The sequence below is a fragment of the Cupriavidus sp. GW821-FHT02F09 genome, assembly GCF_059421605.1.
This window is the reverse complement of the sequence record NZ_JBWKVH010000006.1, coordinates 1-57,231: the sequence shown is the minus strand read 5'-3', so window position 1 is coordinate 57,231 and position 57,231 is coordinate 1. Positions and strand designations below refer to the sequence as shown.

Genomic DNA, 57,231 nt, shown 5'->3' with positions numbered 1-57,231 from the left:
CCGAAACTTCACCGCCAGTGGTCTTTATCGGTCATGGTCGCAGTCCCATGTGGCGTGATCTCAAGGATCACCTGCAAGACAAACATGGTATTCACATTGAGGCCTACGAAACGGGCGCTCGTGCGGGTCACACAATCCGGGACATTCTCGAAGATATGATCAAGAGGAGCTCATTTGCGCTTCTCGTCTTGACCGGCGAAGATGAGCAGGCCGATGGCGAATTAAGAGCTCGTCAGAACGTCATTCACGAGGCAGGCCTCTTTCAAGGTCGGCTGGGCTTCGCTCGAGCAATTCTGCTGCTGGAAGAGGCGGTCGAGGAGTTTTCGAATGTGCAAGGTGTGCAGTACATCCGCTTCTCCAAGGGAAAAATCAAGGAGACCTTTGGTGAGGTGCTGGCCACTCTCCGACGCGAGTTCTCGCAGTAAATCTAAATGGACATAGATAACAAGCGCTCGACACAGGAGATTCACACAAGGCGTCCGCGTTTTCTGACGGGGTGGCGGCGGGCTCCCCGTTTGCGGATGTCCTTTTGATTCAACCGGTCGATGCAACACACTGAAGACTGCGTGAGCAGTGAGGGGTCTTGCAAATGAAGCAAGGGCGTCGTATCTACTACACGGAAAGCCAGAGGGCGGCTGATGTGGGAGCGTTGGCAGAAGGGCGAATCTCTTCAGCATATCGCCCAACTGTTCGATCGTAACCATTCATCCGTACAACGGATTCAGGCGGAATCCGGCGGCATTCAACCAGCGCAACGACACCGCTCCAGGTTGGCGTTGACGCTCCCCGAGCGAGAGGAGATATCGCGCTCAATGGTTGCTGGTCTCTCGATCCACTCGATAGCAGCCCGGCTCGGACGAGCACCTTCGACCATTAGCCGGGAGCTCGCGCGCAACGGTGGGGGCCAGGGCTATCGGGCGAATCGGGCTGATCAGCTTGCCTGGGAGCGGGCCCGCCGGCCATAAGTATGTAAGCTCTTCAGGAACCGAGCGCTGGCGCGCGTTGTGTCGGACAAGCTGCGGATGCTGTGGTCTCCTGAGCAGATTGCCGGTTGGCTCAAACATGCATACGCGGTCAACAAGGACTACAGGGCGTCACACGAGACTATCTACGTAGCCTTTACATACAGGCCCGTGGCGCGCTAAAAAAGGAGCTGCTGGAGCACCTACGGCGCTCTTGAGCCATGCGTCGTTCGCGCCATCACATGCAAAAGACGGACGACCACGGCAGGATTTGTGACACGGTGTCGGTCAGTGAACGGCCTTCCACGGCCGAGGACCGCGCAATACCCGGTCACTGGGAAGGCGGCCTGCTGTGTGGTAGCGGGAGCAGCCAGATCGTGACCCTCGCCGAACGCCAGATGCGCTACCTTATGCTGGTGAAGATTGCCAGCAAGGATAGCGAGACGGTCGTCAATGCACTCATCAAGCATGCGTGTAAATTGCCGCAGGAACTCTACAAATCGCCTACCTGGGATCGGGGATCCGAGATGGCGGAGCACAAGCGTTTCACCGTGGCCACGGACATCAAGGTCCACTTCCGCGATCCTCAGTATCCGTGGCAACGCGGCTCGAACGAAAACACGAATGGCCTTCTGAGACAGTACTTCCCCAAAGGGACCGATCTCTCTGTCTATTCGCAAGCCAAGCTCAATGCCGTAGCGAGGCGGCTCAATGAGCGCCCGCGAAAGACACTACACTTCGATACACCGGCTGAACGATTCCATCAATCCGTTGCGTTGACCGGTTGAATCCCCAGCTGGGAGCAGCCATTATATGTTGATTAGCATATAAAATTGACCCGCTAGGCCCTTGTTGGTCAGGTTTACATGGAAATAAACACCCGGGCCACACGGTGTGCTGACCTATTAAAGAACTTCAACGTTTCTGATGATTCTATCGAGCGACATGAAAGACATTGAGTTGGCGTCGGCGGCTCGCACCACTTCTGGCGCAACGCCGTATTGTGCAAGCTTTCGGACCATGTCGCTGATGATGGCAATCGCCTCAGCTCTGCCGAGCAGATTTTTCCGGCGCTTTTCGACGTCCTTAGCAAATTTTGAAATCAACTCTTCAGATTCCGATTTTCCATTCTTTTCGTTCTTCTTCAGAATAGTCAATAACGAATTGCAAGCAGACTCGGCATCGATAAATATGCGATCGGCAAAGGAAATATGAAGGTTGTCGCAGCACTTTGAAAGTCCGCTGAGGTAAATGCGCGCATTCTCAACCATCAAAGAACTAGTCTCAGATTGATCACTCAGCGCATACGCAGCGAGGAGTGCGTTCTCCGATCTGTGTCGCAGTATTCCTTCGCACACACCCCATTCGAAATAAAAACCGCGATGGCTCGGATTTGAACCGAAATTTCGGAAGAGCTGGACGGCATCATCAGCGTTCCCCTGTCGCCGATAAAGAGATGCGAGCTTGGTGACCAGGTGAAAGGATGTATCAGTTTCGTAGACTTTGCGCGCGATGTCGATCGCAAGTCTTGTTTTGCCAGACAAGAATAGCTTCTCTGTCATTTCAAAACGCCAAAAAGCCAAGTCAATGACTTGTTCGGTTTTAGAGCGCATAACTTCGGAAGTTGCGAGATCGATGTAGTAGTGAGAGATATCCTCGCTAAATTTTGTTTCAAGCACCTCGATTAGAGCGGCGGCAATATACTTATGCCGAGTAAAAATGCTTGTCGACGTGCTAGTGGCGGCAGCCTCCCTGCCGAGTTGCCGAAGGACCTCGCTCTGCAACTTCGGGATCGATAGCCCCAAAAGCCCAGCGAGGGCGGCGAAGTTGAGCTTGTCGAACCCTTCGACGTGCATTGCAGCGATATAGCCGAGCACATCTTTCAGAGTGAGTCCATTCGGCAGATCAACCTCTGCCAGTCTCTCGAGCATTGTTTGGGCATGTTCCAGTAAATCGTTGCCGTGGCGGGACATCAAGAGTGCACCGAAAAAGGCGTCCGTATTTCCTTTCGACTCCTTCTTGGCGTAGAAACGCAGCTTCTCTGCGCGCTGATCTTCTGGTAGCAGTGCCAGTTCCTCGCCTAGCCCCTTGCTTCCATAATTTCCCCAAGACTTAACAATGAGATCTGCGTCTCTAAGGCTAAGATCTTTCAGGATCTCTTCCTTGAATTTCGCCTTAAATGTCCAAGCCAAGCTCTTCGCGCCGGACGATTGCCAATCTGAATCCCTGCTCGCTAGTAGGAAGTCAATGCGTCCGTCGTAACCGTCGAATCCGGCGTCGATGAAGCGCAAGATGTCCTTCGCGACCTGATCTGCTTCATCGATGATGAGTAACCAGTCGTCGTGGCTACGCAAGGTCTCAAACAATTCCGCCCCGTTGAATGGGCGAGTGTGATTTGTTCTGAACAGAACTTTTTTCGACTTGTTCGCGCGCAGTATTTCTAGGCTAGACTGCAACAGTGCCGTTGTTTTTCCTTCGCAGCCCGCACCCAACAGGGCGCAAACATATGGCGTCGCTGTGTCGGGGCGAAAATTTTTCGCCACCTTGCCGACAATTTCTCTCCGAGGGATCGAATCCGACAGCGCGATCGACCAAGTGGGACTCGCACCATCGAAATATGCGATCGACTCGTCCTCCTGAAGCTTCTTGGTGCTGCGCTCAAGGGTGGTCAGATCCTTGATCTCCCACCCTACAAGGCGTTGGCTTTTCTGCTTCGGCGCGTAGTCTGGTTTCGTTCGCGCACGCGGTGCCTCAATTTCCCACCAGTCGCCATTCCTGTAATTTTCATGGAATCGGGTGCCGTCCAGTGCCCAGCACTGATTAGGGAAGCTCCAACTGAAAGGCTGAAACCGAACCAGACCGGCATGAAGATCAGCTACTCCCCACATAAAACCGTTTTTCCACTTCCCGCCCTCCGGGCATTGCCACCCGGCTCCGGACTGAACGGTGAGGAACTCTCCTGCGCCGTTCAGCGTGTTAGAAAGCGATTCTGTATGCATGTGGCCATGCAAATAGATGGCCTGTTTGGCCGCCAAGAGTGACTGGATAGCTTGCCTATGGGGCAGGTAGAGCCAGTCGAGTGGATGATGCCCAAGCACAAACTTGACGGCGCAATCCGAAATGCTTTCGAGCGCATCTCGCACAATGGGGACGCCCGGGGTCAGTGCTTCCTTGTCCTTTTCCCCATCGCACAGCCATGCGGTATTCAGTCCGACGATTCCGACCTTCGCGGAATTAATGGTTCGCTCGACCACGATGGCACCACTATCGGACTTGATGTCCGTCGAACTTTCGCAGAGATTATGCTCAAAGAAATCTTCGAATCGCTTGGCGAGTATTTCGCGCCGCAGGGCCGATCCCTGATCTGGATTGAAAGAGAGTGATTCGGGTCTGACGAACTTTTCTTTACTGAACTCCTGGTTGACGTGTCGATTCAAATCGTGATTGCCTGGAACAGTAAATATTTTGTCCAGAAAATCATTTCCGAAGAGATCAACGATCGGTGATAAGAGGTGCTCGACGAATTGCTCGTACTCGGACTTTTTCCCAGTATTAGCGATGTCTCCAGTGATGAAGATGAAGTCAGGAGTAAGTCCTTTGGCCTGCGATTCCTTCAGGTGCTCGACGATCTTCTTTGCAGAAAATGCCTGATCGGATGGGTGGAGACCGAAGTGAAAGTCGGAAAGATGAAGCCATTTAATAAAGTCTGACACTCTCTTTTTTCCTTGGTTTAGTTTCGCTTATTAAGGTGTCTGCTATCAAGGCACATCTGTATCGTTCGCCCTTTATGACACCAGTGAAGACGCTATGCGGCCTGCTTTTCCGCATCGGCGGACTCCATCACCTCGATGCCCACCCCCAATCGCCTTACCGCTTTTAATTTCGCCGAACTGTACAAAACCGCAAAAATCCACCACGTAACAATTCCATCAATCGGAAGCGAAAAAGGCCGCGCGCTTGTGCGCGCTGATTACGCATTATAAAGGAGCTTTGAACGTTGAGCGTGACGATGTGAAAGACTCCAATCGCACTGCAAAGGAGACATTGACCATCGAGACTCGAGCGGCAGCAATGGGTCGAACCTGGAAGTTCGTCGCCGGCCATCGCTCGATCGACCCGACTCAGCTCCGAACTTCCGTAGTCGACCCAAGCCGCCCCAACTGCCGCAGCAGTAACGACGGCGCTTCCCAGGGGGAAAACGGTCATCCATCGGCTATGATCATCGCCGACATGGGGAGACTTTAGATGCAGGCAGACACCGCCGATGCTTGGGCTTTGACTGGCGTTCCGCATGTTTTGCAGAAGCGGGCGCCGGTTGGAGTGCCGGTGCCGCAGTTTGTACAGCTTGTCATTCCATTCCCTTGGTTATTGGTATATCGAGGCGCGGTTCTCTTGATGAGCATCCAGGCTTCGCCGGCTCAGGAGGAGGTGGCATTTGCGCAAGTTCGATCCATCGCAAACGCCGGCTGGGAGGCTGGCGTAGCCGTCATCCGATGCCCGACTTTCCCGTCTTAACGGAAGGTGGGCGTGCGTTCTAAACCCCACGTTGGAGGGGCGGGAAGTCCATTCAACGTGTGAATGCTGATTCCCGGCGCGCAAAGTGCTTGATGCGGGGGGCGCTTACGTGGGGCGGGCTCATAGATTGTCAACTGCGCTGAAGAAGAGCCAATCGGTGGGATTAAAGTTCGGCCGGAGTCAACCGTAAGTCTGCAATCTGGTCCGTCTCTCATAGCGTCTATATAGGGAGAGGCGAGAGCCGGTCAGGCAACGGCCGGTGGTACATTCGGACGCATTGCCCAATAGAGATATATCGATGACAAGACCCGTATTGACTCGCACGCTGCTTTGCCGCTGGGTTGCTTCTGTATCTATCGCAGCTGCGCTTTCTCCTTCAGCGTTGGCAAAGGCGACAGCGGACGAGGAGCTCTTTCGCGTCTTTTCGGCGTGCGATCGGACGTTCTTCGAAAAGCTGACGGCAGAAAGAGCGCAGTGGTCGGAGCGCATGGCGTTGTCCACGACCAATGGGGTCGCCCATCCGACGGTAGAAGATCGCCGGTACGAGCGAATCAATTGGCAAACGCTAAGACAGCCGCTTAGCGTCGCAGGCGTTAGCTTGATTGCCTACCACGATGCGAAGAACGAGGTGCCATCAGCCGATGGAGTCGGTAAGCAAGCTTTCTGGGGATTCCTTGTGGAAGGTGCGCCCGCTAGCGTCGTGGCGAAAATTAGGCCTTTCGTCCGAGACGAAGAACGCTTCAAGCCAGCCGTGGGGGTCGATTGGCCAGCGTGGATACGCGGGGAGATGAGGCTGGCAAAAGATCCCGTAGATCAATGGACTAAGATCGATGTTCCACTAGGTGAGGTGCCCAAGCCCGCGACAGTCGAGCGCGTACTTATCGTTGAGCCCGCGGAGACGGGACCAGGAATGAAACGTGTCAACGGCATGTCAATGATCGAATGCTCGATTCAGGGAGATATTTCACCCGCGCTACTGCACCGCGTACGTCCTGATATGGGCGATGCGGCGATTGCGAACTGGTGATTTCCACGTGCCTTAGACAAAGACGCTCGGCTTTACGGCGCGCCTCGGGATCCCGGCATTTGACGAGAGCGTGCAGGAAAGCGAGAGCGACGAGCACGGCTTCTGCCCGTGCTGCCTGCTGACGAAGTCGATTGAAGTCTTTCGTCTGTTACTTGAGTCATACCAGTTCGCCGCCGTCCAGCTGCGCGCCGCGCGCGATGGTGAAGGCATGATCGGCCCCAACTTTTGACCTCACAATGGCGCAAGGCATCATACCGGAGGAAACCGAGGTATTTATTGGCCCTCCGCCTGGCCTGCTCACTGCGTAGCCCCCGCTGATTGACATCCTCCCCAAACCTCCCCGACAATCCTCACTCACCTCAAACAAAGGTGACCAGGAGTGGAAACCTGCGAAAACATAGGCCACCAGCCGCCGCACGCGGCTAATTTTTCTATGGAACCGCAATGTCCAACTCCTCCGTTCAGATCGATCAGTCCATCCCCTCGCAGCACCTAGAGCGCACGCTCACCCTCTCCCGGCAATCCGACCTGCTCGCCGACCTGATCCGCATCACCTTCCCAGCAGACACCCCCACAAAACTAAGCGTCCAGGAACTAGCCTACCAACTAGACGCCCTGCGCAACGACGCCCAAGGCATCGCGCAGGAAAGCTGTGCTGACTTGCTACGCGTTAGCGCGGGCCTTGGCTCCGTTCTGAGGTTGCTGGATTACGACAGTGACGAGGTAGAAGACAGTCACGGCCTGCATTGCTTGCTGACGCCGTTGAAGCAGCAGTTGGATGCGGCTTTGAATCGGGTGCAGGGGTTGCTTTGAGGTAGGGGGGAGGGGCTGCATAGGTTCGGCGCGTGTCGCTCCTGTGCCCCCTCCCAAACAGTCGGCTGTCATTCCACGAACGGAAGCAGGCGCCTTCGTTCGCTACGGGAGTCTAGCCCGTAGCCAGTCCCAACGTGTCGGGGGCAGTGTTACATAGCCCTTACCATCGCGCGCGCTGATGTCATACAGCACATGATCGTGAAACCAAAGTAGGCGCGGAGCGTTGGGGTCAAGGTACGTGCGTTCTGCGAGTAATTCATCGCTACGCGCAGCATAAAGGCGAAACAAAGTGCCGTACTCACGCGCTAAATAGCAGGTTTCAGCGATGTAGTCGCCAGAATTCTCCCGCTTGCATTCGTGCGCAGTGGATCTGTCTCTAACATCCAAGCCATAGAGAACAAGAATTACGGCAGCGGCGGGGACCGCCACCAGCCTAATCGCCGAACGTAGCCGAGGTTCGGCTTTGCGAGGTTCGGCTTTGATTTTGGTGCCTATGTTCATAGATCGAACTCCACAACAAGCAGATCTTGACGGGCGCGTTCAGCCATTCGCGAAACGCCAGAAGCGTCTTTCGATGCGCGATGTCGGCGGGTGCATAGGCGCCTTCGGTTTTGGCGGTGTGGGCGGCGATGGGGCGGTTGCGGAGGAGGGCGGCAGGGTGTCCCGTAGGAAGTTAAAGCGCTTCCACATCCTCTATGGTGCAGCATGCCGGCTCGTGCCTGAGCACCCACAGTGTGCTGAATGAACTGAACGGTAGCCGCTTTTCTGATCGCTTCATAGCCGCCCTCATCGCCAAATTTCTCGTCGAATTTCGTACTTGTCCGATTGCGGCATGGCGTTTCTCGCTGCAGGATACCGTCCTGGTATTTGTGAAAATCACTTGCGGATCGGTGCGCCAGCACTGGCGCAAGGCACAACAGGTTCAAGCCTCATGACCTTGCGGATCTTGCAACTTCACCTGCGGCGGAGCGTTTTCGCATGAGTATTCGTTTGCCATCGGCTTCCAATCGTACTGTCCGCGTAACGGGTCCGGGCATGCCTGAAATCCTTGGGCGACCCGATCCTGTATTCAGACCGGATGGTCTTGCATCTTCTAAATCCGATCATAGTGGAGTTTGAGCTATGATGCGCCTCGTTAAATTTCTGGCTAAGTTGCTGGTCATTCTCGTAGCTCTGGTCAGCTCGCTGATTTATGGCTGCAACGCAATGAACCGATCGGCCCGGTATCAATGCGAGCAAGAACGTTCCCCTACAGGCCAGTACATAGGTGAAGCCTGCTTTCTGCCACGCGAGTACGGCGCGCTATTTCGCCTGTATGAGGCGCGCACTGGGGAGTTACTGGCCGAGCGCACATATATTGAACCTGAACCGCATAGGAATCTGATTTGGAAGCCAAATTTCGTGCAATACGATTTGGGGGCGACCGAAAACAATGGCGTCGTGGACCTACCGCCGACTTGGCTGGATCGCGTAAGGGCGAAATTGCCGTAGATCTGCACCTGGTGCGCGGAGGTTAGCGCCCTCGATGCGGGGCCCATCCTCAATACACCCAAGTTAAGCCTCAGCAAGCCTTGTAGGCGGCATGCCGATGAGGTTTGTGGCGAGGCGGACTGGCTTGGCGCGATTCGGTCGCGCGCGATGGCTAGCCGAATTGGCGGCATGCTTGTTCGCAGTGCCATCCAAAATCTCTGTAATTTTCGCACTACTGCGAATTGTCCGGGTTCATTTCCGGAATAGTCTCATAGACGCCCCCGTTTCCAAGCCGATAAGCTTGGGAAGCTAAATTCATCGGAGTAGCGGATTTTTTTCGGGAGCCCAAGTTACGTAAGGTGGCCGGGGTTTTTCGCGTTGGGTCAGGAATGCGCCGAGGGCGCATGACATCACGCAGCTTACTTGCATGGGTAACCGCTTGCCGCGCTTTTTTCGTACCGTCACCGTGTCGGGGGCAGTGTTACATAGCCCTTAGCCGCCTTTTCTGATCGTTTCATAGCCGTCCTCATCGCCAAATTTCTCATCGAATTTCGTACTTGTCCGATTGCGGCATAGCATTTCTCGCTGCACGATACCGTCCTGGTATTAATGAAAATCACTTGCGGATCGGTGCGCCAGCACTGGCGCAAGGCGCATCAGGTTCAAGCCTCATGGCCTTGCGTATCTTGCTACTTCACCTGCGGCGGAGCGTTTTCGCATGGGTATTCGTTTGCCATCGGCTTCCACTCGTACTGTCCGCGTGACGGGTCCGGGCATACCGGAAATCCTTGGGCGACCCGCCCTGGTTTTCTCCAAACTGTCTGGCAACGAAGGGATCTGCAGCCTGTTTGAATACGAACTGGAACTCAAGACCCCCGACGATCGCAATGCGCACTTTGGCCCCGCGGCGGATCTCGATACCAAGGCGCTGCGCGGACAGGAGTTGACGGTAACGATTGCGCTCGATGGCAGCGGCAGCGGATCGTCCGGCGGTGTGGGTGCGGGCGAGCGCGAGATCACGGGGCTTGTCACCGACGTGCGCGGCCCGATCCCGATGGGCCGGCAGATTGCCTATCGCCTCACGCTGCGCCCGTGGCTGTGGCTGACGACCCTCACCACGGATTTCCGTATTTTCCAGCAGCAAAGCGTCGTGCAAATCCTCGATACGCTGCTGTCCGACTACACCTTCCCGGTGGAGCGGCGCCTGGATGTGGCGCGCTACCCCAAGCGCGAATACCAGGTGCAGTACGGCGAGAGCGACTTCGATTTCTTCCAGCGCCTGACGCAGGAGTGGGGGATTGCCTGGCACATTGAACACAGCGAGAGCCGGCACCGGCTTGTATTGACCGATGGCAACAGCGCCTTCGCGCCCTTTGCCAGCCCCGCCTATCACGACATCCGCTGGCAGGGCACCGCCGACCGGATCGACGAAGAACACCTGCATGAGTTCGAGTTGCACGACCGGATGGTATCGGGCCAGTGGACCAGTTCGGACTACGACTTCGTCAGGCCGCGCGCCGACCTGACGGTACGGGCCTGCGATCCGCTCGATACCGCGCACGCCAACGCGGAAATCTATGCGTTCCCTGGCGACCACAGCCAGGCCGCCACCGGCAACGACCCGTGGCAGGAAGGCGACCAGATTGCCCGCATCCGCATGGAGACGCTGCGCCAGCACGGCACCCGCGCGCGTGGCCGTGGCAACGTGCGCGCCATGGTGCCGGGCTGCACCTTCCATCTCACGAATTTCATCCAGAGCGAGGCCAACCGCGAGTACCTGATTCTCTTTGCGCGATTGTGGATCGAGGAGGTGCCCGAGGCCTCTGGCGGCCAGCAGTCCTGGCGCTGCGAAGTGGACTTCACCGCCCAGCCTTCCAACGCGTTGTTCCGCCCGGAACGCACCCAGCCGAAGCCGCGCACCAACGGGCCGCAGACGGCCACCGTGGTGGGCCCCGCCGGGGAGGAGACATGGACCGACGAATACGGGCGCATCCGCGTCCAGATGCACTGGGACCGCCAGGGCAAGCGCGACGCCGACAGTTCCTGCTGGGTGCGGGTGTCCTCGTCGTGGCAGGGCGAGCGCTTTGGCGCGATGCACGTGCCGCGCATCGGCCAGGAGGTCATCGTTGAACACTTGAATGGCGACCCCGATTGCCCCTTGGTAACGGGCAGTGTGCCGAACCAGCTGAACATGCCGCAGTGGCCGATGCCCGGCCAGCATGCGCTCTCGGGCTTCGTCAGCAAGGAACTGCGCGGCGAGCGCACCAACACCTTCGTGCAGGACGACACCGAGGGCGAGATCCAGACCCAGCTTCAGAGCGACCACCAGACTTCGTGGCTGGGCCTGGGCTTTCTCACCCGTGTGCTGCGCGGCAGCGGGCGCAAGGACAAGCGCGGCGAGGGGTTCGAGCTGCGCACCGACGGACAGGGCGTGGTGCGTGCCAACGGCATGCTGATCACCACCGAGGCGCGCCGCAACGCCAGCGCCCACCACAAGGACATGGGCGAAACGCTCGAGCGCCTGACGCAGGCGCGCGGCCAGCAGGCGACGCTGGCCGAGCTGGCGCAGGAAAACCAGGCGCAGGAACGTGCCGACCAGGCCGAGGTGGCGAAGACCATCAAGGCGCAGAACGACGACATCCGCGGCAGCGGCGAGGCCGGCAGTTTCCCCGAACTGGCAGCGCCCCACTTGGTGCTGGCCAGCCCCGCCGGCATCGAGGCCAGCACGGCGCGCTCGACACACCTGGCCTCGGGCGAGCACCTGGCGCTGACCAGCGGTGGCCACACCAGCCTTGCCGTTGGCCAGCGCCTGCTGGCCAGCGTGAGCCGCGGGGTGCGCGTCTTCATCCAGAGCATGGGCTGGCGCCTGGTGGCCGCGGGCGGCGACATCGAGCTGCGCGCGCTGCAGGACAGCATCAAGCTGCTTGCCAAGCTCAATGTCACGGCCACGGCCAACCGCATCACGCTGTCGGCCAAGGAGGAACTGGTCGTCAGCGGGGGCGGCAGCGCCACGACCTACAACGGGGGCGGCATCACGCACCGCACGGGTGCGGCCTACACGATCCACGCAGGCAGCTATGCCTTCATCGGCGCGCAGACGCACGCCGCGCAGTTCCCCGACGCGCCCAAGCCGGGCAAGGGCAACCTGGAACTGTTCAACCACTACGCCAACCGGCGCGGGATCCAGGGCGGCGACTTCCGGGTCGAGGACGCGCTGGGCCAGGTGACCGTCGGCAAGCTCGACGCACAGGGTTTCGCGGTTGCCAGCGGCATCGCGCCAGGGCCCGCCAAGGTGGTCTTTGGCATCGACCCGGCGGACACCTGGGCCGAAGGCAGCTACGTCGCCGAGCCGACGTGGCCGCCGGCGCAGGCGCTCACCGGCGGCGTGCCGGCGCCGGCTGCGAACGCCCTGGCCAGCCAGTTGCTGACCACCACCAGGCAGGCCACGCAAGCGGTCCAGGGGGCGCAACAGGGGGCGCAACAGGTAGCGGGAGCGGTGAAGGCCGGGCCCGCCGCGCTCGGCCTGTCCGCTGTGCAAACGCTGCTCGGCGCCATGCCGGCGGCAGGCACGCCGGCGCTGGCCAAGGCAACGCCGCATCCCCGGCGCCGCTCCCTGCACACGCCCGGCTTCGCCTGAGCGACGTGCCCCCTTCACTTCTTCACTTCCCCCTTCACGCCTTCGCATTGAATCCATGGCAGACCCGACCCCCGCAGCCAAGCCGCGCGAGCCGCAATCCGCAGTCGCTCCCCTGAACACGATCGCCGTCGAGGACGTTGGCAAGGGCGCCGCCAAGGTCGATGCCTGGCTGCAAAGCGCCAGCGGTGGCGTGGTGACGCTGGCGCGCATCAAGGTGGTGGCGGGCGGCCTGCCGGTGGTGGGCAACATCATGGCGCTGGTGGACGCGCTGGGCGATGTGATGACGCTCGCGCGCAGCAAGTCGCGGCACCTCGTCGACTGGGTGAGCCTGGGCATCAACCTGATCGGCGTGCTGCCCGCGCCGCCGACCATGGCGGCGGCGCGCATGAGCCTGCGGCCCACGCTGGCGCTGGTGCGCCAGGAGCTGCGCCAGAGCGCGAGGGCCGTGCTGGGCGATGGCCTGATCGACGTGCTGGTGGGGCACCTGAACGCAACCATCGTCGGCGAGATCGACGACTTCGTGCAAAAGGCGCAAGGCAAGCTGGCCGGCATCCTGGACGACGCCGGCGTGCTGGGCGAGAAGATGACGCTGGAGATCGCCAGCGGCCTGGAGCGGGCGGCGCTGGGCAAACTCGACGCGGCGGGCAACGCGCAGGCGGCGGGCAAGCAGGTCCGCACCGCCGTCAAGCAGATCGTGAACGATCCCAAGGCGGCCATCGTCAACATCTTCGGTGCGGCGTGGAACGTCTACAAGGCGGCCGGGAAGGCCGCCGCGAATACCGCGGTCAGGCTGGCCGTGCCGGACGAAGTCCAGCGCAAGGTGGTCGCCAGCGCGGCCGAACTTCGCCAGATGGGGCCGCTGCTGCGCGCGCAGATGGCCCAGCTCGGGGACCCGGCCGCGCAGCAAAGCATTGGCTGGCTGCTGGCGGTGCTGGCCCAGGCGGTGGCGCGCTGGCGCAAGAAGAAAGGTGCCGGGCAAAGCACCAACGTGCCTGCCCGTCAAACCGGCGAAGCCAGGAAGCGGGCGCACGACGGCGAACTGGGCACGGTCAACAACCAGGCGCCGGCCAAGGGCGCGCCCGGTTGCAAGAACTGCCCGGCACCAGCCGGGACCGGACCCAGCATCAGCTTTGCCACCGGCGACGAAACCCTGTCGCACACCGATTTTGTGCTGCCGGGGCTGTTGCCCATCGCATGGACGCGCACCTACCGCTCCAGCCTGGCCGCCTATGACCACGGCGAATCCGGCGCGCGCTGGATCACGCCCTACACGACGCGTTTTGACATCGTCAAGGACGGGGTGCTTTACCACGCCGCGGACGGCCGCAGCCACGCCTATCCGTTGCCGGACGTCGGCAAGTTCCACCATGATCCCATCGAGGACGTCACCCTGGTGCGGGTCTCGGCGCAGACCCTGACGCTGGCGCGGGGCTTCGAGAGCCAGGAAGCGTACCAGCGTCACGGCCAGCGCTTCCGGCTCACCGGCATCACGCAGCGCAGCGGCGCCGGGGTGGCGCTGCACTATGACCATCGCGTGGGCGGTGACACGGCGGGTGACACGGCGGGTGACACGGTACTCTCGGAGGTGATCGCCTACCAGGGCGAGACCGTGCTCGGCCACGTCGGCATCCGCCTGGATGACGCGGGGCGCATCGCCGAGCTGTGGCAGATCGCCGGCGGCCAGCTGGTGCGCCAGCTCACGCGCTACATCTACGACGACGCCGGCGATCTGGTGATGGCGCAGGATGAGCATGCCGCGCACTGGGACTACACCTACCGGCACCACCTCGTCACCCGCTACACCGACCGCACCGGGCGCGGCATGAACCTGCAGTGGCTGGGCGATGGCCCGGACGCCCGCGCGGTGCGCGAATGGGCCGACGACGGCAGCTTCGACACCCGCCTGGCGTGGGACGAGAACATCCGCCTGACCTACGTCACCGATGCGCTGGGCAACGAGACCTGGCATTACTACGACATCCTCGGCTACACCTATCGCATCAAGTACCCCGACGGGCTGTCCGAATGGTTCTTCCGCGACGATGCGAAAAACGTCGTCAAGCACGTGCACCCGGATGGCGCGGTCGAGCGCTATGCCTACGATGCCAACGGCAACCTCGTCGAGCACATCCGCCCGGATGACAGCTCGGTGCACTACGCCTGGGACGACAAGAACCAGCTCATCAAGATCCGCGACGCCGAGGGCGGCCTGTGGCAGCGCGATTACGACCTGCACGGCAACCTGACCGAAGAGATCGACCCATTGGGCCACAAGACGGCGTACGCCTACAACAAGGCGGGCCTGCTGGTCGGGATCACGGACGCCAAGGGCGGCAAGACGCAACTGGCCTACACCCCGTCGGGGCAGCTTGCCAGCTACACCGACTGCTCGGGCAAGACCAGCGCCTGGAAGCACGGCGAGCGCGGCGAGCTGATCCGGTTCACCGATGCGGCGGGCGCCATCACGCAGTACCACTACGAAGCCGGCCAGCTCGCCCGCATTGTTCACCCCGACGAGCGGGTGGAACGCTTCGAGCGCGACGCCGAGGGGCGGCTGCTGGCGCACACCGACGCACTGCACCGGCGCACCGTGTGGCGCTACAACGACGCGGGCCTGATTGCCGAGCGCACCGACGCCGCCAACCAGACGCTGGGCTACCAGTGGGACAAGCTAGGCCGGCTGGCTGCGCTCACCAACGAGAACGCCGCCAGGACGGCGTTCCAGTACGACCCGGTGGGCCGGCTGTTGCACGAGACCGGGTTCGACGGCAAGGCAACCCGCTACCACTACGATCCGGCCAGCGGGGTGCTTGTGCAGGCCACCGACGCTAACCTGTTGTTGACGGCGTTCGACTTCGACGCATCGGGCCGCCTGACGCGCCGCCGCGCCGGCCTGCAGGACAAGGAAGGCATGGTCGCCGAGCCGCAAGTGGAAATCTTTGCCTACGACGGCAACGGGCGCTTGATCCTGGCGGAGAACGCCGACAGCCGGCTGCAATGGTTCCACGACGCCTGCGGCAACGTGACACGCGAGCACCAGCACTACCTCTGCCTGAAGACGCCCCTGGTGGCCGTCTGGCGGCATGAGTATGACGCGCTGAACCAGCGTATCGCCACTGTCCGCCCGGACGGGCACCGAATCGGCATGCTGACCTATGGCAGTGGCCATGTGCACGGCATGATGCTGGATGACCGCGAACTCGTGCAGTTCGAGCGCGACAACCTGCACCGCGAAGTGTTCCGTACCCAGGGCAACCGGCTCGCGCAGGAACAGGCGTATGACCCGGCCGGGCGGCTGCTGGAGCAGACGCTCTCGCAAGCGGATCAAGCCCGGGGCGGCAAGCGGATGGTGCACCGGCGGTACGACTACGATGCGGCGGGGCAACTCTGCGGCATCCGCAACACCCGGCGCGGTGAGTTGCAATTCCGCTACGACCCCGTGGGCCGGCTGCTGGGCGCCAACGGCGCGCTTGGCGAGGAAACCTTCGACTTCGATCCCGCGGGCAACCTGCTCCATGACCCCACCACGCGCACCTTCGCAGCCGACCCGGCGCGCGGCAGGCCCGAGTTCCACAGCCGCCTGTCGGGGCGGCCGAGGCTGGTGGACAACCTGCTCAGGGAATATGCCGGCACCCACTACACCTGGGACGAGCGCGGCAACCTGAGCGAACGCGTGACCAACGGCAAGGGGGAACGCTTCATCTGGGACAGCTTCAACCGGCTGGCGGGTTACCACAATCCGGAACTGGAAGTGCGCTATCGGTACGATGCGCTAGGGCGGCGGCTCACCAAGTTGTCGTCAGCCATTTACTTCGAAAACGCCTTCGATGGCTCGATCTACCGGCGCAACGAGCGGGCGCGGCGGAACAAGGAACGCGGCTGCGCCTTCACGATGTACGGCTGGGACGGGGATCAACTGGCATGGGAAAGCCGCCAGGAGCCGGAGGCGGGCGTGGGGGATCATTTCCAGGTCATTGCGGGCGCGGCACGCACCACGCACTACCTGTATGAGCCCGGCAGCTTCGTGCCGCTGGCGCAGGCGGTGCGCCGCGCAGCCATCACCCTGCCAGTGCAGCCAGCCTATGCGGAGGACTATGATCTTGACGAAGATCCGCTATGGACGCAGGCCATTGAGCCGCAGGCGTTCGACGCGATCGCGTGGTACCAGTGCGACCACCTGGGCACGCCGCAGGAGTTGACGGACGAGGCGGGCGAGATTGCATGGAGTGTGCAGTACAAGGCGTGGGGTGCGGCGCAAGAGGTGATAACGGATGCGGCGCGCAAGGCGGGGATTCATAACCCGTTGCGGTTCCAGGGGCAGTATTACGATCATGAGACGGGGCTGCATTACAACCGGCATCGGTATTATGATCCGGTGTCGGGACGGTTTGTTAGCAAGGACCCGATTGGGCTGGCTGGTGGGATCAATGTCTATGCGTATGCGTTTAATCCAACAGGCTGGATCGATCCTCTTGGTTTGCAAAGCACCAAATGTCCATGTGCCTGCCCAGAAGGGACCCTCGAAGCAAGTAAGATCCATTTCATGCAAAACAACGCAAAAAATACGACTGGCGAATACACCGTTCTAGGTAATGCGGAAGGACTTGCATCGGGAACCCTCGATCCAAATATTCTTAGGGTTAGAGTGTGGGAGGATACATCTGGAAAGACGTGGACATTGGATCATAGGCGATTGGCGGCATTCAAGTTGGCAAAAGTTAAATGCGTTCCTGTAAAAAAAGTTACCCGGGAAGATCTCAATCCGTCTGAAGTGCGGCGGAAGATGTCAACCAAAAACGGCGGCACTTCGATGGAGGTGAAGCTAGAAAATGGTCAGCGCGTAAAGGTTGAATGAGCATGGATGATATTGAAAAGATTATCGACGGCATGAAAACGAAGGAAGATTTTATGGCCTTTATGGAGGTATTCGTGAAGGATTGCGCCACCAATATACAGAGCTGGGAAAATAAGACGGTTCCTGATTACTTGGAGGCCATGGGAAGATGGGTCGAGGACATGGAAGCGTACTATAAAAATAACGAAATAAGTGGTGTTGATCTAAGTTCCGTCAATTGGAGAGTGTTTGCTGATATTTTACTTTCCGCCAAATATTACGAATAAACCGGGAGGCGAATTTTTCAATCTCAGTGTAAAATCCTTGTGGCTCTTTGGCTCTTTGGCTCTTTGGCTCTTTGGCTCTTTGGCTCTTTGGCTATTGGCTCGGCATTGGGTGAGCCTGCCGTGCTCGCTCGACCGCCCTTGAGGGGTAGTATCGTGACTACCGGCGCACCGAGCGGGCGCTGCTGAACAAGGCACACGGCTGCGCCTTCACGCTCTATGGGGGGATGGCGACCAGCTGGCATGGGAAAGCCGCCAGGAGCCGGAGGCGGGCGTGGGGGATCATTTCCAGGTCATTGCGGGCGCGGCGCGCACCACGCACTACCTGTATGAGCCCGGCAGCTTCGTGCCGCTGGCACAGGCGGTGCGCCGCAAAGCCATCACCCTGCCAGTGCAGCCAGCCTATGCGGAGGACTACGATCTTGACGAAGATCCGCTATGTACGCAGGCCATTGAGCCGCAGGCGTTCGACGCGATCGCGTGGTACCAGTGCGACCACCTGGGCACGCCGCAGGAGTTGACGGACGAGGCGGGCGAGATTGCATGGAGTGTGCAGTACAAGGCGTGGGGTGCGGCGCAAGAGGTGATAACGGATGCGGCGCGCAAGGCGGGGATTCATAACCCGTTGCGGTTCCAGGGGCAGTATTACGATCATGAGACGGGGCTGCATTACAACCGGCATCGGTATTATGATCCGGTGTCGGGACGGTTCGTTAGCAAGGATCCGATTGGGTTGGCTGGTGGGATCAACGTATATCAGTACGCGCCGAATCCGGTGGGTTGGGTTGATCCGCTGGGCCTGCAGAAGGCTTGTAAGCGATGTTTGCCGAGCTGCAATGACTACCTGTCGCAAGGTCCCAAAGATGAAGCGGAAATGGCTCGTGAGCTTTCCAATCAGATCAATCAGAACTCTGTCTCGTTCTCCACATCGACAACGCAGGGGCACGTTGATTTACAGGGTGCATCTCACTACGACAAGGCCACTGGCACGGACATTCCTACCCCTCATGTCCAGACCCGTACAATCAACGTTGGTCCGGGCGGACAAATAACCACGTCCAAGAAAACAGAGGTAACCAGAGCGGCCACTAAGCAAGACGTTCGTGTTGCGAGAGAGTTGGCAAGGCGAAAGGGGTTATGTAAATGATCGATCTGATTGAAGTCCTGCAGCATTGGTATGCGTCGCAATGCGATGATGTTTGGGAACATTCCTTCGGCGTTGAAATCACAAATATTGATAATCCGGGATGGCGAGTCAAGATAAATGGAGTTTCATCAAAGAAGGCGATTGACCTCGATTCTGATCGCGATGACATGGATTGGTTGAGGGTGACGGCAACGGAGACCGAATTCACTGGATACGGCGGTCCTGGTAACCTCAAGGAGATACTGACCCTTGCCATGGACTGGCTTAAATAGGAACGGGTTGCTCACGTGGCCCCTCGTCTGTCAGCTTCCGAAGTACATAGATTTGTGACAGGATGGGACCCGGCAATGACCTATCCGGCTGCAAGGGAGAATCCGGCCCAATCCACCCAAGTTAAGCCTCTGCAAGCCTTGTAGGCGGCATGTCGATGAGGTTTGTGGCGAGGCGGACTTGGCTTAGCGCGATCCGGTCGCCCGCGATGGGTAGGAGTCGGTATGAAACGTATCCTGGGCCTCTTATCTATTCTTGCTGCAGCCGGCCTTCTGCTTTTCACGTTCGGCGGATACAGACTGGGACTAACGGTCCATACCGTGTCTCAGCGCATGCCTTTGTATGGCGCAATGGAAGACATGATGCTTCCGGAGCGACCATCCATCGGATACCTTCTGCCGGGGGAAAGGTGCGTGCTTGTCCAGCAGGCTGCGAAGGCGATACCGGCTTCACGCGTCCGATGTGGGGAGAGGGAGGGCTGGGTGACGGAGATCGATGCCTTTGATCCGCCTATCGCGTTTTGAGTGCTCGTCGTGTGGAGGGGCCGGGGAGGGGCCTTCTGCAGGTTGGGTGGGTGTCGCTCTTGCGGGCTCCCGCCCTCTCCCCCGCCCCTCTCCCGCAGGGCGGGAGAGGGGAGACAACAGAGCGCAACGCTAGCGGCTCTGGTTGTCTTCAGACCAAGGCGACGAGCGCCGCCCGGTCCATCAACTACAGCTTACTTGATACCCAACCGCCACAACGAAGTCACCTCAGCCGCACGCGCAGCGTGCAGCGGGTCGGTCATGTCCGCCGCCTTCGGGTGGTTGGGCTTGACCTCCAGCCGCCCCAGCACCTTCAGCCCGGCTGCATCGATCCAGCCTAGCAACTGGTCCCGCGTGCGCAGGCCCAGGTGTTCGGCCAGGTCCGACAGCAGCAGCCAGCCTTCGCCCTTGGGCTCCAGGTGATCCGCCAGCCCGGCGATAAAGCCCTTCAGCATCTGGCAGTCCGGGTCATACACGGCGCGTTCAATCGGCGAGTTGGGGCGTGCCGGTACCCACGGCGGGTTGCACACCACCAGCGGGGCGCGGCCTTCGGGGAAGAGGTCGGCTTCCACCACTTCGACCTGGGCAGCGGCCTTCAGGCGGTGGATGTTGTCGCTGGCGCAGGCGAGTGCGCGCGGGTCCATGTCGGTGGCGATGACGCGCTTGACGCCGCGCTGGGCTAGCAGGGCGGCCAGCACGCCGGTGCCGGTGCCGATGTCGAAGGCGAGGTTGAGGGCGCCGGCGGGTAGCTGGGCCTTGGCCACCAGATCGATGTATTCGCCGCGCACGGGGGAGAACACGCCGTAGTAGGGGTGGATGCGTTCGGCCAGGGCGGGGATTTCCACGCCTTTTTTACGCCACTCGTGGGCGCCGATCAGGCCGAGGAGTTCGCGCATGGATGCCACGTAGGGGGCGTCGACTTCGCCGTAGGCTTCGAGGCAGGCTTCGCGCACGTCGGGGGAGCGGCGCAGGGGCACGAGGTGGTCGGCGTCAAAGGGCAGCAGCAGCATGGAGAGCGTGCGGGCGCGCTGGGACTGGGCCTGGCGGTGCAGGTGGAAGGCTTCGGTGGGGGTGGGCTTGGCCTTGGGCACCTTGGACGCCTTGGCGGCTTTCTTGGGCTTGTCGGCGCGGCGGGCCAGGGCCTGGAGCAGCTGGCGGGCGTTCTGGAAGTCGCCGCGCCAGAGCATGGCGGTGCCTTCGCAGGCGAGGCGGTAGGCGGTGTCGCCGGTGGTGGTGTCGTCAGCGATGACGACGCGCTTGGGCGGGGGCGTGCCGGCTTCGGATTGCCAGTTTGCGCTGCGTTCTTCGCCGTTTTCGGTCCAGTGGATGGTGGCTTGCTCTGTCATAGGGTCTTTCTGGCTGCCTGGGGCGGCCAATGGGTTGTGCTGCGTTGTGCTGATAAGTCTGGTCAACCGGGGTTGGCCATTCAAGGTGATCCGTCCCTGCCGCGCGCCGGTTGCATCCGGGGCGCCGTGGCGGGGCTGGCATGGCGCGGCTGATGGCTATCCATCGTTGGTCAGCCGCGCTGGATGGGGTGCGTCAGAGTTCGTAGGCTTCGTGGTCGCCCGACATGGCTTGTTCTACCAGCTTGCGGTTGAGCGTTGGGGAGAACAGCTCAATAAAGGTATACACAAAGCTGCGCAGGTAGGCGCCTTGCTTCACCGCCAGGTGCGTCACATTGGTGCCGAACAGGTGCCCGGCGGGGATGCCGCGCAGGTTGCGGTCGCGCTCGGCGTCAAAGGCGACGCCGGCGACGATGCCCACGCCCAGGCCGATTTCCACATAGGTCTTGATGACGTCGGCGTCGATGGCTTCCAGGATGATGTCGGGCTTGAGGTGGCGCAGCTCGAAGGCTTTGTCGATCTTGGGGCGGCCGGCGAAGTTGGGATCATAAGTGATGAGTGGGTAACCCATCAGGTCTTCCAGCGCCAGGTGCTTCTTTTCTAGCAGGGGGTGGTCGGGGGGCATGACGACCACGTGCTGCCATTGGTAGCCGGGCAGGGAGATCAGGTTTTTGTCGGCCGAGATGCCTTCGGTGGCGATCCCGATGTCGGCGTGGTCGTGCAGCACCATGTCGGCGATCTGGGCGGGATTGCCCTGTTGTATGGACAGGCGCACCTTGGGGTAGCGCTTGGTAAACTCCGCGATCACCCGGGGCAGGGCGTAGCGCGCCTGCGTGTGGGTGGTGGCGATGGTGAAGTTGCCCTGGTCCTGGGCGGCGTAGTCCTTGCCTACGCGTTTCAGGCTTTCCACTTCTTGCAGGATCTTTTCTACCGACTCCAGGATGCGGCGGCCGGGCTCCGTCAGGCTGCGGATGCGCTTGCCGTGGCGGGTAAAGATGTCCACGCCGAGCTCTTCTTCCAGCTCGATGATGGCCTTGGAGACACCGGGTTGTGACGTGTAGAGCGCTTTAGCGGCTTCGGTCAGGTTGTAGTTCTGACGTACGGCTTCGCGCACAAAGCGGAACTGATGCAGGTTCATATAACTGTGTTCGTATAAACAAACAACTTCTTATTAGTTTGAGATATGAGGGCAGTTTATTACGATTCTCGAACTTTGTTAATGAACGGTCGGAACCTCCGTGTGCTTGCCTCACTTTTAGGCAGCAACGGGCGCTTACCGGCCCGGTGAACCCCAATGTCTCTTGCCTATACCGTTTCCGGTCTGCTAGTAGGCGTCCTCGTCGGTCTGACCGGGGTAGGCGGGGGTTCGCTCATGACGCCGCTGCTGACGCTGCTGTTCGGCTTTTCGCCGGCCACGGCGGTTGGCACGGACCTGGCTTTCGCCGCCATCACCAAGGGTTTCGGCACGCTGGCGCACCGCGCCCACGGCCATGTGCAGTGGCAGGTGGTGCGCCGCCTGTGCATCGGCAGCCTGCCGGCCGCGGTGGTGGCCATCCTGGTGCTCAAGAGCGCCGGTGAACTCAACGCGCAGTGGCTGCACGCCATCCGCATGACCATCGGCGTGTCGGTGATCCTGACGGTATTGTCGCTGTTGTTCCGCAGGCAGCTGCTGGCGTGGCTGTCCCGCAACCCCCAGTTCCAGCTTGAAGGCCGTGCCCAGACCATTGCCACCATCGTGGTGGGCGCCGTGATCGGCGTGCTGGTGACGGTGTCCTCGATCGGCGCCGGTGCGGTTGGCGCCACCTTGATCCTGCTGCTCTATCCCCGCATGAAGCCTGCCGAAGTGGCGGGCACCGATATCGCCTACGCCGTCCCGCTGACGGCGCTTGCCGGCCTGGGCCATGTGTGGCTGGGCACGGTGAACTGGCCCCTTTTGCTGGCCTTGCTGGTGGGCTCGATCCCCGGCATCTGGCTGGGCGCGCAACTGTCGCGGGCATTGCCCGAGCGGCTGGTGCGTGCCGCGCTGGCTACCACGCTCACGCTGGTGGCCATCAAGCTCGTCTCCTGAATTTAACGAATACTGAACGGACCCACACCATGTATCAGTACGACCAATACGACCAGCGCATCGTCAACGAACGCGTAGCCCAGTTCCGTGACCAGGTGCGCCGCCGCCTGTCCGACGAGCTGTCCGAGGAAGAATTCCTGCCGCTGCGCCTGCAAAACGGCCTGTACATGCAGCGCCATGCCTACATGCTGCGCGTGGCGATTCCGTACGGCTTGCTGTCTAGCAAGCAGATGCGCATGCTGGGCCATATCGCGCGCGAGTATGACCGCGGCTATGGCCACTTCTCCACCCGCCAGAACATCCAGTACAACTGGATGGAGCTGGAGCGCGTGCCCGACGTGCTGGCCGAACTCGCCAGCGTCGAGATGCACGGCATCCAGACCTCCGGCAACTGCGTGCGCAACATCACCACCGACCACTTCGCTGGCGTTGCGCCCGATGAGTCCGTGGACCCGCGCGTGCTGGCTGAGCTGCTGCGCCAGTGGAGCACGTTCCAGCCGGAATTTGCGTTCCTGCCGCGCAAGTTCAAGATCGCCATCTCCGCTTCGGCCGATGACCGCGCCGTGGTGCAGATGCACGATATCGGCATCTACGCTTACCGCAATGCCGAGGGCGAAACGCGCCTGCGCATCCTGGCCGGCGGCGGCCTGGGCCGCACCCCGATCCTGGGTTCGGTGATCAAGGACGACCTGCCTTGGCAGCACCTGCTGTCGTACGTGGAATCGGCCATTCGCGTGTACAACCGCTATGGACGGCGCGACAACAAGTACAAGGCGCGTATCAAGATCCTGGTGAAGGCCATCGGCGCGGAGAAGTTCGCGCAGGAAGTCGAGGAAGAATGGCAGCACAGCAAGGATGGTCCCGCCACCATCACGCAGGCCGAGTTCGACCGCGTGGCGCAGTACTTCGCGCCCCCGGCTTACGACAAGCTGCCGGACACCGACGCTTCATATGAAAAGCACCTGCTGGAAGACAAGGCTTTCGCCCGCTGGGTGAGCCGCAGCGTGCATGCGCACAAGGTGCCGGGCTACGCGGCGATCACGCTGTCGACCAAGCCCGGCCCGGCATCGCCCCCGGGAGATGCCACCGATGCGCAGATCGACCTGGTGGCTGACCTGGCCGACCGCTACGGCTACGGCGAGCTGCGCGTGGCGCACGAGCAGAACCTGGTGCTGCCGGACGTGAAGAAGCGCGACCTGTACGCGCTGTGGCAAGAGGCCAAGAAGGGCGGCCTGGCCACCGCCAACATCGGCCTGCTGACCGACATCATCGCCTGCCCGGGCGGCGATTTCTGCTCGCTGGCCAATGCCAAGTCGATCCCCATCGCGCTGGCCATCCAGGAGCGTTTCGACAACCTGGACTACGTGCACGACCTGGGCGAGATCTCGCTCAATATCTCGGGTTGCATCAACGCTTGCGGCCACCACCACGTTGGCAACATCGGCGTGCTGGGCGTGGATAAGGACGGCGAGGAGTGGTACCAGGTCACGCTGGGTGGCGCGCAAGGCAACAAGAGCGCCATCGGCAAGGTGATTGGCCCGTCGTTCAAGGCTGAGGAAATGCCGGATGTGGTGTCGCACATCATCGACACCTATGTGGCCAACCGCCATGACGACGAACGCTTCATCGATGTGCTGGGCCGTATCGGCATCGCCCCGTTCAAGGAACGCGTCTACGCCGACAAGCAGCGCGAACGCGCCGAAGCCTGAGCACCGGAGATAACGACATGGCAAAGATTATTCAACTGCAACGCGGCGAAGGCGCCAACCCGGTTCCGGTCATCATCGATGACGCATGGACGGTGCTGCGCGGTGCCGAGGGCGCGGCCCTGACGGAAGAGCAGATCGTCGCCGCCGCGCAAGGCAAGGACGCTGTGCTGTTCCCGCTGACCGCATGGCTGGCGCACAAGGACGGCGTGCTGGCTGGCCGCGCCGCCGACATCACCGGCATCTGGCTGGCGCCGGAAGACGAGCCGGCCGACGCGCAGGCCGCGTTTGCCAGCGTGGCCGTGGTGGCGGTGGATTTCCCCGTGTTCCGCGATGGCCGTGGTTTTTCCACCGCCTACCTGCTGCGCACCCGTTACAACTGGACCGGCCAGCTGCGCGCCATCGGCGACGTGCTGCGCGACCAGCTGAACTTCATGAAGCGCTGCGGCTTTGACGCCTTTGCGGTGCGCGCGGACAAGAACATCGATGACGCCATCAAGGGCTTCACCGAGTTCACCGTGGCTTACCAGGCATCGGTGGATGAGCCGCTGCCGCTGTTTCGCCGCAACCGCGCCGAAGCGCTGGGCAAGGAAACGGCATGAGCGAGATTGCAATCGTCGAGGCTGCCGTCTCGTCACTGCGCCCGCCGGCGCTGTGGACCGCGCCGGCGTACACCGGCAGCGTGGCGGATCTGGAGGCCAAGGAGCGTGCGCTGGGCCTGCGCCTGGCGCAGATCGCCGGCCGCTTTTTCCGCGCCCGCTTTGCGTCCAGCCTGGCAGCCGAAGACATGGTGGTGACCGACGCCATCCTGCGCGGCACCGAGGCCGTGCGCGCCGGCATCCGCGTGTTCACGCTGCAAACCGGGCGCCTGCATGCCGAGACGCTGGCGGTGCTCGATGAGGTCAAGGCGCATTACGGCTACGACATCGAGCGCTTCACGCCGGATCCCGAGGCGGTGGAGAACTACCTGAAGAACCACGGCCTGAACGCGTTCTACGACAGCGTGGACCTGCGCAAGAACTGCTGCGGCATCCGCAAGGTGGAGCCGCTGAACCGCGCGCTGTCCCACGCGGACGCCTGGCTGACCGGCCAGCGCCGCGAGCAGGCGGTGACGCGCTCGGAGCTGCCGTTCGAGGAAATGGACGAGGCACGCGGCATTCCCAAGTTCAACCCGCTCGCCGACTGGAGCGAGTCCGAGGTGTGGGCTTACCTGAAGCGCCACAACGTGCCGGTCAACGCGCTGCATGCCAAGGGTTACCCCAGCATCGGCTGCGAGCCTTGTACGCGTGCCGTGCGCGCTGGCGAGGATGTACGCGCCGGGCGGTGGTGGTGGGAGAGCAAGGACTCGAAAGAGTGCGGGCTTCACGAACAGAACATCAAGCATTGAGGCCAGACGAAATGGGCATCATGAACGAACTGACCGGCGCGCCGGAAGTGGCGCACCTGCTGCAAGTGCAAAACGATCACCTCGACAAGCTCGAGGCGGAATCCATCTACATCATCCGCGAGGTGGTGGCGGAGTGCCGCAACCCGGCGCTGCTGTTCTCGGGCGGCAAGGACTCCATCGTCATGCTGCACCTGGCGCTCAAGGCCTTCCGCCTGGGCGACCGCAAGACCGAACTGCCGTTCCCGCTGGTGCATATCGACACCGGCCACAACTACCCGGAAGTGATCCGCTTCCGTGACCAGCGCGTGGCCGAGCTTGGCGCGCGCCTGGTGGTGGGCCATGTGGAAGATTCCATCAAGCGCGGCACCGTGCGCCTGCGCAAGGAAACCGACTCGCGCAATGCCGCGCAAGCCGTGACCCTGCTGGAAACCATCGAAGCCAACAAGTACGACGCGCTGATGGGCGGTGCCCGCCGCGACGAAGAAAAGGCGCGTGCCAAGGAACGCATCTTCTCCTTCCGCGACGAGTTCGGCCAATGGGACCCGAAGGCCCAGCGCCCGGAACTGTGGAGCCTGTACAACGCCCGCATGGCGGCCGGCGAGCAGATGCGCGTGTTCCCGATCTCCAACTGGACCGAGCTGGATGTGTGGCAGTACATCGCCCGCGAAGAGCTTGAGCTGCCCCCGATCTACTACGCGCACCAGCGCGAAGTGGTGAAGAAGAACGGCCTGCTGGTGCCGGTCACGCCGATCACGCCGAAGCAAGACGGCGACGTCAGCGAAGTGATCTCGGTGCGTTTTCGCACCGTGGGCGACATCAGCTGCACCTGCCCGGTGGCCAGCGTTGCGGCCTCGCCGATCGAGATCATCGCCGAGACGGCCGTGACGGAGATCACCGAGCGCGGCGCCACGCGGATGGACGACCAGACCAGCGAAGCGTCCATGGAACGCCGCAAAAAAGAAGGCTACTTCTAACCCGGACGCATAGGCGGGCACATCGCGTCGTTGCGAGAGTGCTCGTGTACCAATGTACACGTCGCCCTCACGCGCCTAGCGCTGCCTCCCGCCTATGCGCCGGAGCGAGCGCTGCGAGAGGGACGAAGAAAGGATTTAAAATGAGCACCCAAGCAACACACCAAGGCCTGCTGCGTTTTATCACCGCCGGTTCGGTCGACGATGGCAAGAGCACCCTGATTGGCCGCCTGCTGTACGACAGCAAGGCTGTGCTGTCCGATCAGCTGACCGCGCTGACCAACGCCAAGAACAAGCGTACCGCCGGCGAGCAGATCGATTTCTCGTTGCTGACCGATGGCCTGGAAGCCGAGCGCGAGCAGGGCATCACCATCGACGTGGCTTACCGCTACTTCTCCACCGCGCGCCGCAAGTTCATCATCGCGGACACGCCGGGGCATGAGCAGTACACCCGCAACATGGTGACGGGCGCCTCTACCGCGCACGCCGCCATCGTGCTGGTCGACGCCACCCGCGTGACCGTGACGGACGGCCGCGCCGAGCTGCTGGCGCAGACCAAGCGCCATTCGGCCATCCTGAAGCTGCTGGAACTGCAACACGTGATCGTGGCCATCAACAAGATGGACCTGGTCGAGTTCAGCGAAGAGCGCTTCAACCAGATCCGCGCGGCCTATACCGAGCTGGCCAGCCAGCTGGGTTTGAAGGATGTGCGCTACGTGCCAGTGTCGGCGCTGCGTGGCGACAATATCGTCAACGCCAGCCAGGCCATGCCGTGGTACCAGGGCGAGCCGCTGCTGCCGCTGCTGGAAGCCCTGCCGGTGGAAGAACCCGCACCCGAAGGCGACGCCGCGCTGCGTTTCCCGGTGCAGCTGGTGATCCGCCAGGACGGCGCCCAGGCTGACGATTTCCGCGGCTATGCCGGCCGGGTCGAGGCAGGCACCGTGCGCGTGGGCCAGAAGCTGCGCGTGCTGCCGGCCAACCGCGATGCGCTGGTGGCGGAAGTGCTGACGCCCAACGGCGTGGCCGAATCGGCCAGCGTGGGCGAGACCGTGACGGTGCGCTTGTCGGAAGACGTGGATGTGTCACGCGGTGATATGTTCGTGGCTGCCGCGGCGGACAGCGTTTCGGCCAAGAAGCTGACCGCCGACCTGTGCTGGTTCGACGATGAATCGCTCAATCCGGCCCGCAAATATGTGCTCAAGCACACCACGGCCAGTGTGTTCGCGCGCGTGTCGTCGGTGGATCGCGTGCTGGACGTGCATACGCTGCTGCACGAGACCGACCGCCACGAGATCGGCCTGAACGATATCGGCTCGGTGCAGATCTCGCTGCAAAAGCCCATCGTCTGCGACAACTATGGCGACAACCCGGCAACCGGCGCGTTCGTGCTGATCGACGAAGCCACCAACCACACCGTGGCCGCTGGCATGATCCGTGCGTTCGCTTAAGGCGAGTGCATAGACAAATCGATCCAGTGAGCGCGAAGGAGCATGGCATGGGCAAGGTCTATCTGATCGGCGCGGGTCCCGGCGCCGCGGACCTCATTACGGTGCGCGGTGCACGGCTTTTGGGCGAAGCCCAGGTGGTGCTGCACGATGCGCTGGTCTCGCCCGAGATGCTGGCATGGTGTCCGCAGGCGCAGCTGATCGAGGTGGGCAAGCGCTGCGGCCAGCGCTCCACCGCGCAGTTGTTCATCAACCGCCAGATCGTGGACCAGGCCAGCAAGTTCGAGCGCGTGGTGCGCTTGAAGGGCGGGGATCCGATGCTGTTCGGCCGCGCCGACGAGGAGCTGCAGGCGCTGGAAGAGGCCGGCATCGAGTACGAGATCGTGCCGGGCATCACCGCCGCGCTGGCGGCGGCTTCCGCGATCCGCAAGCCGCTCACCAAGCGCGGTGTGTCGCGCAGCGTGGCGTTTGCGACGCAATCCAAGGCGGCTGACACGATCGACGTGGAGGCGGATGTCAAGGCCGATACGGTGGTGTATTACATGGGCCGCGACCAGGCAGCAGCCATCGCCGCGCAGCTGATCGCGCACGGCAAGCCGGCTTCCACGCCTGCCTGGGTGGTCGAGGCCGCTACCTCGGCGCACCAGCGCAGCCGCCAGTTCACGCTGCGGCAGATGGCGGCGGGCGAAGCGGCGGCCTGGATCAATCCGGTGCATCCCAGCCTGCTGATGATCGGCGAAGCGCTGGCCTCGCGGGCTAGCGAGGTGGTGCCGCAGGATGTGGATGGCGACGTTGCATACGCGCAGACTCGCGCGGCCTGAAGCACTGGGTGCGATGTAAAAAGCCGGACAACATAGCGTTGTCCGGCTTTTTCTTTGCGCTTGTGTGCTTGTGAGCTTTCGGGCTGCGCCGGTTTGCTCCCCTCTCCCGCTTGCGGGAGAGCAAGCCGGGGGAGAGAGCGGGCGCTCGTTACGCCGTCGTGCCGTCAAAAACCACGGGCTTCGCTGCAAGTGGCTCCTAGCTAAGCCACCCCTCTCCCCAGCCCTCTCCCCCTGAGGGGAGAGGGAGCGACTGCCGTCGTCGTAGCGCGGGGTTGTGGCCCGTTCTTCGGCTTCGTTCGATGTTTCAGGTGCGCTGTTCCGCGCTGCTGAGCGTCCCCACACAATAAGCCGCAATCGCATCCAGCACGCTGTCATCCTCGCCGACAGCTGCCGCGCAGCGGATCGTCACACCCGGAAGCTTGCTCCGGCAATCATCCAGCAGGGCCGGCAGGTCCCGCCGCAGATGCCCGCCCTGGCCAAAGAACACCGGCACCACATTGATGTCGGTAACGCCCCCGGCGGCCAGCGCCGCCAGCGTATCCGGCAGCGAAGGCGTCATCAGTTCCAGGAAGGCCAGGCGCACCGCGCAATCCGGCAGCGCGGCTGTCAGCCTGGCGTGCAGCCGGTCAAACGGCTCGCGCCAGCGCGCATCGCGCGCGCCATGGCCGAACAGCACCATGGCCTGGCGGGGAAGGGGTGTGGTATTCATCTTCGAGCCTTAATGCTTGCTGGCTAGCTTAATGCCGGTCCACCCAGCGCAACGCGCCAAGCGCCACCAGCAGGTACAGCGTGCCGGGGATCAGCGCCGAGACGATGGGCGGCCAGGTATGCAGCAGCCCCACGTGCGAGAACAGGGTGTTGGACAAGTGGAAGGACAGCCCCAGCATGATGCCGCCGAACACCTTCACGCCCACCGCGCCGGCCCGCGCGTGCAGGTAGGCAAAGGGCAGGGCCAGCGCCACCATCACGAACAGGGTCAGCGGGTAGATCACTTTCTTCCAGAAGGCGATCTCGTAGCGCTGGGTGTCCTGCTTGTTGTCGCGCAGGTGGCGGATATAGCGGAACAGGTCCACCGTGGACATCCGCTCCGGCTCCACCAGCAGCACCGACAGGATCTGCGGCGTCAGCTCGGAGCGCATGGCCATGGTGGGCACGCTTTGCTGCTCGCCGCGGAAGGCCGGTGCCAGGGCGTCCGCTTTGCCGGGCTCGCCCCTGGGCAGTTCCAGGAAGTGGGTCTCGGTCACGCCGGTGAGCTGCCAGGACTGGCCGCCCTCGTAGCGGCCTTCCTTGGCCACGCGGATCACGCTCAGGCGGTATTGGTCGTCGAACTCGTAAATGGTGACGCCGGTGATGCTCTGGTCGGGCCGCAGGCCGGCCACGTTGACGAAGCGCGTGACCTCATGGCCCTTGGAGGCATCGCGGTCGCGGTCCTTGACCCACACGCCGGAGCGAAAGCCCGCCGATACCGTGGCGCCCAGTGCTTCGAGCTTGACCTTTTGCGCATACTGCTCGGCCTTGGGGCCGATGAACTCGCCGAAGATAAACGTGGCGATGGCCAGCGGAATCGCCAGCTTGAACAGCGAGAACAGCGCCTGGCGCGTGTTCAGCCCGGCCACCCGGAAAATGGTGTACTCGGACTGGCTGGCCAGTTGCGAGAACACATAGATGGCGCTGATCAGCACGGCGATCGGCAGCACCTCATAGATGCGGGTGGGCGCCTGCAGGATAACGTGGAAGAACGCCACCAGCGAGGTGTAGCGGCCGGCCACGCTCTCCAGCTCGCTGAGCATGTCGAAGAACACGAACAGCGCCAGCACCGCAAACAGGATGAAGGCGAAGACGCCGTAGATCAGCCGCGCGAAATAACGCTCGTAGACACGCAATACCTTCATGCCTGGTTCCCCCGGGCGCCGCCCTTGCGGGGCAGGCCGAAGACCGCGCGCCAGCCACCCAGGCTGCGGTTCTGGCGGTAGCGGAACAGCATCACCGCGCCCAGCAGGGCGATCAGGTGGAACGGCCACCAGGCCAACGCGAACGGGATGGAGCCGGAGCGCACCCAGGCCTGCGAGAGATTGATCACGTTACTGTAGGTGAGGTAGATCAGCACCGCGAAGACCAGGGGCGTGTAGCGGCCCAGGCGCGGGTTGACGTAGGCAAGCGGGATGGCGATCAGCACAAAGTTGAAGGCCAGCAGCGGCAGCGACAGGCGCCACAGCAACTCGCCCAGGTTCTCGTTGGTGCGGTTGCGCAGCAGGTCGATGGTGTCGCGGCTCTTGGTCGGCAGGTTGGCGTCCGACTCAGGTGGTTTGTTGTCCACCTTGACCGCGTACTGGTCGAACTCGACGATGCGGTAGTCGATCTTGCCGGGCGTGCCGGCATAGCGGCGGCCGTTTTCCATCACCACCATGCGATCGCCGTTGGGCATGGTCTGGAACTGGCCCTGGTGGGCCAGCGCCACGCCAATCTTGTCGGCCTCGGCGTTGGCCACGAAGACGTTGCGCGCGTGCTTCATGTCGGCGTCGATGCCTTCGATGAACAGCACGTAATTGCCCTTGGCCGGCTCGATGAAGCGGCCGGCGGCAATCATGGACAGCACGCCACGCTGCTCGAAGCGGTCGCGGAACAGCGCGCTTTGCTGGTTGGCCCACGGCCAGGCGAACATGCCCAGCAGCAGCGACATGATGATGAAGGGCGCGGCAAACTGCAGCACCGGCTTGACCAGGTCGCGCAGCGAGATGCCGGCCGAGAACCACACCACCATCTCCGAGTCCTTGTACCAGCGCGTGAGCACGATCAGGGTGGAGATGAACAGGGTGGCGGACAGCAGGATCGACAGGTAGCCGATGGTGGCCAGGCCGATCAGCATCAGGACGTCATTGGGGCTGGCCTGGCCATTGGCGGCCATGCCGAGAATACGGATCACGAGCGAGGTCAGCATGAAGGTCAGCATGACCAGAAACACCGCGCCGGCGGTGTATGCGAGCTCGCGACGCAAGGCTTGTTGAAAGATCATGCGGAGTCGGTTCCGGGCTGCCGGCCGGCGCGGGCGATGTCGGTGCCGGGGGGCTTGCTAGCAAGCATAGCGGACCGCCGGCAGCAAATCGCGGATAATAGGAGCTTTCGTGGTGGACAAGCCCCTGGAAGGAAGCGCGATGGAATTTAGCACAAAAGCCTTGGATTGGAGCAAAGCGGGCCAAAATGGTTTCCTGGCAACCAAGACCGATTGTCTGGTGGTGGGCCTGTTTGAAGGACAGAGCCTGGCCGGTGTGGCCAAGGCACTCGACGTGGCAACCAAGGGTTTGGTCTCCCGGCTCATCAAGCTGGGCGATTTCGAAGGCAAGCGCGGTACCCAGCTGATGCTGCACGAAGTGGCCGGTGTGGGCGCTGCCCGCGTGCTGCTGGTGGGCTTTGGCAAGGAAGCCGAGTTCGGCGACAAGGCGTTCGCCGAGGCCGTGCGCACCGCGCTGCGTGCCTTGTCCGGCACGCGCGCCGCCAATGTGCTGTGGTGCCTGGCCCAGCAGCAGGCCCCGCAGCAAGCTGGCAACGCCCGCGACCTGGCCTGGCGCCTGATCACCACCGTCACCCTGATCCGCGAGGCGGGCTACCGCCTGCTGGAGCGCCATCCGGGCCTCAAGCGCACCAATGCCAACGCCAAGGGCAACGGCAACGGCGCCGACAAGCTCACCGGCCTGCGCAAGGTGGTGCTGACCGTGGACGCGGCTGACGCCAAGGCGGCCACCCAGGCCGTGATTCGCGGCGCGGCCATCGCCAACGGCATGGAGCTGACCAAGGACCTGGGCAACCTGCCGTCCAACATCTGCACGCCGACCTACCTGGCCAATACCGCGCGCGGCATCGCCAAGCGCCACAAGCTCAAGGTGGAAGTGCTGGGCCGCAAGCAGCTCGAGGCCCTGAAGATGGGCGCCTTCCTGGCGGTCACCAAGGGCGCGGTGGAGCCGCCCCAGTTCATCGTGCTGCGCTACGACGGCGCCTCGGCCAAGCAGGCGCCGGTGGTGCTGGTGGGCAAGGGCATCACCTTCGATACCGGCGGCATCTCGCTCAAGCCCGGCGAGGGCATGGATGAGATGAAGTACGACATGTGCGGCGCCGCCTCGGTGCTGGGCACGCTGCAGGCGGTGGCCGAGATGGGCCTCAAGCTGAACGTGATCGCGGTGGTTCCCACCTGCGAGAACATGCCATCCGGCAACGCCACCAAGCCCGGCGACGTGGTCACCAGCATGTCCGGCCAGACCATCGAGATCCTCAACACCGACGCCGAAGGCCGCCTGGTCCTGTGCGACGCGCTGACCTATGTGGAGCGCTTCAAGCCGGCCGCCGTGGTGGATGTGGCAACCCTGACCGGCGCTTGCATCATCGCGCTGGGCCACGTCAACAGCGGCCTGTACGCGCGCAACGACGGCCTTGCGGACCAACTGCTGCAAGCCGGCCGCAAGGCCATGGACACCGCCTGGCGCATGCCGCTGGACGATGACTACCAGGACCAGCTCAAGTCCAACTTTGCGGATATGGCCAATATCGGTGGCCGCCCGGCCGGCAGCGTGACCGCCGCCTGCTTCCTGGCGCGCTATACCGAGAAGTACGACTGGGCCCACCTGGACATCGCCGGCACGGCCTGGAAGAGCGGCGCCGCCAAGGGCGCCACCGGCCGCCCGGTGCCCCTGCTGGCGCAGTTCCTGATGGATCGCGCTGGCTGAAGCTGGATGGTTAAGCTTGATGCTTGACAGCAGGGACGGGCCGGCGCCGGCATCTGCGCGGGTCCGTCCCTGTTTAGCTTCATTCTCACAGGATTGCTTTCAACCATGACGCGTATCGATTTCCACAGCAACGTGCCCGACAAGCTCGGCTACGCTTGCCGGCTGATCCGCAAGGCGTACGGCGCCGGCCAGAAACTGGTGGTGCATGGCGCGCCGGAGCAGCTGGCGCAGCTCGATGCGCGCTTGTGGACGTTCTCCGCGCTGGATTTCCTGCCGCATTGCGGCGTGGACAGCCCGAACGCCGGGGTGACGCCGATCGTGTTGGCGGCCGCGCTGGACCAGGCTCCGCACCATCAGCTGCTGATCAACCTTAGCGCCGAGCCGCCGGTGCAGTTCGCCAGCTTCGAGCGCATGATCGAGGTGGTCGGCAGCGACGCCGACGACCGTGCCGCCGGGCGCGAGCGCTTTCGCCTGTACCGCGAGCGCGGCTATCCGCTGGCGCATCACGATATCGCCCAGGCCGGCCAGCCAACACAGGGTAAGGGGGATGCCGCATGACCGAACGCACCACCTCGCGCGTGATCCCGCGCATCGGGCCCAACGACAGCATTCCGCTGCTGACGGAGGTGATCGACCTGCCCACCGACGGCGCCAGGCAACCGGCGCCGGATGCGGCAGGAGCGCCGCAGACGGTAGCGTGGTCGGACGCTGGCGCTAGCAGCCCCAGCCATGCTCAGCCCGTGCATGACATGACCTGGCCCGGCCCGGTCACCCATGTCGTCATGCCCCGTGAGACCGGCGACGGCATGCCCGCGCCCGATATCCCGGCACTGCACCAGCCAACCCCGTCAACCCAGGATGGCGCCTACTCGGTCTCGCACGCCACGCACCACGCCAGCCCGCCGCCCAGCCCGGACGAGTTGCGCGCCGTGCGCAGCGAGCTGCTGACCCGCGTGATGATGCGGTTTCGCACTGAGTGGCCGCAGGTGGTGGAGGCCCATACCGAAGCCACGCTGCAATCGCGCCTGGCCCCGCTGACCGCGCAACTGGCGGCGGAACTGACACAGGCGATGGAGGCCCGGCTGGTGGAGTGGCTGGACGCCACGCTGGAAGAAATCGAGCGGGACCCGGGCGGCATGTGAAGGCCCCAGGCACCGAACGAAGCCGGCGAACAGGCCAAAGCCGCCGGCGATGACGACGGCTGTCTCTCCCTCTCCCCTCAGGGGGAGAGGGCCGGGGAGAGGGGTGGCTTAGCTAGGAGCCACTTGAAGCGAAGCCCGTGGTTGTTTCCAGCATGGCGACGTATCCAGCGCCCGCCCTCTCCCCCAACCCCTCTCCCGCAGGCGGGAGAGGGGAGCAACCACGCGGGAGCTTGAGTCTGCGCTGCCAAAAAAAGCCCGCGATCGCTCGCGGGCTTTTGTCCTTCTGGCGATGAAGCCGCAGCCTCAGTCCGTCACAGCGCCCTTGCTGGCGGTCGAAGCCAGCTTGGCGAACTTGGCCAGCACGCCACGGGTGTAGCGCGGTGCCGGCTGCTTCCAGGCGGCGCGGCGCTTGGCCAGCTCTTCTTCGCTCACGTTGAGTTCCAGCAGCAGCTTGTGCGCGTCGATGGTGACCGAGTCGCCTTCCTGCACCAGCGCGATGTTGCCGCCCACGTGCGCTTCCGGCGCGACGTGGCCGACCACCATGCCCCAGGTGCCGCCCGAGAAGCGGCCGTCGGTGATGAAGCCGACCGATTCGCCCAGGCCCTTGCCGATGATGGCCGAGGTGGGGGCCAGCATTTCAGGCATGCCGGGGCCGCCCTTGGGGCCCAGGTAGCGCAGCACCAGGATGTCGCCGGCGTTGATCTTGTCGGCCAGGATGGCGTCCATGGCGCTTTGCTCGTCCTCGAACACGCGGGCCGGGCCGGTGATGACCGGGTTCTTCAGGCCGGTGATCTTGGCGACGGCGCCTTCCTGTGCCAGGTTGCCCTTCAGGATGGCCAGGTGGCCTTCCTTGTAGAGCGCCTTTTCGATCGGCATGATCACGTCCTGGTCGGCGCGCGGGGTGTCCGGCACGTTTTCCAGTTCCTCGGCCAGGGTGCGGCCGGTGATGGTCAGGCAGTCGCCGTGCATCAGGCCTGCCTTGAGCAGGATCTTCATGACCTGGGGAATGCCGCCCGCGCGGTGCAGGTCGGTCGCCACGTACTGGCCCGACGGCTTCAGGTTGCAGATCACCGGCACCTTGCGGCGGATGCGCTCGAAGTCGTCGATGCTCCATTCCACTTCTGCCGAGTGGGCGATCGCCAGGTAGTGCAGCACGGCGTTGGTGGAGCCGCCGGTGGCCATGATCAGCGCAACGGCGTTCTCGATGGACTTGCGCGTGATGATGTCGCGCGGCTTGATGTCCTTCTTGATGGCCTCGACCAGCACGCGTGCCGATTCGGCAGCGCTGTCGACCTTTTCCTGGTCCGGGTTGGCCATGGTCGACGAGTACAGCAGCGACATGCCCAGCGCCTCGAACGAGGAGCTCATGGTGTTGGCGGTGTACATGCCACCGCACGAGCCCGACGACGGGCAGGCGTTCTTCTCGACGCCCTCGAAGTCTTCCTGGCTCAGGCGGCCGGCGGTGAATTCGCCCACGGCCTCGAACGACGACACGATGGTCAGGTCCTTGCCCTTCCAGTTGCCCGGCTTGATGGTGCCGCCGTACACATAGATGCCCGGCACGTTGGTGCGCGCCAGCGCGATCATGCCGCCCGGCATGTTCTTGTCGCAGCCGCCGATCACGACCACGCCGTCCATCCACTGGCCCTGGGTCGCGGTCTCGATACAGTCGGCGATGACTTCGCGGGAGATCAGCGAGTACTTCATGCCTTCGGTGCCCATCGACATGCCGTCCGAGATGGTCGGGGTGCCGAAGATCTGCGGGTTGGCGTCGGAGGCCTTGATGGCCGCCACGGCGGCGTCGGCCAGGCGTTGCAGGCCGGAGTTGCACGGCGTGATCGTGGAGTGGCCGTTGGCGATGCCCACCATCGGCTTGTCGAAGTCTTCCTTCTTGTAGCCCAGCGCGTAGTACATCGAGCGGTTGGGGGAGCGCGCCACGCCTTGCGTGATGTGCTGCGAGCGTTTGTTGTATGCCATGGGAATCTCCGGGGGAAGTGTGCCGGCCAGCGCGGGGCGCCTCAGGGTTCCGAGGACCGGGCAGGCTCTTGCCATGTTGTGGACGAGAGCATGCCGCTTGCCTTTTATCGTGTCAAATATATTATTCAACCTTTATTGAGTCGAAAAACATATCAGGAGCTCCTTTGGACCTGCGCCAGTTGCGCTACTTCGTTACCGTGGCGGAGGAGTTACATTTCGGCCGCGCCGCGCGGCGGCTCACCATGACGCAGCCGCCGCTGTCCCAGCAGATCCAGGCGCTGGAGGAGGAGATTGGCGTGCAGCTGTTCGCCCGCACGCGGCGCTCGGTGGCGCTCACCCCTGCGGGCCAGCAATGGCTGCCCGAGGTGCGCCGCGTGCTGGCCGATGCGGCCGCGCTGCCGGGCCTGGCCCAGCGGCTGGCGCGCGGGGAGGCCGGCACGCTGTCGTTGGCCTTTGTCAGCACGGCCGATTACGGCATCCTGCCCGACCTGCTGCGGCGCTTCCGGGCGCGGCACCCCAATGTGCAGCTGCAACTGCGCGAGGCCACCAGCGATATCCAGCTGGAGGCCCTGATGGACGGCGGCATCGACGCCGGGCTGGTGATCCGCCCGCAACTGCCGGCCATGCCGCATGGCGTGGCCTACCTGCCGCTGGTGCGCGAGCCGCTGGTGCTGGCCGTGCCGGAAGGCTGGCGCCCGGATGGCGCGGCGGCAGCCGAGGAGGGCGTTTCGCTCAAAGATGCGGCGCACGAGCCGCTTATCATCTTTCCCCGGCGAAGCGCGCCGGCGTTTTATGACATCATTACGGGCTGTTATGCGCGCGAAGGCCTCACGCCGGTGATCGCCCAGGAGGCCATCCAGATGCAGACGATCGTCAGCCTGGTATCCGCCGGCATGGGGGTGGCGCTGGTGCCGGCCTCGCTTTGCAACCTTCGCCGTACCGGTGTGTCCTACCTGCCGTTGCGCGAGGCCGGGCCCGATATCGAGACCGGGCTGGTGTGGCGCGAGGCTGGTGCCGACAGCGTGAGCCCCGTGCTGAGATCGTTTATCGAGATCGCCGGCGCGCTGGCCGCTGCCATGACGCTGACGCAAAACGCTGGCATAACACCGGGCACGGAGCCGGGCGCGGAGCTTGGCACTGCCGCTGCGGCAACGCACCTGACTAACGCAGCCTGAACCCTGATATCGCGCCGGACGCCAGGTTGCCCGTGCGCGATCTCTCTACCTACAACCCTAACCACGGCACACATGCTGATTCATCCCCAATTCGACCCGGTTGCGATTCATCTCGGCCCGCTCGCCATCCGCTGGTACGGGCTGATGTACCTCGCCGGGTTCATCATGTTCCTGTGGTTCGGGCGCCTGCGCATCCGCCAGCCGCATATCGCGGCCCAGGGCTGGACGGTCAAGGACCTGGACGACATGTTGTTCTTCGGCGTGCTGGGCGTGATCCTGGGCGGGCGGCTGGGCTACGTGTTCTTCTACAAGGCCGATTACTACCTGAGCCATCCGCTTGAGATCTTCAAGGTGTGGGAGGGCGGCATGGCCTTCCACGGCGGCTTCCTGGGCGTGATCGTGGCGATGTGGCTGTTCGCCAAGCTGCGTGGGCGGCACTGGATGGAGGTCACCGACTTCATCGCGCCGATGATTCCCTGCGGGCTGGCGGCCGGGCGCATCGGCAACTTCATCAACGGCGAGCTGTGGGGCCGTCCCACGGACCTGCCGTGGGGCATGATCTTCCCGCAGGCCGGCGACAACATTCCCCGCCATCCTTCGCAGCTTTATCAATTCGCCGGCGAAGGCGTGGCGCTGTTCATCATCCTGTGGCTGTTCGCCAGGAAGCCGCGCCCCATGGGCGCGGTCTCGGGCGTGTTCCTGATCGGCTACGGCGGTTTCCGTTTCCTCGCCGAGTTCGCGCGCGAGCCGGATAACTTCCTGGGCCTGCTGGCGCTGAACTTCTCCATGGGCCAGTGGCTGAGCCTGCCGATGATCCTGGCTGGCATTGCCATGGTGGTCTGGGCGAACCGTCACGGACAGGCGGCGCAGGCCCCGATCCGTTAAAGCGGGCGCAGATGACTTTGTTCACCGCTGCCATCTTCGATATGGATGGCCTGCTGATCGACTCCGAGCGCGCCATCATGCAAGCCTGGATCGGCGCCGCGCGCGAGATCGGCATCACGCTGGCGGCCAGCGACTACGTGCAGGTCATCGGCAAGGCCAAGCCGGAGTCCGATGCCTTCCTGGTTTCCCTGCTTGGCGACGAGCATGCCTTCCGCCAGGTGCAGGCGATGGCGGGCGCGCAATTGCATGCGCCGGCCACCGGGCCCCGGTTTCCGCTGAAGCCCGGCGCCAGGGAATTGCTCTCGGCGCTGCGCGGCGCGGGCATTCCCTGCGCGGTGGCATCGTCATCCCGTGTCGAGGAAATCAGGGACCGGCTCGGGCGCGTGGGCGTGCTGGATTTCTTTTCTTCCGTCTCGGGTGGTGATGAGGTGCGCCGCGGCAAGCCGGACCCGGCGCTGTACCAGCTTGCCGCCGAGCGCCTCGGCGTGGCGCCGCGGGCGTGCCTGGCCTTCGAGGACAGCGAGAACGGCGCAACGGCCGCGAACCGCTCGGGGGCGCAGGTGGTGGTGGTGCCCGATATCAAGCCGCCTTCGCCGGTCGTGACCGGATTCAGTTTCCGGGTACTGGGCACGCTGCATGAGGCCATTGCGCACGTGCCGCACTGGTTCGGCGTCCACGCGGCAAGGGGTTCGGCGGGCTAGTCCGCACGCGGCGCCCCGTGGCGTTCCCTGCCTTGCATTCGTCCGCGCCGCCCCTGGCGCATGGTGAGACTGACCCTCCTGTTGATCGGCGCGCAAGCGTTGCGCGAGCGCTGGAAGATGCTGCGCATGCGGCTGTGCAACATCGAATTGTCTTGTCATCTGGTCGCCGTTATTCATAATTATGAATTATTGGGCCTGGCAAGACACATTTCACCGTGCCGCAAGCCACCCCGATGCCATTGCATTCTTCCGTCCGGAGGCACCATGCGCATCATCCAGCAGGCCCTGTACCTCGAAGTCGCGGAGCGCCTGCGCGCCATGATCGACGAGCACGCGCTGATGCCCGGCGCCTGGATTGATGAGGCCACGGTGGCCGAGTCGATGGGGATCTCGCGCACGCCGATGCGCGAGGCGCTCAAGGTGCTGGCCGCCGAAGGCCTGGTGCGGCTGGAGCCGCGCCGCGGCTGCTTTGTCAACGCCTTGTCCGAGCAGGACCTCGACGAGATCTTCCCGCTGATGGCGCTGCTGGAAGGCCGCTGCGCCTATGAGGCCGCACGCAACGCCACCGCCGAGGACCTCGACGCGCTCGAAAGCCTGCATGCCGACCTGACCCAGTATGCGCAGGCCGGCAATATCGACGCCTACTACGAAACCAACTACCAGATCCACGAAGCCATCCAGCGGCTCGCCGGCAACCGCTGGCTGTCCGGCCTGATCAGCGACCTGCGCAAGGTGCTGCGGCTGTCGCGCCACAAGAGCCTGAAGCTGCCGGGCCGCATCCGCGAATCCTGCGCCGAGCATCTGTCGGTGTTCTCCGCGCTCAAGGCGCATGACCCGGAGGGCGCCGAAACCCTGATGAAGACGCACTTGCTGCGCCAGCGCGGTGCGCTCAGGGCACTGGACGCCGCCGAGGCTGACGATAGCGGTCGCGATCCCATCCCCGAAGCACAGCCCGGCCGCCTGCACTTGGCCGGTAAGTCCCCCGTTGATCGATAGCGGCCAACTGACGCGCACAGAGCAGGTACGTCCATGGATTCCCTCAGCAATAGCGAACAGAAAGTCAGCGCGCCCCTGAGCGGCTTGGAGCCGTCGGCGCAATCCCTGTTGTCCCGCTTTGGCCGGTGGTGGGGCCGCAAGGGCGATGACCGCGCCAAGCCGAATACGGGTGCCGATGCCAAGGCGGACGCCAAGGCCGTGGCGCTGCCGGCGCGCGTGCTGCGCCGGCAGCGCGAGCAACTGCGTCAATGCTTCGATGCGCGCCTGACCGACAGCGCCGCCAATACCGCAGCGCAAACCTGGCGGGCCGAATACGAAGCCGCGGGCGATGACGCACGCCAGGCCATGCTCGGCGTGCTGGCGGAAGTCGCGGCCAGCGGCGGCCCGGAATCGGATGACGATGCCAAGGATGGCAAGACGCCCAAATCCGCGTCGGGGCTTGCGCAGGCCATGTCCAACGCGCGCATCCGTTTCTTCAAGCGGCTGGCCGCGCTGCACGGGCAGGAGGGCGCAAGCGTCTGCGGCCTGCATTTCCTGATCGGCCTGCGTGCTGACATGCTGCGCTGGCACAAGCGCGTGCCGGGACTGCGCCCGCTTGACGACGATCTGGAGGCGCTGTTCTCCAACTGGTTCGACGTGGGCCTGCTGGAACTGCAGCCCATCACGTGGGACTCGCCCGCATCGCTGCTGGAAAAGCTGATCCGCTACGAGGCGGTGCACGAGATCGCGTCCTGGGCGGACCTGCGCAACCGGCTCGATTCTGATCGCCGCTGCTATGCCTTCTTCCACCCGCGCATGCCGCGCGAGCCGCTGATCTTTGTCGAGGTGGCCTTCGTGCCCGAGATGGCAGCCAACGTCCACGCGCTGCTGGACGAAGCCGCGCCGCTGGAGGACCTGCGCCGCGTGAAGTGGGCGATCTTCTATTCCATCTCCAATACGCAGCCAGGCCTGCGCGGCGTGAGCTTCGGCAACTTCCTGCTCAAGCGCGTGATCGGGGAGTTGCAGCGCGAGTTTCCCAAGCTCAAGCAGTTCGCCACGCTCTCGCCCATCCCCGGGTTTGCCGACTGGCTGCGCAAGCGCGACGGCGAAGCGGTGGCCAAGGTGCTGGGCGACAAGCGCCTGGCGCGCTGGAGCGAGCGCCACGGCACGCCACCCGCCGACGGCGCCGGCTGGCTGGCCGCGCTGCCTGCCGATTCCGAAGATGCGACGGTGCGCGACATCGCGCTGGCGCTGGCCGCGCACTACCTGGTGCGCGAGCGCCAGCAGGCGCTGCCGGCCGATCCGGTGGCGCGCTTTCACCTGGGCAATGGCGCCTGCGTGGAGCGCCTGAACTGGGCCGCCGACCTGTCGCGCAAGGGCCGTGCGCAGTCGTGCGGGATGATGGTGAATTATCTTTACGTGCCCGAGGCGCTAGATGACAATCTGGTGCGCCTTGGCAACGGATCCCCGCGCATGAGCCGCGCGGTGAGCAAGCTGTTGTAACCCTGGTCAGGTAAAAGACAAGGCCGCGGGCCGCGTTCATGGGCCATTCCAGCAGTTCTTCGTTTTGACTTTCCACAGCAGAAGAGAGAAGAGAGAGGAGACAGAGTCATGAATCGTCGTCAGTTTCAACTGGCAGGGCTGGCTTGCGCGCTGGGCGCGGGTTTGGGCGCGGTAGCGCCCGTGGCGCAGGCTGACGCCTGGCCGTCCAAGCCGATCACCGTCATCGTGCCGTTCCCGGCCGGCGGTGGCACCGATGCCTTCGCCCGCCCGCTGACCGCGCAGCTTTCCAAGCAGCTCGGCAAACAGTTCGTGATCGATAACCGTGGCGGCGCTGGCGGCACCGTGGGCGCGAGCATCGCGGCCAAGGGCGCGCCGGATGGCTATACCGTTTTCATCGGCGGCGCGCACCACGCCATCGCGCCGTCGTTCTACAAGAAGCTCGACTACGACATCGAGAAGGATTTCATCCCCGTCACGGTGATCGCGCAGCCGCCGCAGGTGATCGTGGTGAACCCGACCAAGGTCACCGCCAACACGCTGGGCGAGCTGATCGCCTATGCCAAGAAGAACCCCGGCAAGCTGAACTACGCCTCGGCCGGCAACGGCTCGTCCCACCATCTGGCGGGCGAGCTGTTCAAGCTGCAGACCAAGACCTTCATCACGCATATTCCCTACAAGGGTGCGGGCCCTGCGCTGTCCGACCTGATCGCGGGCCAGGTGGATATGGATTTCGACGGTCTCGGTTCTTCGGCCCAGCATATCCGCGCCGGCCGCATCAAGGCGCTGGCGGTGGCATCGACCAAGCGCTCGGCCGCGTTCCCGAATGTGCCTACCGCTGCCGAGGCTGGGGTGCCTAACTACGAAGTCTCCACCTGGTACGCGATGTGGGTGCCCAAGGGCACGCCCAAGGACATCGTCGACCGGCTTTACACCGAAGTGGAGAAGGCACTGAACACGCCCGAGATGAAGCAGATCTGGCTTGCCAACGGCTCCGATACGCCGGCTTTCACGCAAGAGCAGTTCGCGCAGTTCCAGCGCGCCGAGATCAAGCGCTGGGCTACGGTGGTGCAGCAGTCCGGCGCCAAGATCGACTGATGGAGGATCGCCGCATGGTTTCCGATGTTTCCCGTGCGCGTGGAGCGCAGGCATGAGCGGCACGGTAGCGTTCGCGCGTGAGGGCGACGTGGCCACGGTCACGCTGTCCCACGCTGGCAAGCTCAATGCCATCTCCGTGGCGATGTGGCACGCGCTGGCGCAGGGCTTTGCGGACCTGTCCGCCGATCCCTCGCTGCGCTGCGTGGTGGTGCGCGGCGCCGATGGCAACTTTGCCGCCGGCGCCGACATTGCCGAGTTCCCCGAGGAGCGGGGCGACGCCGCCGCGCTGCGCCGTTACCACGAGGCGGTGATTGCGCCTGCGCTGGCCGCCATCGCGGGCTGCCTGCATCCGACGCTTGCCATGATCGAAGGGGTTTGCGTGGGCGGCGGGCTGGAGATCGCCTGCCATTGCGACCTGCGCATCGCCGCCGACGACAGCCGCTTCGGCGTGCCGATCAACCGGCTCGGCTTTCCCATGGCGCCCGGCGAGCTGACCGGGCTGCTGGCCCTGGCGGGCCGCGCGGTGACGCTGGAGATCCTGCTGGAGGGCAGGGTGTTCGACGCCGCCGAGGCGCGCGAGAAAGGGCTGCTGACGCGCGTGGTGCCGGCAGCGGCACTCGGCGAGGAAGTCGCCGCGGCCGTCAAGCGCATCGTGGCCGGTGCGCCGTTGGCCGCCCGCATCAACAAGCAGAGCATCCGCCGCCTGGCGCCGGTGCCCGCGCCGCTCACCGCGGCGGAGCTCGACGCGCATTTCCGCTATGGCGACAGCGCCGACCATGCCGAAGGCGTGGCGGCATTCCTGGCACGCCGGCCGCCGCGCTTCAGCGGTCAATAGCACGGGCAATAGCACGGGCAATCGCTTTAGGTATCATTGCCGGCTATTGATCGGATTGCCCATGCGGATTGCCCATGCTATTGCCGATTCCGTTTTTCATCTTCCGCAATATGAACGCCAACCTGTTCGCCCTATTCGAATCCCGCTTCCCGGCGGACCGCAGTGCCTGCTGCATTGAAACCCACGACGGCCTCTACTACAGCTGGGACGACCTGGACCGCGCCACCGCCAAGATGGCCAACCTGCTGGCCGCGCTCAAGCTGCCCGAGGGCGCGCGCGTGGCGGTGCAGGTGGAAAAATCGCCGGAGGCGCTGTTCCTGTACCTCGCCACGCTGCGCGCAGGCTACATCTACCTGCCGCTCAATACCGCCTACCAGGAAGCCGAGATCGACTACTTTGTCGGCAACGCGGAGCCGGCGGTGGTGGTGTGCAGCAGCGCTAACTTCGGCTGGGTGTCCAAGGTGGCGTTCCGCCACGGCACCAAGCACGTCTTCACGCTGGACGACGACCGCTCAGGCTCGCTGTTGTCCCGCGCCGCCGTGCAACCGGACCGCTTCGCCACGGTGGCGCGCGGCGCCGACGAGCTCGCCGCCATTCTCTACACCTCGGGCACCACGGGCCGCAGCAAGGGCGCCATGCTCACGCACGGCAACCTGGCCTCCAACGCCAAGACGCTGCATGCGTACTGGGGCTGGCGCAGCGACGACGTGCTGCTGCACATGCTGCCGATCTTCCACGTGCATGGCCTGTTCGTCGCGTCGCACGGCGCGCTCTTGGCCGGTGCCAAGATGATCTGGGCGCCCAAGCTCGACATGGCGCAGATCCTGAAATTCCTGCCGCGTTGCACCGTGATGATGGGCGTGCCCACGTATTACGTGCGCATGGTGCAGGAGCCGCGCTTTGACGACGACACCTGCCGCCGCATGCGCCTGTTCGTGTCCGGCTCCGCGCCGCTGCTGATGGAAACCTTCGATGCCTTCCGCGAGCGCACGGGCCACACCATCCTGGAGCGCTACGGCATGAGCGAGACCGTGATGCTGGTCTCCAACCCGTACGAGGCGCAAGGCGGCGAGCGTATCGGCGGTACCGTCGGCAAGGCGCTGCCGGGTGTGTCGGTGCGCGTGGTGGACGGCGACGGCAAGCCTTGCGCGGCCGGCGAGATCGGCAATGTGGAAGTGCGTGGCCCGAATGTGTTCAAGGGCTACTGGCGCATGCCGGAGAAGACGCAGGAAGAGTTCACCGCCGACGGCTGGTTCAAGACCGGCGACGTGGGCCGCTTTGGCGGTGCCATCGTCAGCCAGGCTGGCGAGCGCAAGGTGCCTGACGACTACCTGACCATCGTCGGCCGCAGCAAGGACCTGATCATCTCCGGTGGCTACAACGTCTACCCCAAGGAGATCGAGAGCTTTATCGACGAGATGCCGGGCGTGGCGGAAAGCGCCGTGATTGGTGTGCCGCATGCCGACTTCGGCGAGGCGGTGGTGGCGGTGGTGGTTGGCAAGCCAGGTGCCTCGCTGGATGCGCTGAGCCTGATTGGCGGGCTCAAGGGTCGTATTGCCAATTTCAAGGTGCCTAAGCGCGTGCACGTGGTGGATGAGTTGCCGCGCAACACCATGGGCAAGGTGCAGAAGAACGTGCTGCGCCAGCAGTTCGGGGCGCTGTAAGCACCGCCGCTCCTTGATGGCTCATGCATCAAAGACAAGGCCCCTGCCGCTTGCGCGGCAGGGGCCTTGTTCCGTGCCTTCTGCCTTCTGCCTTCTACCTTCTACCTTCTACCTTCTACCTTCTACCTTCTGCCTTGCCCCTTGAGCCTGTGGCTTTGGACGGCGCTTACTTGAGCATCTGCACCGAGCCGTTCACAGTCACGGTGACCTGGGCCTTGCCGCCCTCGACCGGCACCGGCGCGGAATCGGCCATCATGGCCTTGGCCGCGTACATGCGCGGCATCGGTTGCACCGCGCCCACTTCGCCCACCTGCACTTCACGGATGGTGTAGCTGCCGTAGCCGAACAGCTTGGTGGTGGCCTGAGCCTTGTCGCGGAACGAGGCCACGGCTTGCTCGGTCAGCTTGGTCTCGGCCGCCTGGCGGGCTTCGCGCGAGAGCGAGAAGCTGATGTTCTGCACCTGCATCTGGCTGGCGAGCTGCCCCGCGAGCTTGGACACGGCGGTGAAATCGCGCGATTCCAGAATCACCTCGGCGCGCCCGCGCCAAGTGCTGATGCGCCCGTTCTTGTCGTTGGACGGATAGATGGTGAAGCCGCCCGATTGCGCCTGCACGCCATTGGTACGCTTGGCCTGCGCGATCACATCCGCGGTCTTGGCCGACAGCGCCGAGGAAATCGCGCCCGGCTCCGCGCCTTCCTGCTCGGCGGCGAGCGTCAGGTGCACCACGTCGGTCGGTACTTCGGTGGCGGCCTGGGCGGACAGCGACAGCACGCCGGCAGGGGCCGGCTCGTGGGTCGGGCCGCCGCCCTGGGCGGAGGCAGCCATGGCGGTGGTACCGAGCAGCGTGGCGGCAAGCAGATGTTTCATTGGATTCTCCCTTGTCAGACGATGGGTATCAGACGCGCCGCCCAGGTGATCGTTCCGCTACGTCGCGTGCGACCTTGTATCTACTTGTATCCGCGGCATGCGTTGCTGGCACCTGTGGCCTCAGAACGCGTGCCAGGCCTTCCACATCATGTAGGCCGACAGGCTGAACAGCAGGCAGGCGAAGACTTTCTTCAACTGTGCGACATCCATGCGGTGCGCGGTGCGCGCGCCCAGCGGCGCGGTCAGCACGCTGGCAACCGCGATCACCGCCAGCGCGGGCAGGTAAATGTAGCCGAGCGAGCCTGCCGGCAGCCCGGTCTGGCCCAGCCCGCTCCACACATAGCCGATCACGCTCGCCACTGCGATGGGAAACCCGAGTGCGGCCGAGGTGGCCACGGCGTTGTGGATTGGCACATTGCACCAGGTCATGAACGGCACCGAGACAAAGCCGCCGCCCGCGCCCACCAGGCTGGACAGGAAGCCGATCACGCCGCCCGCGCCCAGCATGCCCGGCGTGCCTGGCAGTTGCCGGTGCGGGGCGGGCTTGCGGTTGCGCAGCATCTGCCACGCCGAAAAGCCTACGAATACGGCAAACAGCAGCGACAGCCAACTGGTCTTGAGCGCCGCGAAGACCTTGCCGCCGCCGATCATGCCGCCAATCAGGATGCCGGGCGCCAGGGCCAGCACCAGCTTCCATCGCACCATGCCGCGCTTGTGGTGGGCGCGCACCGAGGACAGCGAGGTGAACAGGATGGTCGCCATGGAAGTGGCGATCGCCATATGGACGATGGCCTCATGGGGGAAGGCCAGGGCGGTGAACAGCAGCGTGAGGAAGGGCACCATCAGCATGCCGCCGCCTACGCCAAGCAAGCCGGCGCAGAAGCCGGTAAAGGCGCCGAGCAGCAGCAGCCCGGGAATCAGGGAAAAGCTCATGACGCGGAATCGACCTTGTTGGCGTTGTAGTTATGTCGTCGGCAGCCATTGTGTCATGCCGCTGCAGTGACCGTCGGTGCCGGGCTAGCGCATCAGCCGCGTGGTGATGAAACGCCATTCGGCCGGGGTCACCGGCGTGATCGACAACCGGTTGCCGCGGCGTAGCACGACCATGTCGGCCAGTTCGTCATGCGCGCGCAAGTCGGCCAGCGAGATCAGCGGGCCCTTGCCGACAAAGCGCACATCAACCAGCATCCAGCGCGGGGCATCCGGCTTGGCGGCGGCGTCGTAGTAATCGCTCTTCGGGTCGAACTGGGTGGGATCGGGGTAGGGCTGCGAGCTGACCTCGGCCAGGCCGGCAATGCCGGGCTGTGGGCAGGAGGAGTGATAGAACAGCACGCCGTCGCCGATTTGCATGCCGTCGCGCATGAAGTTGCGGGCCTGGTAGTTGCGCACGCCGGTCCATGGCAGGGTGCCGCGTTCGGCTAGCGTATCGATGCTGGCCTCGTCGGGTTCCGACTTCATCAGCCAGTACTGGCGGGCGCGCGCGGCGGCATTGGCTTGCGTGGATCGGCTCATGGGCGGGCAGGGCGGGCGTGACGTTGGCGACAGCGATATGGTGCAGCAAGCACGGCCAAAAGAAAACCGTCTGGCGGATGTGGGCGTGGGCCGTGGCGCTGAAACAGAGGGAGGGCACTGCAGAGGCAGCGCAGGTCAATCTGCGCCACAAAAGGAAAAGGCGGTGGTTGAATAACCACCGCCTTTAGAGGGGTCCCCGCCTCGGCCGCTGGATCGGCATCCTGAACCCAAGTGAGGTTCAGAGTGGCTGCGGAAGCCGCATTTCGGGTACATCACCGGTTCAGGGAGTCCAGACTGCAACTATGAACCATGCGACGCGCTCGCCCACACGGCATAATCCCGCACCAACAAATGCTTATCGGTTCAAGGAATATGATCCTGACGAACCAGGCAGGGAAACTGTCAAACGTCTGACTTTTTTGCACTGCCAAACGCATACTGCTTTGGCATGGCTGTCAGACGTTTGCCGTTTCTAACTTGGATGGGATGAAAACGGCGGTCAGGCGCGATAACCCGACCTAAGGTGCCGCAACTATGTGGCTTGGTGCGGCTTGGCTCCACTATACACCGCGAGGCTTTCCATACCAAGCCCGTCTTTGCGTGTCGTTACATTTTGCTGACGCGCGCGGCATGTGGGGCACATCGGGCCGAAATCGCGAGCGTATCACCGCCTGCCTGTGCCGTGTGGTACAGCCGGCGCAGGGCAGGGCATCAGTTGCGCGGCACGGGCGAATTGGTGCCCACATGCGCGTACTGGCGCAGGGCTTCGTCCGCGCGTTCGTTCAGCTCGCGAATGCGCGCACGCACTGCATCAACGGGAATCGCACCATCTTCTTGCTGCTTGCGCTTGAGCGAGAGCAGGTCCGAGGCGATGCTGATCGCGGCCATCACGGCAACGCGTTCCACGCCCTTGGCGGATACGCCGCCCTTGAGCCGCGTCATCTGACCGTCTACCAGTGCCACGGCCTCCAGCAGCGCGGCCTCGTTGTCGGCGGCAATGGCGAACCGGTAGGACTGGCCGGCAATGTTCACTTCGACTTGCTTATTGCTCATGCGTTTTCTCCGGGTGCCTTCTGTTCGGCGCGGCCGGCCGCGTCGCCTTCGCCCAGCAGGTCGAGCTGGCGGGCGTCGCTGGCGGTGGGCAGCTTGTCCAGGATCGACTGGATGCGCAGCTGCGCTTCCTCGATCTTGATATTGAGCAGCTCGCGGTCGGCGGCCATGGCTTCACGGTCGCCGCGCAGCTGGCTGGCGTCGGCCTGCAGGCGTTCGATCTCCTCGCGCAGCCGCTGGTTCTCAGCCGCCAGGGTATCGGCATGGTGCAGCACACGCCCGATCTTGGCGGCGAGTTGTTCGAGTTCGGTGAGCATAGAGCCTGTCATATCTAGGGTCTCGGGTTCTGGGATTTTAGCCCAAGCGCTATCGTGCGGACGGCGAACGCAGACGTGTGTGACCAGGCCTGCGCGCCGAAGTTGCATGCATCGTCGTTTAACGGCATCCGTGGCGACGGCTTTATGCCTGTTTCCAGGCGCTTTCGCCTTGTTTTGCCGCGGCATTGACGCTTGCCTCGAAACTGCCTACACTCGCGCACGTTCCAGGTGCTCGTAATCCTATTCACTACAGGGTTGCAGTTCAACGGGAAACAGGGAGCCAGCCACCGCCGCCAGGGCAGGGCCGAGCCAACCTGTGCTGCCCCCGCAACGGTAAGCGACCGTGATCGCAAGATCGCAAGGCCGACCACTCAGCCACTGAACCGCAAGGTTCGGGAAGGCGGTCGGACTGGTGTCGTCAGCCCGGATACCGGCCTGAACGAGAGTGCGCCGCCCTCCGCTGCTTTTTGCCGCGCAAGCCAGCGGCGCGCTTCGTCGCCAGACGGTCCGCGGGGGAACGGACCAGGCAGCTCTCTCCCACTCAGCATCATGCGCTTTTCGCCCCCCACGTCGAGCCGTCCGGCATTGCCGGCGCGCCGCCACACCATACCTGTTTTCGTCTCGCGGCAACTGCCCGCCGCGCTCGCCGCCTGGCTCGCCATGAGCGCGCCAGGCGCCGCCATGGCCCAGTCCGCCGGGCAATCCGCTGCGCAGCCCGCGCCCGACGCGCAGCTCGACCCGGTGGTGGTCACTGCCACCCGCACTGTCCAGCCGTTGACCGAGGCGCTGCCGCATACCACTGTGGTGACCCAGCAGGACATCGTCAACTCCCAGGCTCCGGACCTGCGCACATTGCTGCGTACCCAGGCCGGCGTGGAATTTGCGGCCAACGGCGGCATGGGTGCAAACACCACCCTGTTCATGCGCGGGGCAAACGGCAACCAGACGCTGATCCTGATCGACGGCGTGCGGGTTTCGTCGGCCAGCAGCGGCACTGCCCAGCTATCGAATATCCTGCCCGACCAGATCGACCATATCGAGATCGTGCGCGGCAACGTCTCCGCGCTCTACGGCTCGGATGCGATCGGCGGCGTGGTGCAGATCTTCACCAAGAGCGGTGCGGGCCAGGCTCCCGCAGCCAACGCTCAGATTGAATACGGCAGCAACAATACGCGCCAGGGTACGGTGGGCTACGGCGGGCAGGTGGGCGATACCTCGTTCAATATCACCGGGTCGGCAGTCAAGACAGACGGTTTTTCGGCGATCAATGCGGCCCAATGGAACGGTGACAATCCGGCCAAGGCAAAGAAGGGCATGGGCCCGAACCCGAACGACAACCCGTATGACAACAAGAGCGTATCGGGCCAGGTGAAGCATCGTTTCACCAGCGACTGGGACGCCGGCGTCACAGCCTATTACTCGAAGAGCAAGCTCTCCTACGACACCACGACAGGCAAACCGACCGATGTCTGGTGGATGAACAGCGAGTTGTACACTGTATCCGCCTTTGTCAACGGCAAGCTCACCCGGGACTGGACCACGCATTTCAAGGTCGCGCAGAGCGGGGACAATAGCGAAAACACCTTGAACGGACTGTTCAACAGCAATTTCAACACGCGCAATCGCCAGTACACCTGGCAGAACGAATACGCGCTGGCGCCGACCCATAAGCTGCTGTTCGGCACGGAGTATGCGCAGCAGGAATTCAGCTCGAACACGTATGGCGCGCCGGGCCGCAATATTGCGTCGGTGTTCGGGGGCTACGATGGCCGGCTGGGCAAGCACCAGCTGCAGCTCAATGTGCGCAACGACCACTACTCGGATTTCGGCAGCCAGGCGAGCTATTTCGCCGGCTATGGCTATAACGTGACCGAGGCGTTCAAGCTGATCGCCAACGCCAGCAACGCCTTCCGCGCGCCGACGTTCAACGAGCTGTACTACCCGGGCTATGGCCAGCCGGGCATCAAGCCCGAGCGCGCCAAGTCGGTCGAGCTGGGCGCGCAGTACAACACGGACGCCGCCGGCCTGCTGCGCGTGACCGCGTTCGAGACCCGCTACGACAACCTGATCACCGCGGCGCTGCAGCCCAATGGCTTGTTCCTGGCGCAGAATGTCAACAAGGCCAAGGTGCAAGGCATTGAAGCCTCCTGGCGCGCCAAGCTGATGGGCACCGACGTGGGCGCCAGCATCACCTTCCAGAACCCGGTGGATGAGCAGAGCAATACGCAGTTGCTGCGCCGCGCGCGCCGCCATGCCGCCTTCGACGTGGGCCGCCAGTTTGGCGACTTCCGCCTCGGCGGCGAGTGGATCATTTCCTCGACGCGCATGGATAGCGGCTCGCGCACGCTGGGCGGATACGGTATCGTCAACCTCAATGCCCGCTATAACATCGACAAGCAATGGTTCGTGGCCGCCCGTGTGGAAAACCTGTTCGACAAGAACTACCAGCTCGCCTATCCCTACAACACGCAGGGACGCGCCGGCTTTGTCACGCTGGGCTGGCGCCAGAAATGATGGTGGCCGCCTGACATGCGCCGCGCGCTAGCCGTCTGGCTGATGCTTGCCGCCGCCGGCGTGGCGGTGTTCCTGCTGTCGCTGGCGGTGGGCAGCGTGCCGCTGTCGGGCGGGCAGGTCTGGCAGGCGCTGTCCGTCGGCGCCGACGATACCGCCGGGGCCATCGTGCGTGAGCTGCGGCTGCCGCGCGCGGCCGCGGCATTCGCGTGCGGCGGCCTGCTGGCGTTGACCGGCGCGTTGATGCAGGTGCTGCTGCGCAATCCGCTGGCCGAGCCCTATGTGCTCGGCGTATCGGGCGGCGCGGCCACCGGTGCGCTCACCGCCATGCTGATGATGTGGCCACTGTGGACGGTGCAGGCCGGCGCGGCCGGCGGCGCGCTGTTCTCGATGGTGCTGGTGGCCACGCTGGCGCGGCGCGACCTGCTGCATCCGCAGGTGCAGGGCGGCCATCATGAGGCCGGCTCGCGCCTGCTGCTGACCGGCGTGATCCTGGCCGCCGGCTGGGGCGCGCTGATTACCCTGATCCTGAGCGTGGCGCCCGAGGCCCGTTTGCGCGGCATGCTGTTCTGGCTGACCGGCGACCTGGGCGGCACCGCCAGCTACGGCCTTGCGCTAGGTGCGCTGGCGCTGGCCGTGCTGCTGGCCATGCCGATGGCGCGCTCGCTCAATGCCATGCTGATGGGCGAGACCGTGGCGCAGGCGCTGGGCGTGCGCGTCGGCGCGGTGCGCCTGTCGGTGTTCGTGCTGGCCTCGCTGGCGATCGCGGTGGCCATTACCTCGGCTGGCTCGATTGGCTTTGTCGGGCTGGTGGTGCCGCACCTGGTGCGCCTTGCCTGGGGCAACGACCAACGCCTGATGTTGCCTGCCTCGGCGTTGCTCGGCGGCACGTTGCTGATGGCCGCCGACCTGGTGGCGCGCACGGTGATTGCGCCCGCGCAGTTGCCGGTGGGCGTGATCACCGCGCTGCTGGGCGTGCCGACCTTCCTCTTTCTCCTGCTGCGCAGGCCGCGCTGAGCACCATGCCGACCTGGAACGAACCCGTCTGCGCTTGTCCGCCGCTGGTGCTGCAGTCCCTGCAGTTGCGCGCCGGCACGCGCGCTTTGCTCGATGGCCTGAGCTTGTCCATGCAGGCGGGCGAGCTGTGGTGCATCGTGGGCCCGAACGGCGTCGGCAAGTCCACGCTGATGTCGGTGCTGGCCGGGCTGCGCAAGCCGGACGGCGGCGTGGTGCTGCTGGATGGCCGCGCGCCGCTGGAGACGCCGCCCGCGGCCCTGGCATTGCGCCGTGCCTACCTGCCTCAGGCGGTGCACGACACCTTCTCGATGTCGGTGCGCGACGCCGTGGCGGTGGGCCGTCACCCGCATCTCTCCGGTTGGGGCTGGGCCGGCCGCGAGGATGACGCGGTGGTCGCGGCAGTGATGCGCGAGATGGATCTCGATGCGCTGGCCGGGCGCGACGTGCTGACCCTGTCCGGCGGCGAGCGCCAGCGCGTTTCGCTGGCTGCCACGCTGGCGCAACAGGCGCCGCTGCTGATGCTGGACGAACCCGCCGCCCACCTCGACCTGCGCCACCAGATCATGGTGCTGGAAACCCTGGCCCGGCTGGCGCGCGCCGGCCGCCACGCCATCGTGGTGATCCTGCACGACCTTAACCTGGCGCGGCGCTACGCGACCCATGCTCTGCTGCTGGCCGAAGACGGCCTGTGCTTGCATGGCCCCGCTGCGCAGGTCCTGACTCCCGCGCATTGCTCGCACGCGCTGCGCACGCCCATTGTCAGCGTCAGCGACGGCCGCCATACCGCGCTGATCGCCGACGGGGCGCATTCTCCCGCACCAGACGAAACCCAACATGACTGAACCCAAAGCCCTTGAGACCTCCACGTCGGAAGACGCCGCCCGCGACGAGCGCCACAAGGCGCGCATGCTGCGCAAGAAGGATGTCGTGGATGCCAAGATTGCCGCCGCGCAGGACGAGCGCGGCGTGATCGTCATCACCACCGGCAATGGCAAGGGCAAATCCAGCTCCGGCTTTGGCATGGTGGTGCGCGCGCTTGGCCACGGCATGCAGGCCGGCGTGGTGCAATTCATCAAGGGCGCGATTCCCAGCGGCGAGGAATTGTTCCTGCGGCGCTTTCCGGAGCAGTGCGCCTTCCATGTGATGGGCGAAGGCTACACCTGGGAAACGCAGGATCGCGCGCGCGACGTGGCCAAGGCCCAGGCCGCGTGGGAGGTGGCGCGCTCGCTGCTGCGCGACCCGTCGATCGGGCTGGTGCTGCTGGACGAACTCAATATCGCGCTCAAGCTGCACTACCTGGATGTCGACACCGTCATCGCCGACCTGCGCGCCCGCCCGCCGATGCAGCACGTGGTCATCACCGGCCGCGGCGCACCGCCCGCGCTGATCGAGGCGGCGGATACCGTGACGGACATGACGCCGGTCAAGCATGCCTTCCAGCAAGGCATCAAGGCCCAACGTGGCGTCGAGATGTAAAACGTCTATTCTTGTTCCAGCGAATCGAATCTTTTCTCAGCCACACCAAGAAATACCATGCAGTTACCCGCCATCACCCCGCTCGACGCCTCCCTGCGCCCGACCCTGCAAGCCGCCATCGATGCCAAGACCAAGCCGCTCGGCGCGCTCGGCCGGCTCGAGGATCTGGCCTTGCAGATCGGCCTGATTACCGGCAGTGGCACGCCGGAGCTCAAGCGTCCCGCGGTGATCGTGTTCGCCGGGGACCACGGCGTGGCCGATGCCGGCGTGAGCGCCTATCCGGCCGAGGTCACGGCGCAGATGGTGCTCAACTTCCTGGCCGGGGGCGCGGCCATCAATGTGTTCTCGCGCCTGCACGGGCTGGCGCTGGAGGTGGTGGACGCGGGGGTGCGCGCGCCGCTGCCGTCCGCGCCCGGGCTGGTCAACTGCCGCATTGCCGCGGGCACGCGCAATTTTGCCTTTGAGCGCGCCATGAGCGCGGAGCAGGTGCAGGCGGCGCTCACCGCCGGCATGGCGCGCGTGCTGCGCCACGCGCAGCAGGGCAGCAACGTGATTGGCTTTGGCGAGATGGGCATTGCCAATACCTCGTCGGCCGCTTGCCTGGTGAGCCGGCTTACCGATACACCGATTGAAGATTGCATCGGCCGCGGCACCGGCCTGGACGACGCGGGCCTCGCGCGCAAGCGCGCGGTGCTGGCGCAGGCACTGGCACTGCATGCGGATGCGGTGGAGCCGCTCGACGTGCTGGCCGCCTTCGGCGGCTTCGAGATCGCCATGATGACCGGCGCCTTCCTGGCCGCGGCGGCCAGCCGCATGGTGATCCTGGTCGATGGCTTTATCGCCTCGGCCGCGCTGCTGGTGGCGCAGCGCCTCGCGCCCGAGGTGCTGGAATACTGCGTGTTCTCACATTGCTCGCACGAGCATGGCCACCGCCGCCTGCTGGATTATTTCGGCGCCGAGCCGCTGCTGGCGCTGGACCTGCGCCTGGGCGAGGGCACCGGCGCCGCGCTGGCCTATCCGCTGGTCGCGTCCGCCGCGGCCTTCCTGCGCGAGATGGCCACCTTCGGCGCGGCCGGCGTCAGCACCGCGTCGGCGTAGACTGCGGCCGCTTTCGCTACCTGGCCCAACGCACCCGCCCATGCTCGACGAACTTCGCTACTTCCTGACCGCCGTTGGCTACTTCACGCGGGTGCCGGTGCCGCGCTGGGTCGGCTTTGCGCCGCACTACCTGAACGCGGCGGCGCGTTACTTTCCGCTGGTGGGGTTGCTGGTTGGCGTGCTGGGCGCGCTGGCTAGCTGGGGCGCGCTGCAGTGGTGGCCGCCGGGCGTGGCCTTGCTGCTGGGCATGGCCGTGACGCTGCTGGCCACCGGCGCTTTTCACGAGGACGGCCTGGCCGACTGCGTGGATGCCTTTGGCGGCGGCTACCGGCGCGAGGACGTGCTGCGCATCATGCACGACTCGCGCATTGGCGCATTTGGCGCCATCGCGCTGGTGGTGGCGTTGCTGCTCAAGTGGCAACTGCTGGTGGCGATTGCCGCGCGCAGCGGCATGGCGGAGTTGCTGCTGGTGCTGGTGGCCGCGCATGCGGCCAGCCGCGCCATGGCGGTGAGCTATCTTGCCACGCTGGATTACGTGCGTGCCGAGGGCAAGGCCAAGCCGGTGGCGCAGCGGCTGTCCGGCATGGGGCTGGGTTTCACGCTGCTTTGCGGTGCATTGCCGCTGCTGCTGGTGTCGCCGCTGTTTGCTGCTGTGGTGATCGTTGCCTTGGTGGTGCTGCGCTTTTTGCTGGGACGCTACTTTGTTCGCCGCATAGGCGGCTACACCGGCGATTGCCTCGGCATGGCGCAGCAGCTGGCCGAGTTGTTGATCTATCTGGTGGCGGCGGCATGGACCTGGTCCTGATCCGACACGCGGCGCCCGAGGTGGCGCAGGGGATCTGCTACGGCGCGCTTGACCTGCCGCTGGCTCAGCCCGTTTTGCCCGAGCCTGCCCGCATGCTGCTGGCACTCGATGGCCTTGCGCCGCAGCGCATTGTTTGCAGCCCGATGACGCGGGCTCGCGCCACGGCAGATTTGCTTGCGCGGGATTTCGGCCTGCTGCCGCAAGCCGATGCGCGGTTGCGCGAACTCGATTTTGGCCGTTGGGAAGGCCTCGCATGGGACGCCGTGCCGCGCGCCGAGCTGGATGCGTGGGCTGCGGATCTGCTGCATGCGCGGCCGCATGGGGGCGAGACCGTCGCGCAGGCGATGGCGCGTGTGGCGGCTTGGGCTGATGCCTTGCCGGTGGATGCTCCGGACCGGCTGTGGGTTGTTGCGCATGCGGGGCCGATGCGTATGCTGGCAGCGCACTGGCTCGGGGTGCCGCTGGCTACTACGCTGGGGTGGGATCTTGGTTATGGGGCGAGTTGCCGGTTTACGCTGGGTGGCGGTGTGGCGCGGTTGCGGTGGTGGAATCGGGGTTGAGGTTGTGGGGGGGGATGACTGCAACTGCAACTGCAACGCTTAACGTCAACGGCAACTGCAACTGCAGTTTCACCACCCCTGCGGGGCGGCGACCTACTTTCTTGTCTTGCCAAGAAAGTAGGCAAAGAA

50 protein-coding genes, 1 other RNA gene, 1 pseudogene and 1 riboswitch (1 of these 53 only partly in view) are annotated in these 57,231 nt (G+C 63.9%); of the genes and pseudogenes, 38 read left to right on the top strand and 14 right to left on the bottom strand.

Translation table 11 applies throughout. The features are described 5' to 3' along the window. Together AC07XB_RS09125 and AC07XB_RS09120 are read left to right on the top strand one after the other, a co-directional pair. Window positions 1–425: the 3' portion of a TIR domain-containing protein gene (locus AC07XB_RS09125; RefSeq protein WP_492830591.1), read on the top strand. It extends 370 nt beyond the left edge of the window; 425 of the gene's 795 nt are visible here — the last part of the coding sequence; its start codon lies off the left edge, out of view; the stop codon is at window positions 423–425. Between the two features lie 164 nt (window positions 426–589). Beyond that, window positions 590–1,750: pseudogene (locus AC07XB_RS09120) on the top strand (IS30 family transposase). Between the two features lie 117 nt (window positions 1,751–1,867). Here AC07XB_RS09120 and AC07XB_RS09115 read toward each other — a convergent pair. Together AC07XB_RS09115 and AC07XB_RS09110 are read right to left on the bottom strand one after the other, a co-directional pair. Further along, window positions 1,868–4,675, bottom strand: a complete 2,808-nt coding sequence (locus tag AC07XB_RS09115) for a metallophosphoesterase family protein (protein WP_492830592.1) — start codon at window positions 4,673–4,675, stop codon at window positions 1,868–1,870. Window positions 4,676–5,203: 528 nt separating this feature from the next. Next, complete coding sequence (locus tag AC07XB_RS09110) at window positions 5,204–5,314, bottom strand: zinc-ribbon domain-containing protein (protein WP_494752793.1); 111 nt, start codon at window positions 5,312–5,314, stop codon at window positions 5,204–5,206. 461 nt (window positions 5,315–5,775) lie between these two features. Between AC07XB_RS09110 and AC07XB_RS09105 the strand changes: the two genes are divergently transcribed. From AC07XB_RS09105 to AC07XB_RS09055, 11 genes are all read left to right on the top strand, one after another. Continuing rightward, on the top strand, window positions 5,776–6,504 hold the full coding sequence (locus AC07XB_RS09105) for a hypothetical protein (protein ID WP_492830594.1): 729 nt from the start codon (window positions 5,776–5,778) through the stop codon (window positions 6,502–6,504). A 70-nt stretch (window positions 6,505–6,574) separates the two neighbouring features. Then, window positions 6,575–6,733: a hypothetical protein gene (locus AC07XB_RS09100; protein ID WP_492830595.1), complete on the top strand. Its 159-nt coding sequence runs from the start codon at window positions 6,575–6,577 to the stop codon at window positions 6,731–6,733. Between the two features lie 215 nt (window positions 6,734–6,948). Further along, on the top strand, window positions 6,949–7,317 hold the full coding sequence (locus AC07XB_RS09095; protein WP_492830596.1) for a DUF1484 family protein: 369 nt from the start codon (window positions 6,949–6,951) through the stop codon (window positions 7,315–7,317). A gap of 734 nt (window positions 7,318–8,051) precedes the next feature. Beyond that, entirely contained in the window at window positions 8,052–8,252 is a 201-nt protein-coding gene (locus AC07XB_RS09090) for a hypothetical protein (RefSeq protein ID WP_492830597.1), read from the top strand. Between the two features lie 187 nt (window positions 8,253–8,439). Then, window positions 8,440–8,808: a hypothetical protein gene (locus AC07XB_RS09085; RefSeq protein WP_492830598.1), complete on the top strand. Its 369-nt coding sequence runs from the start codon at window positions 8,440–8,442 to the stop codon at window positions 8,806–8,808. Between the two features lie 697 nt (window positions 8,809–9,505). Continuing rightward, a complete protein-coding gene (locus AC07XB_RS09080; RefSeq protein WP_493688058.1) occupies window positions 9,506–12,424 on the top strand; it encodes a type VI secretion system Vgr family protein in 2,919 nt (972 codons plus the stop codon). A 55-nt stretch (window positions 12,425–12,479) separates the two neighbouring features. Then, window positions 12,480–17,279, top strand: coding sequence for an RHS repeat-associated core domain-containing protein (locus AC07XB_RS09075; RefSeq protein ID WP_493688059.1), 4,800 nt, complete (start codon window positions 12,480–12,482; stop codon window positions 17,277–17,279). Window positions 17,280–17,281: 2 nt separating this feature from the next. Beyond that, a complete protein-coding gene (locus AC07XB_RS09070) occupies window positions 17,282–17,545 on the top strand; it encodes a DUF7660 family protein (RefSeq protein WP_492831972.1) in 264 nt (87 codons plus the stop codon). A gap of 271 nt (window positions 17,546–17,816) precedes the next feature. After that, window positions 17,817–18,689: an RHS repeat-associated core domain-containing protein gene (locus tag AC07XB_RS09065; RefSeq protein WP_492831970.1), complete on the top strand. Its 873-nt coding sequence runs from the start codon at window positions 17,817–17,819 to the stop codon at window positions 18,687–18,689. Beyond that, window positions 18,686–18,961, top strand: a complete 276-nt coding sequence (locus AC07XB_RS09060) for an Imm53 family immunity protein (protein WP_441601584.1) — start codon at window positions 18,686–18,688, stop codon at window positions 18,959–18,961. The genes AC07XB_RS09065 and AC07XB_RS09060 overlap by 4 nt, the downstream gene beginning before the upstream one ends. Before the next feature lie 222 nt (window positions 18,962–19,183). Next, the gene (locus AC07XB_RS09055; protein ID WP_492831968.1) at window positions 19,184–19,483 is read left to right on the top strand and encodes a hypothetical protein; all 300 of its coding nucleotides are present in this window, start codon (window positions 19,184–19,186) and stop codon (window positions 19,481–19,483) included. A gap of 191 nt (window positions 19,484–19,674) precedes the next feature. Here the strand turns inward: AC07XB_RS09055 and AC07XB_RS09050 are convergent, their stop codons facing one another. Next, entirely contained in the window at window positions 19,675–20,826 is a 1,152-nt protein-coding gene (locus AC07XB_RS09050; protein WP_183036661.1) for a 50S ribosomal protein L11 methyltransferase, read from the bottom strand. Window positions 20,827–21,019: 193 nt separating this feature from the next. Then, the gene (locus tag AC07XB_RS09045) at window positions 21,020–21,961 is read right to left on the bottom strand and encodes a CysB family HTH-type transcriptional regulator (RefSeq protein WP_183036660.1); all 942 of its coding nucleotides are present in this window, start codon (window positions 21,959–21,961) and stop codon (window positions 21,020–21,022) included. 156 nt (window positions 21,962–22,117) lie between these two features. On the opposite strand from AC07XB_RS09045, the gene AC07XB_RS09040 reads away from it, so the two are divergent. The 7 genes from AC07XB_RS09040 to cobA all read left to right on the top strand — a co-directional run bounded on the left by AC07XB_RS09040 (window position 22,118) and on the right by cobA (window position 29,221). After that, window positions 22,118–22,891: a sulfite exporter TauE/SafE family protein gene (locus AC07XB_RS09040; RefSeq protein WP_492831966.1), complete on the top strand. Its 774-nt coding sequence runs from the start codon at window positions 22,118–22,120 to the stop codon at window positions 22,889–22,891. A gap of 29 nt (window positions 22,892–22,920) precedes the next feature. Further along, complete coding sequence (locus AC07XB_RS09035) at window positions 22,921–24,600, top strand: nitrite/sulfite reductase (RefSeq protein ID WP_492375659.1); 1,680 nt, start codon at window positions 22,921–22,923, stop codon at window positions 24,598–24,600. Between the two features lie 17 nt (window positions 24,601–24,617). Beyond that, window positions 24,618–25,199, top strand: coding sequence for a DUF934 domain-containing protein (locus tag AC07XB_RS09030; protein WP_416049494.1), 582 nt, complete (start codon window positions 24,618–24,620; stop codon window positions 25,197–25,199). Continuing rightward, window positions 25,196–25,984, top strand: a complete 789-nt coding sequence (locus tag AC07XB_RS09025; protein ID WP_492375660.1) for a phosphoadenylyl-sulfate reductase — start codon at window positions 25,196–25,198, stop codon at window positions 25,982–25,984. The genes AC07XB_RS09030 and AC07XB_RS09025 overlap by 4 nt, the downstream gene beginning before the upstream one ends. Window positions 25,985–25,995: 11 nt before the next feature. Next, window positions 25,996–26,958, top strand: coding sequence for a sulfate adenylyltransferase subunit CysD (gene cysD, locus AC07XB_RS09020; protein WP_459371774.1), 963 nt, complete (start codon window positions 25,996–25,998; stop codon window positions 26,956–26,958). 140 nt (window positions 26,959–27,098) lie between these two features. Beyond that, complete coding sequence (locus tag AC07XB_RS09015; protein WP_174427935.1) at window positions 27,099–28,403, top strand: sulfate adenylyltransferase subunit 1; 1,305 nt, start codon at window positions 27,099–27,101, stop codon at window positions 28,401–28,403. Window positions 28,404–28,450: 47 nt separating this feature from the next. Then, window positions 28,451–29,221, top strand: a complete 771-nt coding sequence (gene cobA, locus AC07XB_RS09010) for a uroporphyrinogen-III C-methyltransferase (RefSeq protein ID WP_492375661.1) — start codon at window positions 28,451–28,453, stop codon at window positions 29,219–29,221. A gap of 304 nt (window positions 29,222–29,525) precedes the next feature. On the opposite strand, the gene AC07XB_RS09005 is transcribed toward cobA, so the two are convergent. Genes AC07XB_RS09005 through lptF form a run of 3 tightly spaced genes read right to left on the bottom strand, consistent with a single transcriptional unit; the run spans window position 29,526 to window position 32,234 of the window. Next, entirely contained in the window at window positions 29,526–29,930 is a 405-nt protein-coding gene (locus AC07XB_RS09005) for a sirohydrochlorin chelatase (RefSeq protein WP_492812698.1), read from the bottom strand. A 28-nt stretch (window positions 29,931–29,958) separates the two neighbouring features. Further along, complete coding sequence (gene lptG, locus AC07XB_RS09000; RefSeq protein ID WP_416049489.1) at window positions 29,959–31,113, bottom strand: LPS export ABC transporter permease LptG; 1,155 nt, start codon at window positions 31,111–31,113, stop codon at window positions 29,959–29,961. After that, window positions 31,110–32,234 carry an LPS export ABC transporter permease LptF gene (gene lptF / locus AC07XB_RS08995; RefSeq protein WP_183036652.1) on the bottom strand — a complete coding sequence of 375 codons (1,125 nt, stop codon included), beginning with the start codon at window positions 32,232–32,234 and terminating at the stop codon, window positions 31,110–31,112. Before lptF ends, lptG begins: the two co-directional genes overlap by 4 nt. A gap of 139 nt (window positions 32,235–32,373) precedes the next feature. On the opposite strand from lptF, the gene AC07XB_RS08990 reads away from it, so the two are divergent. The 3 genes from AC07XB_RS08990 (at window position 32,374) to AC07XB_RS08980 (ending at window position 35,078) form a co-directional block, all read left to right on the top strand. Continuing rightward, the gene (locus AC07XB_RS08990; RefSeq protein WP_492831964.1) at window positions 32,374–33,936 is read left to right on the top strand and encodes a leucyl aminopeptidase; all 1,563 of its coding nucleotides are present in this window, start codon (window positions 32,374–32,376) and stop codon (window positions 33,934–33,936) included. Window positions 33,937–34,041: 105 nt separating this feature from the next. After that, a complete protein-coding gene (locus AC07XB_RS08985; protein ID WP_492375664.1) occupies window positions 34,042–34,494 on the top strand; it encodes a DNA polymerase III subunit chi in 453 nt (150 codons plus the stop codon). Further along, window positions 34,491–35,078: a hypothetical protein gene (locus AC07XB_RS08980; protein ID WP_492375665.1), complete on the top strand. Its 588-nt coding sequence runs from the start codon at window positions 34,491–34,493 to the stop codon at window positions 35,076–35,078. Before AC07XB_RS08985 ends, AC07XB_RS08980 begins: the two co-directional genes overlap by 4 nt. Window positions 35,079–35,381: 303 nt before the next feature. Here the strand turns inward: AC07XB_RS08980 and ilvD are convergent, their stop codons facing one another. Then, the gene (ilvD, locus tag AC07XB_RS08975) at window positions 35,382–37,055 is read right to left on the bottom strand and encodes a dihydroxy-acid dehydratase (RefSeq protein WP_043348892.1); all 1,674 of its coding nucleotides are present in this window, start codon (window positions 37,053–37,055) and stop codon (window positions 35,382–35,384) included. A 164-nt stretch (window positions 37,056–37,219) separates the two neighbouring features. On the opposite strand from ilvD, the gene AC07XB_RS08970 reads away from it, so the two are divergent. From AC07XB_RS08970 to AC07XB_RS08935, 8 genes are all read left to right on the top strand, one after another. Next, entirely contained in the window at window positions 37,220–38,230 is a 1,011-nt protein-coding gene (locus AC07XB_RS08970) for a LysR family transcriptional regulator (protein ID WP_492831962.1), read from the top strand. Window positions 38,231–38,302: 72 nt separating this feature from the next. Continuing rightward, complete coding sequence (gene lgt, locus AC07XB_RS08965) at window positions 38,303–39,115, top strand: prolipoprotein diacylglyceryl transferase (RefSeq protein WP_492375466.1); 813 nt, start codon at window positions 38,303–38,305, stop codon at window positions 39,113–39,115. Between the two features lie 17 nt (window positions 39,116–39,132). After that, a complete protein-coding gene (locus AC07XB_RS08960; RefSeq protein ID WP_492812808.1) occupies window positions 39,133–39,816 on the top strand; it encodes an HAD family hydrolase in 684 nt (227 codons plus the stop codon). A 264-nt stretch (window positions 39,817–40,080) separates the two neighbouring features. Further along, a complete protein-coding gene (locus AC07XB_RS08955) occupies window positions 40,081–40,812 on the top strand; it encodes a GntR family transcriptional regulator (RefSeq protein ID WP_492831960.1) in 732 nt (243 codons plus the stop codon). Between the two features lie 33 nt (window positions 40,813–40,845). Then, window positions 40,846–42,294 (top strand): malonyl-CoA decarboxylase domain-containing protein, encoded by a 1,449-nt coding sequence (locus tag AC07XB_RS08950; protein ID WP_492831958.1) that lies wholly within the window; start codon window positions 40,846–40,848, stop codon window positions 42,292–42,294. A gap of 108 nt (window positions 42,295–42,402) precedes the next feature. Then, window positions 42,403–43,389 (top strand): Bug family tripartite tricarboxylate transporter substrate binding protein, encoded by a 987-nt coding sequence (locus tag AC07XB_RS08945; RefSeq protein WP_492831956.1) that lies wholly within the window; start codon window positions 42,403–42,405, stop codon window positions 43,387–43,389. Window positions 43,390–43,441: 52 nt separating this feature from the next. Next, window positions 43,442–44,224, top strand: coding sequence for an enoyl-CoA hydratase/isomerase family protein (locus tag AC07XB_RS08940; protein WP_492812689.1), 783 nt, complete (start codon window positions 43,442–43,444; stop codon window positions 44,222–44,224). Window positions 44,225–44,334: 110 nt separating this feature from the next. Then, on the top strand, window positions 44,335–45,888 hold the full coding sequence (locus tag AC07XB_RS08935) for a malonate--CoA ligase (RefSeq protein WP_492831976.1): 1,554 nt from the start codon (window positions 44,335–44,337) through the stop codon (window positions 45,886–45,888). A 166-nt stretch (window positions 45,889–46,054) separates the two neighbouring features. On the opposite strand, the gene AC07XB_RS08930 is transcribed toward AC07XB_RS08935, so the two are convergent. The 6 genes from AC07XB_RS08930 to AC07XB_RS08905 all read right to left on the bottom strand — a co-directional run bounded on the left by AC07XB_RS08930 (window position 46,055) and on the right by AC07XB_RS08905 (window position 49,635). Next, a complete protein-coding gene (locus AC07XB_RS08930) occupies window positions 46,055–46,756 on the bottom strand; it encodes an SIMPL domain-containing protein (protein ID WP_492831954.1) in 702 nt (233 codons plus the stop codon). Between the two features lie 120 nt (window positions 46,757–46,876). Continuing rightward, a complete protein-coding gene (locus AC07XB_RS08925; RefSeq protein ID WP_441633250.1) occupies window positions 46,877–47,689 on the bottom strand; it encodes a sulfite exporter TauE/SafE family protein in 813 nt (270 codons plus the stop codon). A gap of 84 nt (window positions 47,690–47,773) precedes the next feature. Continuing rightward, on the bottom strand, window positions 47,774–48,268 hold the full coding sequence (locus AC07XB_RS08920) for an EVE domain-containing protein (protein WP_174427959.1): 495 nt from the start codon (window positions 48,266–48,268) through the stop codon (window positions 47,774–47,776). Between the two features lie 189 nt (window positions 48,269–48,457). Beyond that, window positions 48,458–48,668, bottom strand: a non-coding RNA gene (gene ssrS / locus AC07XB_RS08915) — 6S RNA. A gap of 311 nt (window positions 48,669–48,979) precedes the next feature. Further along, entirely contained in the window at window positions 48,980–49,321 is a 342-nt protein-coding gene (locus AC07XB_RS08910; protein ID WP_416049477.1) for a cell division protein ZapA, read from the bottom strand. After that, the gene (locus tag AC07XB_RS08905; RefSeq protein ID WP_183036798.1) at window positions 49,318–49,635 is read right to left on the bottom strand and encodes a hypothetical protein; all 318 of its coding nucleotides are present in this window, start codon (window positions 49,633–49,635) and stop codon (window positions 49,318–49,320) included. The genes AC07XB_RS08910 and AC07XB_RS08905 overlap by 4 nt, the downstream gene beginning before the upstream one ends. A 208-nt stretch (window positions 49,636–49,843) precedes the next feature. Then, a riboswitch (cobalamin riboswitch) is annotated at window positions 49,844–50,088 on the top strand. Between the two features lie 96 nt (window positions 50,089–50,184). Here AC07XB_RS08905 and AC07XB_RS08900 point away from each other — a divergent pair. From AC07XB_RS08900 to cobC, 7 genes are read left to right on the top strand one after another with little or no spacing between them, the layout of a single operon-like run. Beyond that, window positions 50,185–52,149, top strand: coding sequence for a TonB-dependent receptor plug domain-containing protein (locus AC07XB_RS08900; protein ID WP_492831951.1), 1,965 nt, complete (start codon window positions 50,185–50,187; stop codon window positions 52,147–52,149). A 15-nt stretch (window positions 52,150–52,164) separates the two neighbouring features. After that, window positions 52,165–53,163, top strand: coding sequence for a FecCD family ABC transporter permease (locus AC07XB_RS08895; protein ID WP_492831949.1), 999 nt, complete (start codon window positions 52,165–52,167; stop codon window positions 53,161–53,163). 5 nt (window positions 53,164–53,168) lie between these two features. Further along, window positions 53,169–54,005, top strand: a complete 837-nt coding sequence (locus AC07XB_RS08890) for an ABC transporter ATP-binding protein (protein ID WP_492376691.1) — start codon at window positions 53,169–53,171, stop codon at window positions 54,003–54,005. Further along, window positions 53,998–54,639: a cob(I)yrinic acid a,c-diamide adenosyltransferase gene (cobO, locus tag AC07XB_RS08885; RefSeq protein WP_150984001.1), complete on the top strand. Its 642-nt coding sequence runs from the start codon at window positions 53,998–54,000 to the stop codon at window positions 54,637–54,639. Before AC07XB_RS08890 ends, cobO begins: the two co-directional genes overlap by 8 nt. Before the next feature lie 57 nt (window positions 54,640–54,696). After that, window positions 54,697–55,737: a nicotinate-nucleotide--dimethylbenzimidazole phosphoribosyltransferase gene (cobT, locus tag AC07XB_RS08880; RefSeq protein WP_492376692.1), complete on the top strand. Its 1,041-nt coding sequence runs from the start codon at window positions 54,697–54,699 to the stop codon at window positions 55,735–55,737. Window positions 55,738–55,777: 40 nt separating this feature from the next. Beyond that, window positions 55,778–56,542 carry an adenosylcobinamide-GDP ribazoletransferase gene (locus AC07XB_RS08875; RefSeq protein WP_492376693.1) on the top strand — a complete coding sequence of 255 codons (765 nt, stop codon included), beginning with the start codon at window positions 55,778–55,780 and terminating at the stop codon, window positions 56,540–56,542. Then, window positions 56,527–57,102 (top strand): alpha-ribazole phosphatase, encoded by a 576-nt coding sequence (gene cobC / locus AC07XB_RS08870; RefSeq protein ID WP_492376694.1) that lies wholly within the window; start codon window positions 56,527–56,529, stop codon window positions 57,100–57,102. Before AC07XB_RS08875 ends, cobC begins: the two co-directional genes overlap by 16 nt. The last annotated feature ends 129 nt before the right edge of the window (window positions 57,103–57,231 follow it).

Excerpts from the sequence above, each read along its gene's own strand:
- cobT (WP_492376692.1), top strand. The coding sequence starts at position 54,697 with ATGCAGTTACCCGCCATCACCCCGCTCGACGCCTCCCTGCGCCCGACC.
- AC07XB_RS09110 (WP_494752793.1), bottom strand. The coding sequence starts at position 5,314 with ATGACAAGCTGTACAAACTGCGGCACCGGCACTCCAACCGGCGCCCGC.
- AC07XB_RS08930 (WP_492831954.1), bottom strand. The coding sequence starts at position 46,756 with ATGAAACATCTGCTTGCCGCCACGCTGCTCGGTACCACCGCCATGGCT.
- AC07XB_RS08925 (WP_441633250.1), bottom strand. The coding sequence starts at position 47,689 with ATGAGCTTTTCCCTGATTCCCGGGCTGCTGCTGCTCGGCGCCTTTACC.
- AC07XB_RS09015 (WP_174427935.1), top strand. The coding sequence starts at position 27,099 with ATGAGCACCCAAGCAACACACCAAGGCCTGCTGCGTTTTATCACCGCC.
- AC07XB_RS09095 (WP_492830596.1), top strand. The coding sequence starts at position 6,949 with ATGTCCAACTCCTCCGTTCAGATCGATCAGTCCATCCCCTCGCAGCAC.
- AC07XB_RS08940 (WP_492812689.1), top strand. The coding sequence starts at position 43,442 with ATGAGCGGCACGGTAGCGTTCGCGCGTGAGGGCGACGTGGCCACGGTC.
- AC07XB_RS08875 (WP_492376693.1), top strand. The coding sequence starts at position 55,778 with ATGCTCGACGAACTTCGCTACTTCCTGACCGCCGTTGGCTACTTCACG.
- AC07XB_RS09040 (WP_492831966.1), top strand. The coding sequence starts at position 22,118 with ATGTCTCTTGCCTATACCGTTTCCGGTCTGCTAGTAGGCGTCCTCGTC.
- AC07XB_RS09045 (WP_183036660.1), bottom strand. The coding sequence starts at position 21,961 with ATGAACCTGCATCAGTTCCGCTTTGTGCGCGAAGCCGTACGTCAGAAC.
- AC07XB_RS09080 (WP_493688058.1), top strand. The coding sequence starts at position 9,506 with ATGGGTATTCGTTTGCCATCGGCTTCCACTCGTACTGTCCGCGTGACG.
- AC07XB_RS08920 (WP_174427959.1), bottom strand. The coding sequence starts at position 48,268 with ATGAGCCGATCCACGCAAGCCAATGCCGCCGCGCGCGCCCGCCAGTAC.
- AC07XB_RS09055 (WP_492831968.1), top strand. The coding sequence starts at position 19,184 with ATGAAACGTATCCTGGGCCTCTTATCTATTCTTGCTGCAGCCGGCCTT.
- AC07XB_RS09070 (WP_492831972.1), top strand. The coding sequence starts at position 17,282 with ATGGATGATATTGAAAAGATTATCGACGGCATGAAAACGAAGGAAGAT.
- AC07XB_RS08985 (WP_492375664.1), top strand. The coding sequence starts at position 34,042 with ATGACGCGTATCGATTTCCACAGCAACGTGCCCGACAAGCTCGGCTAC.
- ilvD (WP_043348892.1), bottom strand. The coding sequence starts at position 37,055 with ATGGCATACAACAAACGCTCGCAGCACATCACGCAAGGCGTGGCGCGC.
- AC07XB_RS09030 (WP_416049494.1), top strand. The coding sequence starts at position 24,618 with ATGGCAAAGATTATTCAACTGCAACGCGGCGAAGGCGCCAACCCGGTT.
- AC07XB_RS08955 (WP_492831960.1), top strand. The coding sequence starts at position 40,081 with ATGCGCATCATCCAGCAGGCCCTGTACCTCGAAGTCGCGGAGCGCCTG.
- AC07XB_RS08945 (WP_492831956.1), top strand. The coding sequence starts at position 42,403 with ATGAATCGTCGTCAGTTTCAACTGGCAGGGCTGGCTTGCGCGCTGGGC.
- AC07XB_RS08980 (WP_492375665.1), top strand. The coding sequence starts at position 34,491 with ATGACCGAACGCACCACCTCGCGCGTGATCCCGCGCATCGGGCCCAAC.
- AC07XB_RS08935 (WP_492831976.1), top strand. The coding sequence starts at position 44,335 with ATGAACGCCAACCTGTTCGCCCTATTCGAATCCCGCTTCCCGGCGGAC.
- lptG (WP_416049489.1), bottom strand. The coding sequence starts at position 31,113 with ATGAAGGTATTGCGTGTCTACGAGCGTTATTTCGCGCGGCTGATCTAC.
- AC07XB_RS09075 (WP_493688059.1), top strand. The coding sequence starts at position 12,480 with ATGGCAGACCCGACCCCCGCAGCCAAGCCGCGCGAGCCGCAATCCGCA.
- AC07XB_RS08950 (WP_492831958.1), top strand. The coding sequence starts at position 40,846 with ATGGATTCCCTCAGCAATAGCGAACAGAAAGTCAGCGCGCCCCTGAGC.
- AC07XB_RS09105 (WP_492830594.1), top strand. The coding sequence starts at position 5,776 with ATGACAAGACCCGTATTGACTCGCACGCTGCTTTGCCGCTGGGTTGCT.
- AC07XB_RS09005 (WP_492812698.1), bottom strand. The coding sequence starts at position 29,930 with ATGAATACCACACCCCTTCCCCGCCAGGCCATGGTGCTGTTCGGCCAT.
- AC07XB_RS09025 (WP_492375660.1), top strand. The coding sequence starts at position 25,196 with ATGAGCGAGATTGCAATCGTCGAGGCTGCCGTCTCGTCACTGCGCCCG.
- AC07XB_RS08900 (WP_492831951.1), top strand. The coding sequence starts at position 50,185 with ATGCGCTTTTCGCCCCCCACGTCGAGCCGTCCGGCATTGCCGGCGCGC.
- AC07XB_RS09060 (WP_441601584.1), top strand. The coding sequence starts at position 18,686 with ATGATCGATCTGATTGAAGTCCTGCAGCATTGGTATGCGTCGCAATGC.
- cysD (WP_459371774.1), top strand. The coding sequence starts at position 25,996 with ATGGGCATCATGAACGAACTGACCGGCGCGCCGGAAGTGGCGCACCTG.
- AC07XB_RS09050 (WP_183036661.1), bottom strand. The coding sequence starts at position 20,826 with ATGACAGAGCAAGCCACCATCCACTGGACCGAAAACGGCGAAGAACGC.
- cobC (WP_492376694.1), top strand. The coding sequence starts at position 56,527 with ATGGACCTGGTCCTGATCCGACACGCGGCGCCCGAGGTGGCGCAGGGG.
- cobO (WP_150984001.1), top strand. The coding sequence starts at position 53,998 with ATGACTGAACCCAAAGCCCTTGAGACCTCCACGTCGGAAGACGCCGCC.
- AC07XB_RS08890 (WP_492376691.1), top strand. The coding sequence starts at position 53,169 with ATGCCGACCTGGAACGAACCCGTCTGCGCTTGTCCGCCGCTGGTGCTG.
- AC07XB_RS08910 (WP_416049477.1), bottom strand. The coding sequence starts at position 49,321 with ATGAGCAATAAGCAAGTCGAAGTGAACATTGCCGGCCAGTCCTACCGG.
- lgt (WP_492375466.1), top strand. The coding sequence starts at position 38,303 with ATGCTGATTCATCCCCAATTCGACCCGGTTGCGATTCATCTCGGCCCG.
- AC07XB_RS08990 (WP_492831964.1), top strand. The coding sequence starts at position 32,374 with ATGGAATTTAGCACAAAAGCCTTGGATTGGAGCAAAGCGGGCCAAAAT.
- AC07XB_RS09085 (WP_492830598.1), top strand. The coding sequence starts at position 8,440 with ATGATGCGCCTCGTTAAATTTCTGGCTAAGTTGCTGGTCATTCTCGTA.
- cobA (WP_492375661.1), top strand. The coding sequence starts at position 28,451 with ATGGGCAAGGTCTATCTGATCGGCGCGGGTCCCGGCGCCGCGGACCTC.
- AC07XB_RS08895 (WP_492831949.1), top strand. The coding sequence starts at position 52,165 with ATGCGCCGCGCGCTAGCCGTCTGGCTGATGCTTGCCGCCGCCGGCGTG.
- AC07XB_RS09035 (WP_492375659.1), top strand. The coding sequence starts at position 22,921 with ATGTATCAGTACGACCAATACGACCAGCGCATCGTCAACGAACGCGTA.
- lptF (WP_183036652.1), bottom strand. The coding sequence starts at position 32,234 with ATGATCTTTCAACAAGCCTTGCGTCGCGAGCTCGCATACACCGCCGGC.
- AC07XB_RS08905 (WP_183036798.1), bottom strand. The coding sequence starts at position 49,635 with ATGCTCACCGAACTCGAACAACTCGCCGCCAAGATCGGGCGTGTGCTG.